This window comes from Actinomadura harenae (genome assembly GCF_003696215.1).
Taxonomy (GTDB): domain Bacteria; phylum Actinomycetota; class Actinomycetes; order Streptosporangiales; family Streptosporangiaceae; genus Spirillospora; species Spirillospora harenae.
In genome coordinates this window covers 1-56,332 of the sequence record NZ_RFFG01000049.1, presented here as the reverse complement: position 1 = coordinate 56,332, position 56,332 = coordinate 1, and the positions used below count along the sequence as shown (strand labels likewise).

Annotated in this window: 53 protein-coding genes (1 of these 53 cut by a window edge); 27 read left to right on the top strand and 26 right to left on the bottom strand. The window is 73.7% G+C overall.

The window, feature by feature from the left end:
• From EBO15_RS25285 to EBO15_RS25255, 7 genes are all read right to left on the bottom strand, one after another.
• Positions 1-69: the beginning of a response regulator gene (locus EBO15_RS25285; protein WP_122196929.1), read on the bottom strand. 609 nt of this gene lie to the left of the window's left edge; 69 of the gene's 678 nt are visible here — the first part of the coding sequence; the start codon lies at positions 67-69; its stop codon lies off the left edge, out of view.
• A complete protein-coding gene (locus tag EBO15_RS25280) occupies positions 66-2,804 on the bottom strand; it encodes a sensor histidine kinase (RefSeq protein ID WP_122196928.1) in 2,739 nt (912 codons plus the stop codon). Before EBO15_RS25280 ends, EBO15_RS25285 begins: the two co-directional genes overlap by 4 nt.
• 31 nt (positions 2,805-2,835) lie before the next feature.
• Positions 2,836-3,753, bottom strand: coding sequence for a potassium-transporting ATPase subunit C (locus tag EBO15_RS25275; protein WP_122196927.1), 918 nt, complete (start codon positions 3,751-3,753; stop codon positions 2,836-2,838).
• 1 nt (position 3,754) lies between these two features.
• The gene (kdpB, locus tag EBO15_RS25270; protein ID WP_122196926.1) at positions 3,755-5,902 is read right to left on the bottom strand and encodes a potassium-transporting ATPase subunit KdpB; all 2,148 of its coding nucleotides are present in this window, start codon (positions 5,900-5,902) and stop codon (positions 3,755-3,757) included.
• A complete protein-coding gene (gene kdpA, locus EBO15_RS25265; protein ID WP_122196925.1) occupies positions 5,902-7,563 on the bottom strand; it encodes a potassium-transporting ATPase subunit KdpA in 1,662 nt (553 codons plus the stop codon). The genes kdpB and kdpA overlap by 1 nt, the downstream gene beginning before the upstream one ends.
• Complete coding sequence (gene kdpF, locus EBO15_RS25260; protein ID WP_122196924.1) at positions 7,563-7,652, bottom strand: K(+)-transporting ATPase subunit F; 90 nt, start codon at positions 7,650-7,652, stop codon at positions 7,563-7,565. Before kdpF ends, kdpA begins: the two co-directional genes overlap by 1 nt.
• Before the next feature lie 72 nt (positions 7,653-7,724).
• On the bottom strand, positions 7,725-8,417 hold the full coding sequence (locus EBO15_RS25255) for a hypothetical protein (protein WP_122196923.1): 693 nt from the start codon (positions 8,415-8,417) through the stop codon (positions 7,725-7,727).
• A 206-nt stretch (positions 8,418-8,623) separates the two neighbouring features.
• Here EBO15_RS25255 and EBO15_RS25250 point away from each other — a divergent pair, with 206 nt between their 5' ends.
• Together EBO15_RS25250 and EBO15_RS25245 are read left to right on the top strand one after the other, a co-directional pair.
• A complete protein-coding gene (locus tag EBO15_RS25250; protein ID WP_122196922.1) occupies positions 8,624-9,616 on the top strand; it encodes an MDR family NADP-dependent oxidoreductase in 993 nt (330 codons plus the stop codon).
• An 11-nt stretch (positions 9,617-9,627) separates the two neighbouring features.
• Positions 9,628-10,020 (top strand): MerR family transcriptional regulator, encoded by a 393-nt coding sequence (locus tag EBO15_RS25245; RefSeq protein WP_122196921.1) that lies wholly within the window; start codon positions 9,628-9,630, stop codon positions 10,018-10,020.
• A 64-nt stretch (positions 10,021-10,084) separates the two neighbouring features.
• Here EBO15_RS25245 and EBO15_RS25240 read toward each other — a convergent pair whose 3' ends face one another.
• A complete protein-coding gene (locus EBO15_RS25240) occupies positions 10,085-10,969 on the bottom strand; it encodes a GNAT family N-acetyltransferase (protein WP_199744793.1) in 885 nt (294 codons plus the stop codon).
• 82 nt (positions 10,970-11,051) lie between these two features.
• Here EBO15_RS25240 and EBO15_RS25235 point away from each other — a divergent pair, with 82 nt between their 5' ends.
• Positions 11,052-11,684 (top strand): alpha-ketoglutarate-dependent dioxygenase AlkB, encoded by a 633-nt coding sequence (locus tag EBO15_RS25235; RefSeq protein ID WP_122196919.1) that lies wholly within the window; start codon positions 11,052-11,054, stop codon positions 11,682-11,684.
• A gap of 87 nt (positions 11,685-11,771) precedes the next feature.
• Positions 11,772-12,296, top strand: coding sequence for a GNAT family N-acetyltransferase (locus EBO15_RS25230; protein ID WP_122196918.1), 525 nt, complete (start codon positions 11,772-11,774; stop codon positions 12,294-12,296).
• Here the strand turns inward: EBO15_RS25230 and EBO15_RS25225 are convergent.
• Positions 12,293-12,988: a TetR/AcrR family transcriptional regulator gene (locus EBO15_RS25225; protein WP_122196917.1), complete on the bottom strand. Its 696-nt coding sequence runs from the start codon at positions 12,986-12,988 to the stop codon at positions 12,293-12,295. The genes EBO15_RS25230 and EBO15_RS25225 overlap by 4 nt on opposite strands.
• Before the next feature lie 118 nt (positions 12,989-13,106).
• Between EBO15_RS25225 and EBO15_RS25220 the strand changes: the two genes are divergently transcribed.
• The 3 genes from EBO15_RS25220 to EBO15_RS25210 all read left to right on the top strand — a co-directional run bounded on the left by EBO15_RS25220 (position 13,107) and on the right by EBO15_RS25210 (position 16,158).
• Positions 13,107-13,772: a flavin reductase family protein gene (locus EBO15_RS25220; protein WP_122196916.1), complete on the top strand. Its 666-nt coding sequence runs from the start codon at positions 13,107-13,109 to the stop codon at positions 13,770-13,772.
• Between the two features lie 84 nt (positions 13,773-13,856).
• Complete coding sequence (locus EBO15_RS25215; protein WP_233616421.1) at positions 13,857-14,636, top strand: aldo/keto reductase; 780 nt, start codon at positions 13,857-13,859, stop codon at positions 14,634-14,636.
• Between the two features lie 307 nt (positions 14,637-14,943).
• Positions 14,944-16,158 (top strand): Cmx/CmrA family chloramphenicol efflux MFS transporter, encoded by a 1,215-nt coding sequence (locus EBO15_RS25210; RefSeq protein WP_122196914.1) that lies wholly within the window; start codon positions 14,944-14,946, stop codon positions 16,156-16,158.
• Positions 16,159-16,293: 135 nt separating this feature from the next.
• Here EBO15_RS25210 and EBO15_RS25205 read toward each other — a convergent pair whose 3' ends face one another.
• Genes EBO15_RS25205 through EBO15_RS25195 form a run of 3 tightly spaced genes read right to left on the bottom strand, consistent with a single transcriptional unit; the run spans position 16,294 to position 18,178 of the window.
• Entirely contained in the window at positions 16,294-17,121 is an 828-nt protein-coding gene (locus EBO15_RS25205) for a DUF3710 domain-containing protein (RefSeq protein ID WP_122196913.1), read from the bottom strand.
• Positions 17,122-17,124: 3 nt separating this feature from the next.
• Positions 17,125-17,595, bottom strand: a complete 471-nt coding sequence (gene dut, locus EBO15_RS25200) for a dUTP diphosphatase (RefSeq protein ID WP_122196912.1) — start codon at positions 17,593-17,595, stop codon at positions 17,125-17,127.
• A 28-nt stretch (positions 17,596-17,623) separates the two neighbouring features.
• On the bottom strand, positions 17,624-18,178 hold the full coding sequence (locus EBO15_RS25195; RefSeq protein ID WP_122196911.1) for a PaaI family thioesterase: 555 nt from the start codon (positions 18,176-18,178) through the stop codon (positions 17,624-17,626).
• Positions 18,179-18,318: 140 nt separating this feature from the next.
• Here EBO15_RS25195 and EBO15_RS44425 point away from each other — a divergent pair, with 140 nt between their 5' ends.
• The 11 genes from EBO15_RS44425 to EBO15_RS25145 all read left to right on the top strand — a co-directional run bounded on the left by EBO15_RS44425 (position 18,319) and on the right by EBO15_RS25145 (position 25,891).
• Positions 18,319-19,017, top strand: a complete 699-nt coding sequence (locus tag EBO15_RS44425) for a hypothetical protein (RefSeq protein WP_158628352.1) — start codon at positions 18,319-18,321, stop codon at positions 19,015-19,017.
• On the top strand, positions 19,017-19,544 hold the full coding sequence (locus EBO15_RS25185) for a MauE/DoxX family redox-associated membrane protein (protein WP_122196910.1): 528 nt from the start codon (positions 19,017-19,019) through the stop codon (positions 19,542-19,544). The genes EBO15_RS44425 and EBO15_RS25185 overlap by 1 nt, the downstream gene beginning before the upstream one ends.
• Positions 19,541-20,014 carry a hypothetical protein gene (locus EBO15_RS25180; protein ID WP_122196909.1) on the top strand — a complete coding sequence of 158 codons (474 nt, stop codon included), beginning with the start codon at positions 19,541-19,543 and terminating at the stop codon, positions 20,012-20,014. Before EBO15_RS25185 ends, EBO15_RS25180 begins: the two co-directional genes overlap by 4 nt.
• The gene (locus tag EBO15_RS25175; protein ID WP_122196908.1) at positions 20,011-20,568 is read left to right on the top strand and encodes a hypothetical protein; all 558 of its coding nucleotides are present in this window, start codon (positions 20,011-20,013) and stop codon (positions 20,566-20,568) included. The genes EBO15_RS25180 and EBO15_RS25175 overlap by 4 nt, the downstream gene beginning before the upstream one ends.
• Positions 20,556-20,732 carry a hypothetical protein gene (locus EBO15_RS44420; RefSeq protein WP_158628351.1) on the top strand — a complete coding sequence of 59 codons (177 nt, stop codon included), beginning with the start codon at positions 20,556-20,558 and terminating at the stop codon, positions 20,730-20,732. The genes EBO15_RS25175 and EBO15_RS44420 overlap by 13 nt, the downstream gene beginning before the upstream one ends.
• Positions 20,733-20,750: 18 nt before the next feature.
• Positions 20,751-21,311 carry a hypothetical protein gene (locus EBO15_RS25170; protein ID WP_122196907.1) on the top strand — a complete coding sequence of 187 codons (561 nt, stop codon included), beginning with the start codon at positions 20,751-20,753 and terminating at the stop codon, positions 21,309-21,311.
• Between the two features lie 70 nt (positions 21,312-21,381).
• On the top strand, positions 21,382-21,708 hold the full coding sequence (locus EBO15_RS25165) for a DUF6412 domain-containing protein (RefSeq protein WP_122196906.1): 327 nt from the start codon (positions 21,382-21,384) through the stop codon (positions 21,706-21,708).
• 27 nt (positions 21,709-21,735) lie between these two features.
• The gene (locus EBO15_RS25160; protein WP_233616420.1) at positions 21,736-22,416 is read left to right on the top strand and encodes a YidC/Oxa1 family membrane protein insertase; all 681 of its coding nucleotides are present in this window, start codon (positions 21,736-21,738) and stop codon (positions 22,414-22,416) included.
• A 111-nt stretch (positions 22,417-22,527) separates the two neighbouring features.
• Positions 22,528-23,838, top strand: a complete 1,311-nt coding sequence (locus EBO15_RS25155; protein ID WP_122196905.1) for a cytochrome P450 — start codon at positions 22,528-22,530, stop codon at positions 23,836-23,838.
• Between the two features lie 19 nt (positions 23,839-23,857).
• On the top strand, positions 23,858-24,685 hold the full coding sequence (locus EBO15_RS25150; protein WP_122196904.1) for an SDR family oxidoreductase: 828 nt from the start codon (positions 23,858-23,860) through the stop codon (positions 24,683-24,685).
• 9 nt (positions 24,686-24,694) lie between these two features.
• The gene (locus EBO15_RS25145) at positions 24,695-25,891 is read left to right on the top strand and encodes an NADH:flavin oxidoreductase (protein WP_233616419.1); all 1,197 of its coding nucleotides are present in this window, start codon (positions 24,695-24,697) and stop codon (positions 25,889-25,891) included.
• Positions 25,892-25,906: 15 nt separating this feature from the next.
• On the opposite strand, the gene EBO15_RS25140 is transcribed toward EBO15_RS25145, so the two are convergent.
• The 3 genes from EBO15_RS25140 to valS all read right to left on the bottom strand — a co-directional run bounded on the left by EBO15_RS25140 (position 25,907) and on the right by valS (position 30,903).
• Positions 25,907-26,989: an acyl-CoA dehydrogenase family protein gene (locus tag EBO15_RS25140; RefSeq protein WP_122196903.1), complete on the bottom strand. Its 1,083-nt coding sequence runs from the start codon at positions 26,987-26,989 to the stop codon at positions 25,907-25,909.
• Entirely contained in the window at positions 26,986-28,167 is a 1,182-nt protein-coding gene (locus tag EBO15_RS25135) for an acyl-CoA dehydrogenase family protein (RefSeq protein WP_122196902.1), read from the bottom strand. The genes EBO15_RS25140 and EBO15_RS25135 overlap by 4 nt, the downstream gene beginning before the upstream one ends.
• Positions 28,168-28,347: 180 nt before the next feature.
• Entirely contained in the window at positions 28,348-30,903 is a 2,556-nt protein-coding gene (gene valS / locus EBO15_RS25130) for a valine--tRNA ligase (protein WP_122196901.1), read from the bottom strand.
• 172 nt (positions 30,904-31,075) lie between these two features.
• Between valS and EBO15_RS25125 the strand changes: the two genes are divergently transcribed.
• Positions 31,076-31,363: a DUF4235 domain-containing protein gene (locus tag EBO15_RS25125; protein WP_122196900.1), complete on the top strand. Its 288-nt coding sequence runs from the start codon at positions 31,076-31,078 to the stop codon at positions 31,361-31,363.
• 55 nt (positions 31,364-31,418) lie between these two features.
• Positions 31,419-32,051, top strand: a complete 633-nt coding sequence (locus tag EBO15_RS25120) for a maleylpyruvate isomerase family mycothiol-dependent enzyme (protein WP_233616418.1) — start codon at positions 31,419-31,421, stop codon at positions 32,049-32,051.
• 104 nt (positions 32,052-32,155) lie between these two features.
• On the opposite strand, the gene EBO15_RS25115 is transcribed toward EBO15_RS25120, so the two are convergent.
• Together EBO15_RS25115 and EBO15_RS25110 are read right to left on the bottom strand one after the other, a co-directional pair.
• Entirely contained in the window at positions 32,156-33,226 is a 1,071-nt protein-coding gene (locus EBO15_RS25115) for a hypothetical protein (RefSeq protein ID WP_325051941.1), read from the bottom strand.
• 83 nt (positions 33,227-33,309) lie between these two features.
• Positions 33,310-33,606, bottom strand: coding sequence for a DUF4193 domain-containing protein (locus tag EBO15_RS25110; protein ID WP_117359663.1), 297 nt, complete (start codon positions 33,604-33,606; stop codon positions 33,310-33,312).
• A 573-nt stretch (positions 33,607-34,179) separates the two neighbouring features.
• Between EBO15_RS25110 and EBO15_RS25105 the strand changes: the two genes are divergently transcribed.
• A complete protein-coding gene (locus EBO15_RS25105) occupies positions 34,180-35,907 on the top strand; it encodes a serine/threonine-protein kinase (protein ID WP_122196899.1) in 1,728 nt (575 codons plus the stop codon).
• On the opposite strand, the gene EBO15_RS25100 is transcribed toward EBO15_RS25105, so the two are convergent.
• Positions 35,897-37,441, bottom strand: coding sequence for a sensor histidine kinase (locus EBO15_RS25100; RefSeq protein ID WP_233616417.1), 1,545 nt, complete (start codon positions 37,439-37,441; stop codon positions 35,897-35,899). The two genes, EBO15_RS25105 and EBO15_RS25100, sit on opposite strands and share 11 nt — an antisense overlap.
• Positions 37,438-38,091 carry a response regulator transcription factor gene (locus tag EBO15_RS25095; RefSeq protein ID WP_122196935.1) on the bottom strand — a complete coding sequence of 218 codons (654 nt, stop codon included), beginning with the start codon at positions 38,089-38,091 and terminating at the stop codon, positions 37,438-37,440. Before EBO15_RS25095 ends, EBO15_RS25100 begins: the two co-directional genes overlap by 4 nt.
• A gap of 188 nt (positions 38,092-38,279) precedes the next feature.
• Here EBO15_RS25095 and EBO15_RS45445 point away from each other — a divergent pair, with 188 nt between their 5' ends.
• On the top strand, positions 38,280-38,456 hold the full coding sequence (locus tag EBO15_RS45445) for a hypothetical protein (protein WP_170026733.1): 177 nt from the start codon (positions 38,280-38,282) through the stop codon (positions 38,454-38,456).
• 111 nt (positions 38,457-38,567) lie between these two features.
• Here the strand turns inward: EBO15_RS45445 and EBO15_RS25090 are convergent, their stop codons facing one another.
• Genes EBO15_RS25090 through EBO15_RS25080 form a run of 3 tightly spaced genes read right to left on the bottom strand, consistent with a single transcriptional unit; the run spans position 38,568 to position 41,537 of the window.
• Positions 38,568-39,374, bottom strand: a complete 807-nt coding sequence (locus EBO15_RS25090; protein WP_122196898.1) for an inositol monophosphatase family protein — start codon at positions 39,372-39,374, stop codon at positions 38,568-38,570.
• Positions 39,371-40,372 (bottom strand): ferrochelatase, encoded by a 1,002-nt coding sequence (locus EBO15_RS25085; protein ID WP_378237432.1) that lies wholly within the window; start codon positions 40,370-40,372, stop codon positions 39,371-39,373. Before EBO15_RS25085 ends, EBO15_RS25090 begins: the two co-directional genes overlap by 4 nt.
• Before the next feature lie 55 nt (positions 40,373-40,427).
• On the bottom strand, positions 40,428-41,537 hold the full coding sequence (locus EBO15_RS25080) for a lytic transglycosylase domain-containing protein (protein WP_199744792.1): 1,110 nt from the start codon (positions 41,535-41,537) through the stop codon (positions 40,428-40,430).
• A 272-nt stretch (positions 41,538-41,809) separates the two neighbouring features.
• On the opposite strand from EBO15_RS25080, the gene EBO15_RS25075 reads away from it, so the two are divergent.
• Both EBO15_RS25075 and EBO15_RS25070 read left to right on the top strand, forming a co-directional pair.
• Positions 41,810-43,030, top strand: a complete 1,221-nt coding sequence (locus EBO15_RS25075; protein WP_233616416.1) for an MFS transporter — start codon at positions 41,810-41,812, stop codon at positions 43,028-43,030.
• Positions 43,031-43,039: 9 nt separating this feature from the next.
• Entirely contained in the window at positions 43,040-44,350 is a 1,311-nt protein-coding gene (locus EBO15_RS25070) for a D-arabinono-1,4-lactone oxidase (protein ID WP_122196896.1), read from the top strand.
• A 64-nt stretch (positions 44,351-44,414) separates the two neighbouring features.
• On the opposite strand, the gene EBO15_RS25065 is transcribed toward EBO15_RS25070, so the two are convergent.
• Entirely contained in the window at positions 44,415-45,521 is a 1,107-nt protein-coding gene (locus EBO15_RS25065; protein WP_122196895.1) for a hypothetical protein, read from the bottom strand.
• Positions 45,522-45,980: 459 nt separating this feature from the next.
• Here EBO15_RS25065 and sepH point away from each other — a divergent pair, with 459 nt between their 5' ends.
• Positions 45,981-48,866, top strand: coding sequence for a septation protein SepH (gene sepH, locus EBO15_RS46890; RefSeq protein ID WP_267898428.1), 2,886 nt, complete (start codon positions 45,981-45,983; stop codon positions 48,864-48,866).
• A 78-nt stretch (positions 48,867-48,944) separates the two neighbouring features.
• Here sepH and EBO15_RS25050 read toward each other — a convergent pair whose 3' ends face one another.
• Both EBO15_RS25050 and EBO15_RS25045 read right to left on the bottom strand, forming a co-directional pair.
• A complete protein-coding gene (locus tag EBO15_RS25050) occupies positions 48,945-50,474 on the bottom strand; it encodes a PH domain-containing protein (RefSeq protein WP_233616415.1) in 1,530 nt (509 codons plus the stop codon).
• Positions 50,471-51,004 carry a PH domain-containing protein gene (locus tag EBO15_RS25045; protein WP_122196894.1) on the bottom strand — a complete coding sequence of 178 codons (534 nt, stop codon included), beginning with the start codon at positions 51,002-51,004 and terminating at the stop codon, positions 50,471-50,473. Before EBO15_RS25045 ends, EBO15_RS25050 begins: the two co-directional genes overlap by 4 nt.
• 441 nt (positions 51,005-51,445) lie before the next feature.
• On the opposite strand from EBO15_RS25045, the gene EBO15_RS25040 reads away from it, so the two are divergent.
• Together EBO15_RS25040 and EBO15_RS25035 are read left to right on the top strand one after the other, a co-directional pair.
• Positions 51,446-52,438 (top strand): ATP-binding cassette domain-containing protein, encoded by a 993-nt coding sequence (locus tag EBO15_RS25040; protein WP_122196893.1) that lies wholly within the window; start codon positions 51,446-51,448, stop codon positions 52,436-52,438.
• Positions 52,435-53,247, top strand: coding sequence for an ABC transporter permease (locus EBO15_RS25035; RefSeq protein WP_122196892.1), 813 nt, complete (start codon positions 52,435-52,437; stop codon positions 53,245-53,247). The genes EBO15_RS25040 and EBO15_RS25035 overlap by 4 nt, the downstream gene beginning before the upstream one ends.
• Before the next feature lie 127 nt (positions 53,248-53,374).
• On the opposite strand, the gene EBO15_RS25030 is transcribed toward EBO15_RS25035, so the two are convergent.
• A partial coding sequence (locus EBO15_RS25030; protein WP_122196891.1) for an ATP-binding protein occupies positions 53,375-56,332 on the bottom strand: 2,958 nt, incomplete at its 5' end.

The following is a 56,332-nucleotide window of genomic DNA, read 5'->3' as shown; positions in this document are numbered from 1 at the left end:
GGCGCGCAGGTTCAGCCGGAGTGTCGCCAGGATCTGCGGCGAGTCGTCCACTACCAGGACGCGCGTCATCGTTGCCCCCGTTCGTTCGATGTGTCCCTGCCGTCCGAGGTGTCCCTGCCGTCGTCGCGGCGGTGCCGGAAGGCGGCCACTCGGTCCAGCATCAGCGGGTCCGCGGCGGCCGGGTCGGTGGCCGAGGGGTGGTGCGAGGGGTGTTGCGAGGGGGCGGTGCGCTCGTCCGCCTCGTGCGCGCGCGGGTCGGGCGCGTGTGCGGTGGGCAGGGTGAGCACCATGGTCAGGCCGCCGCCGGGGGTCTCCTCGATGGCGATCGAACCGCCCATCGCCTCGGCCAGGCCACGGGACAGCGCGAGGCCGAGGCCGACGCCGGTGTGGTTGTCGCGGTCGCCGAGCCGCTGGAACGGCTCGAAGACCCGGTCGCGGTCCCCGGGCGGGATGCCGGGGCCCCGGTCGATCACGCGCAGCTCCAGCCGGTCCGCGAGGGCGCTGGCGGTGACCAGCACCTCCGCGCCGGGCGGGCTGTGCCGGACGGCGTTGGAGATCAGGTTGACCAGCACCCGCTCCAGCAGGGCCGGGTCGGCGAGCATCTCGGGCAGCCCGGCCGGGACGCGGATGTCCACCGGCGCGTCCCCGAGGTCGTCCCCGAAGTCGTCCAAGGCGCGCGGGACGGCGTCCTCGGCCGCGATCGGGCTCAGCGACATGCCGAGCGACCCGGCCTGGAGGCGGCTCATGTCGAGCAGGTTCGCGACGAGCCGGTCCAGCCGGTCCAGGGACTCGGCGGCCATCGCGGCCAGCTCGTCCTGGTCCTCGATCGACCAGGTCACGTCCGGGCTGCGCAGCGACTCGACGGCCGCCTTCGCCGAGGCCAGCGGGGTGCGCAGGTCGTGGCTGACCGCGTTGAGCAGCGCCGTCCGCATCCGGTCGGCGGCCTCCAGCGGACGCACCTGCCCCGCGGTCTCGGCGAGCCGCTGCTGCCGGAGCGCGACCGCCGCCTGCGCCGCGAACGCCTCCACGATCCGGCGGTCCTCGGCGGGCAGCGTCCGGCCGCGCAGCACCAGCGCGAGCGCGCCGTCGTCGAGCAGGACGTCCGCCTCGCCCTCGTCGGGCGTGGTGCACGGCTCGCCGCCCGCGGTCGCCACGATCGTCCAGCGGGAGGGGTCGCGGTTGTCGTCCGGGCCGTCCTGGTCGGTGCGCTCCAGCAGCGTCACCGTGGTCAGCCCGTAGGTCTCGCGCAGCCGGTCCAGGATCGCGGCGAGCGGGCGGTCGTCGCCGCCGCGCAGGATGTCGCCCGCCAGCGTGGACAGCACCTCGGCGTCCGCGCGCGCCGCGGCGGCCTCCCGGCCCCGGCGCGCGGTGAGGTCCACGACGGTCGACACGGCCAGCCCGACGATCACGTACACCACCAGCTGGAGGATGTTCTCCGGTTCGTTGATGGTGAACTCGTAGACCGGCGGTGTGAAGTAGTAGTTCAGCAGCATCGACCCGCCGACCGCCGCGAACAGCGCGGGCCAGAACCCGCCGAACAGCGCCACCCCCACCACCGCCGCCTGGAACAGCAGGATGTCGCTGGCGAGCGAGAACTCCGGGCGCATCCGGTCCAGGACGAACGTGAGCAGCGGGAACAGCACCGCGGTCAGCGCGAACCCGGCCCGCCGACGCTCCAGCGGGACGCCCCACGACGTGCGCAGCGCCTTCCACCGGCGCCCCTGGTTGACCTCCTCGTGCGTCACCAGGTGGACGTCGATCGGCCCGGACTGCGCGGTCGTCGTGACGCCGACGCCGCGCGAGAACAGCTGCGCGACGCGTCCGCGCCGGGACGCCCCGAGCACCAGCTGCGTCGCGTTCACGCCGCGCGCGAAGTCCAGCAGCGCGTCCGGCACGCTGGACCCGACGACCTGGTGGTAGCTGCCACCGAGGCTCTCCACCAGCGTCCGCTGCCGGGCGAGCGTGGCGGGGTCGGCGCCGGTGAGGCCGTCGCTGCGCGCGACGTGCACGGCCAGCAGGTCCGAGCCCTTGGTCCGCGCGGCGATCCGCGCGGCCCGGCGGACCAGGGTGTCGCCCTCCGGGCCGCCGGTGAGGGCCACCACCACGCGCTCCCGGGCCTCCCACGTCCGCTGGATCTCGTGGTCGGCCCGGTACCGGTCGAGCTGGTCGTCGACCTTGTCGGCCAGCCAGAGCAGCGCCAGCTCGCGCAGCGCGGTCAGGTTCCCGATCCGGAAGTAGTTGCCGAGCGCGGCGTCGATCTTCTCGGGGGCGTAGACGTTGCCGTGCGCCATCCGGCGGCGCAGCGCGTCCGGGGTCATGTCGACCAGTTCGACCTGGTCGGCGCGGCGCACCACCTCGTCCGGCACGGTCTCCCGCTGCGGGACGCCGGTGATCCGCTCGACCACGTCGTTCACCGAGTCCAGGTGCTGGACGTTCACGGTGGACACGACGTCGATCCCGGCGTCCAGGATCGCCCGGACGTCCTGCCAGCGCTTGGCGCGCGCCGAGCCCGGCACGTTGGTGTGCGCGAGCTCGTCCACCAGCGCGACCCGGGGACGCCGGGCGATGACGGCGTCCGCGTCGAGCTCGGTGAAGGTCGTGCCCCGGTACTCCATGACCCTGCGGGGCACGACCTCCATCCCCTCGAGGAGCTCGGCGGTCCGGGGCCTGCCGTGGGTCTCGACGTATCCGACGACCACGTCCGTGCCGCGGTCCCGCCGGCGCCGTCCCTCCGACAGCATCGCGAACGTCTTCCCGACGCCCGGCGCCGCCCCCAGGTAGACCCGCAGCCGACCCCGCCCCATCGTTCCTCCCGACTCCTCCCCTGCCGCCGGCCTACTTGACCGGGTACCGCCGGTCGAGGGCCAGGTTCAGGTCGAGCACGTTCACGCGCGGCTCGCCCATGAAGCCGAGGTCGCGTCCGGTCGTGTACTTGGCGACGAGCTTGCGGACCGCCGCCGGGTCCGCGTGCCGGGCCTCGGCGACCCGCTTGACCTGGATCGTCGCGTAGGCCGGGGAGATGTGCGGGTCGAGTCCGGAACCGGACGCCGTGACCGCGTCCGCCGGGACGGCGGGCTTGTCCGGAGCGTCGCCCCTGACCGGGACGATCAGGCCCTTGGAGTAGTCCTCGCCGTACTTCGCCAGCTCGACCTTGACGCCGTCGTAGGACGCGACGAACGGCGTTTTCACCACACCCTCCTCCTCGTTCACGCTGACCACACGGGTCGGGTGCGGGACCTTGCCCTGCCGGTCACGGTCGCCGAACACGGCGAGCACCGCGCCGACACCGCTGTCCTTGGTGCAGAACGGACGGCCCCCGTCGACGCCCTCCAGCTCGCCGACCGCCCTGCTGCGGGTGCAGACGGTGGTCAGCAGGCCGGTCTTGGCGTTCGGGTCGGGCTTGTCCGCCGCGATCAGCTTCGGGTCGGGCAGCGTGTCGACGACGCTCTCCGGGCCGAGGTTGCTCGCGCCGGACGCGGTCGGGTCGTACCCGTCGCCCGCCGCCGACGGACGGCTCTGGAAGTACTTCTTGATGGGGTTGCCGAGCTTGTCGGTGTAGGACTGCCCGATCAGCGAGCTGCCGACCGTCCGGCCGTCGGCGGAGATCAGGGACCCCTGGGCGTGCGACCGCAGGCCCGGGACCTGGGCGACGCCCCACACCGCGAGCGGGTAGGCGACGCCGAGGACGACCGTCAGGACGAGCAGGGCGCGGACGGCGGCGAGGTGCTGCCGGATCCAGCTTGGAATACGCATGTCAGGACATCCCCGGAAGGAACTGGATGAGCAGGTCGATGATCTTGATGCCGATGAAGGGGGCGACGATCCCGCCGATGCCGTAGACGTACAGGTTCCGGCTGAGCAGCTTGGACGCGCTCGACGGCTTGTACACCACGCCCCGCAGGGCGAGCGGGATCAGCGCGATGATGATCAGCGCGTTGAAGATGACCGCGGACAGGATCGCGCTCTGCGGGCTGTGCAGCCGCATGATGTTCAGCGCGTCCAGGCCCGGGAACAGCGCCACGAACATCGCCGGGATGATGGCGAAGTACTTGGCGATGTCGTTGGCGATGGAGAACGTGGTCAGCGCGCCGCGCGTGATGAGCAGCTGCTTGCCGATCTCGACGATCTCGATGAGCTTGGTCGGGTCGGAGTCCAGGTCCACCATGTTCCCGGCCTCCTTGGCGGCCGAGGTCCCGGTGTTCATCGCCACGCCGACGTCGGCCTGGGCGAGCGCGGGGGCGTCGTTGGTGCCGTCCCCGGTCATCGCGACGAGGCGCCCGCCGTCCTGCTCCTTCTTGATCAGGGCGAGCTTGTCCTCCGGCTTGGCCTCGGCGAGGAAGTCGTCGACGCCCGCCTCCTCCGCGATCGCCTTGGCGGTCAGCGGGTTGTCGCCGGTGATCATGACGGTCCGGATGCCCATCCGGCGCATCTCGTCGAACCGCTCGCGCATCCCGGCCTTGACGACGTCCTTCAGGTGGATGACGCCGAGGACGCTGGTCTCGCCGTCCGCCGACTCGCCCACGACCAGCGGAGTCCCGCCGGACGCCGAGATGCCGTCCACGATCTGGCCGAGCCGCCCGGGGACCGTCCCGCCCTTCTCGCGCACCCAGTCGGCGACCGCGCTCGCCGCGCCCTTGCGCAGCTCACGGTCGTCCACGTTCACCCCGGACATCCGGGTCTGCGCCGTGAAGGGCACCCACTCGGCGTGCGCGAGCTCGCCGGGCTGGCGTTCGCGCAGGCCGTAGCGCTCCTTGGCGAAGACGACGACCGAGCGGCCCTCGGGCGTCTCGTCCGCGAGGCTGGACAGCTGCGCCGCGTCGGCCAGCTCGTCCTCGGGGACGCCGTCCACCGGGACGAACTCCGACGCCTGCCGGTTGCCCAGCGTGATCGTGCCGGTCTTGTCGAGCAGCAGCGTGTTGACGTCGCCCGCCGCCTCGACGGCGCGTCCGCTCATCGCCAGGACGTTGCGCTGGACGAGCCGGTCCATGCCCGCGATGCCGATCGCGCTGAGCAGCGCGCCGATCGTCGTCGGGATCAGGCAGACCAGCAGCGACACCAGGACGACGCCGGTGACGCCGTTGGAGTCGAGCGACAGCGAGTCCGCGACGCCCGGGTTGTTGCCCTTGGAGAAGATCGCCATCGGCTGGAGGGTCGCGACGGCCATCACGAAGATGACGGTCAGCGCGGCCAGCAGGATGTTCAGCGCGATCTCGTTCGGCGTCTTCTGCCGGTTCGCGCCCTCCACCAGGGCGATCATCTTGTCGATGAACGACTCGCCCGGCTTCTGGGTGATCTTCACGATGATCCGGTCCGACAGCACCCTGGTGCCGCCGGTGACCGCGGACCGGTCGCCGCCGGACTCGCGGATGACGGGGGCGGACTCGCCGGTGATCGCCGACTCGTCCACCGAGGCGATGCCCTCGACGACGTCGCCGTCCCCGGGGATGATCTGCCCGGCCTCGACCACCACGACGTCGCCCTGCCGCAGGTCCGGCGCGCCGACCTCCTCCTCGCGGAGCGTGGTCGCGCCCGGTTTCCAGTCCAGGACGCGGCGCGCCGTGGCGTCGGTCTTGGCCTTGCGCAGCGCGTCCGCCTGGGCCTTGCCGCGCCCTTCGGCGACGGCCTCGGCGAGGTTGGCGAAGATGACGGTCAGCCAGAGCCACACGACGATCGCCCAGGCGAAGAAGCTCGGGTGGACGAACGCCAGGATCGTCGTCCAGACCGCGCCGATCTCGACGATCAGCATGACCGGGTTGCGCCACAGCGTGCGCGGGTCGAGCTTGCGGGTGGCGTCCGGCAGGGACTTCAGCAGTTGCCTGGGGTCGAGCAGCCCGCCCTTGACCTTGGCCGGGGGCCGCGGCCGGGGAGCCGGGCTGGGGGCCTCGAGGGTCTGTGTGGTCATCAGTGGATTCCTTCGGCCAGCGGCCCCAGCGCGAGCGCGGGGAGGAAGGTGAGGGCGACGAGGATGAGGGTGACGCCCGCCACCAGGCCGACGAACTGCGGCCGGTGGGTGGGCAGCGTGCCGTCCGACTCGGGGGTGCTCCCCTGCCTGGCGAGCGACCCGGCGAGCGCCAGGACGAACACGATCGGGACGAACCGCCCGAACGCCATGCACAGGCCGGTGGCCGTGTTGTAGAAGGGCGTGTTCGCCGAGAGCCCGGCGAACGCCGACCCGTTGTTGTTGGACGCCGAGGTGAACGCGTACAGGACCTCGCTGAGGCCGTGCGCGCCGCTGTTCAGCATCCCGTCCCGGCCCGCGTTCAGCGCGAGGCCGAGCCCGGTCGCGAACAGCACGAGCATGGGCGTGGTGAGGAAGTACATCGACGCGAACTTCATCTCGCGCGCGCCGATCTTCTTCCCGAGGTACTCGGGGGTGCGGCCGACCATGAGGCCCGCGACGAACACCGTGATGACGGCGAGGACGAGCATGCCGTAGAGGCCGGAGCCGGTGCCGCCGGGCGCGACCTCGCCGAGCATCATGTTGAACATCGTCATCATGCCGCCGAGGCTGGTGTAGGAGTCGTGGAAGGAGTCCACGGCCCCGGTCGAGGTCAGCGTGGTCGCCGTGGCGAACGTCGCCGAGTTCGACACCCCGAAGCGGGTCTCGACGCCCTCCATGGCCCCGCCGGCCGCCATCGGGACCGTCCCGTGGTGCATCAGCTGGAACACGTTGGTGAGGATCAGGCTGATGACCGCCAGGGTGGCCATCACCGAGACGATCGCGTAGCCCTGCCGGTTCTGCCCGACGATCCGCCCGAACGTGCGGCACAGCGAGAACGGGATGCACAGGATCAGGAAGATCTCGAACCAGTTCGTCCAGGTCGCGGCGTTCTCGAACGGGTGGGCGGAGTTGGCGTTGTAGAAGCCGCCGCCGTTGGTGCCGAGCTCCTTGATGACCTCCTGCGAGGCCACCGGGCCGCCGGTGAGGTGCTGGGTCTGGCCCGCGAGGGTCGTGACGTCGTGCCCGGACCCGAAGTTCTGGATCAGCCCGCCCGCGATGAGGACGAGCGCGCCCACGAACGCGATCGGCAGCAGGATCCGGATCACGCCGCGCGTGAGGTCCACCCAGAAGTTGCCGAGCTGGTCGGTCTTCTTACGGGCGAAGCCCCGGACGAGCGCGATCGCGACGGCCATGCCGACGGCGGCCGACACGAAGTTCTGCACGGCGAGCCCGGCCATCTGGACCACGTGGCCCATCGTGACCTCGCCGGAGTACGACTGCCAGTTGGTGTTCGTGGTGAAGCTGATCGCCGTGTTCCACGCCTGGTCGGACGCCACGGGCTTGAACCCGAGCGACAGCATCAGGTGGTTCTGCACCCGCTGGAGCAGGTACACGAACAGGACGCTCACCACCGAGAAGGCCAGGACGCTGCGGGCGTACACGCCCCAGGTCTGCTCGGCGTCGGGGCGGACCCCGATCAGCCGGTACAGGACCCTCTCGAACCGCGAGTGCCGCGTGCCCGCGTACACCCGGTACATGTAGTCGCCGAGCGGCCGGTAGACGACCGCGATCGCGACCACCAGGGAGGCCGCGAACAGCACTCCCGCGACGGTCGTGCTCATCAGAACCTCTCCGGGTACAGCAGGGCCGCGATCAGGAAGACGAACAGCACGGCGGCCAGGACGAGCCCGACCACGTTCTCGGCGGTCACAGCTTCTCCACGCCCTTCACCAGCAGGCCGAGCACGGCGAAGACCACCAGTGTCAGCAGGACGAACTCGACGTCACTCATCGCTTTCGGTTTCCTTTGTCGAAGATCCCGGGGAGGGCGGGCCCCCGGCCGCGCCGCGCCGGATCCGGTCACCGGGCGTGCGGAGCGCCTCCTGGCGCGTCGCCGAGCGCGGCGCGCGCTGACGCGGCACCGCGTGCACCGGCCCGGCCGGGGCCGGGACGGCGGGCACCGGGTGCTCCGAGCCGCATCCGCACGGGGCGGGCGGAACGTCGAACGCGAGTCCGGCCAGCGCCTGACGCAGGCCATCGTCGCAGTTCAGCGCCCCTCCGGACGGGACGGCGGTGATCACCGGCGCGTCCGCCGCGGGGCGGGGGGCCACCGCGGAACCGGCGGTGGGGACGCGCCGTCCGGCCGGTCCGGGCGCACCGGCCCAGGCGCGGGCCGACGCGGTGAGCGTCGCCGCCAGGCCGACCGCCAGGAGGCCGGCCAGGCGCCAGGCGTCGGCGGAGCCGGAGACCCCGAGGTCCCCGCTCCCCCGCACGTCGAAGCCGGTGGCGAACGCCCAGCCCGCGACGCCGAGCCCGGCGGCCGCCAAGAGCGGGACGCGGGCCGCGAAGGTCCCGACGGCCACCGCGACGGCGGCGTACCCCCAGGGCCACGGCGCGGACTTCAGCACCACGGCGAGGACGAAGACGGTCAGAACTCCGCCGGCCATCGGCCAGGCGGCCTGCTCCAGGCGCTCCATCGCTGTCCTCCTCGGTGTGTCCGGGAGCCCCCTCTCTTCGGGGGCACACGTGGAGTAAAGCGCCTGGTACGTCCCTGTTTGATGCGCATTGACGCGTCCTTAGCGCGCCCCCGCGAGCGCTTAACGCACCCCTAACGACTTGCCTCTGACGCGCACGTCAGGGGTTAGCGTCGCCCGGTTCCCGAACCCTTCGAGGAGTACTCGTGATGCGTGAGATCCGCCTTGTCTCCCAGACCGCCGGGCTGCCCCGGCCGTCCGACTTCGAGATCGTCGAGACGCCCGTCCCGGACGGCGACGGCGTGCTCGTCCGGAATCTGGTGTTCCACGTCTTTCCCGGTCTGCGCATTCTCGTTGGCGCGGGCGACACCGAGACGCCGCTGCCCCGGCTGCGGCCCGGCGACACCCTGGTCGGCGCGGCCGTGGGCGAGGTCGTGTCCGCGCCGGACGACGCGTCCGTCCGGCCGGGGGACCTGGTGTCGCACTGGCTCGGCTGGCGCGAGTACGCGCTGCTGCCCGAGGGGCAGTATGTGCGGCTGGACGGCAAGCTGCCCGACCCGGCCGCCCACCTAGCGCCCGGCGTGGCGGCGTACTCGGCGCTGACGCGCGAGGCGCCGGTCCGTCCGGGCGAGACCGTGCTGGTCACGGGCGCGGCGGGCGGCGTCGGATCGCTGGCCGGGCAGATCGCGCGGCTGCTCGGCGCCGGACGCGTCGTCGGCACGAGCGGCTCCCCGGCGAAGGCCGCGCGCCTGGTCTCGGAGTTCGGCTACGACGCGGTCCTGTCCCGCGAGGACGCGTCGACGGCCGAGGGCCTCCGCAAGGCCGCGCCGGACGGCATCGACGTCGTCGTCGACAACGTCGGCGGCGACCAGCTCCGCGCAGCGCTCCGCGTGACCGGCGAGGACGCCCGGATCGCGCTCGTCGGGACGCTCGCCGCGCAGCTCGCGCCGGAGGGCTCCGCCGCGTCCGCGACCGTCGAGTTCGACCTCTTCGAACTGATCCGCAAGCGGACGTCGGTGCGCGGCGTCCTCCCGGTGGACCTGGAGTCGGGCGCCGAGTGGACGCGCCGCTTCGGGGCCTGGCTGCGTGCGGGCGAGATCACCTTCCCGCACACGCGGTTCCGGGGCATCGAGAGCGCGCCTCGCGCGTTGGAGGAACTGATGGCCGGCGGGCACCTGGGCTCGGTGGTCGTGGAGGTCTGAGAGGTGGGCCCATGCGGATCGGGGACGCGGCAGCGGCGGCGGGCACGACACCACGCGCCCTGCGCTTCTACGAGGAGCGCGGCCTGCTGCCGCCGCCGGTCCGCACGGCGTCCGGGCAACGGGAGTACGGCCCGCGCGACGTCCGGCGCGTCCGGATCGTCCGGGATCTGTTGTCCGTCGGCCTGACCGTCGAGGACCTGGCCCGCGTCGCGGACCGGCTCGACGGCCTGGTCGACGGCCGCGCCGCCTCCTGCACGGACGGCGCAGCGGCGGGCCGTGATCCGGCCGGTGGCGGGATCGCGAGTGCGCGGCTCGCGGCGCTGGACGCGGAGATCGCGCGGCTCACCGATCTCCGCGTCCGCCTGGCCGCCCGCCTGACGGGCACGGGCGACGCACGCGGTTAGAGGCAGTGCGCGTCCAAAGGCAGTGCGCGGTTAGAGGCGGTGCGCGTCCAAAGGCGGTGCGCGGTTAGAGGAAGTGGGTCTCGGCCAGGTACGGCGCGGGGTCGGACATCCCGCGCAGGACGAGGTAGCCCTGCTGGCGGATGTCGAGGCGCGCGGCGAGGCCGACGTCCACCGCCCAGTGGTTCGCGACGGTGATGCGGTTGACGATCGTCTCGCCCTTCGTCCGCGCGAGCGCCTCCCACAGCAGTCTCCCGGCCGTCTCGGGGTCCCCGGCGGCCAGGAGCATCGGACGGTCCCAGACCTCGTCGAGGTAGACGTAGCCGGGCCGCCGCCCGGGGTCGTCCGAGACGATCAGGGGCGCGTTCTCCCGCAGGTGGACGTGGTCGGGGCCGTGGCCCGCGCCGCGCAGGCGCTCGTCCAGCTCGTCCATCCAGGCCAGGTCGCCGGGGCGGCCGTCACGGAGGCCGTCGATCGCGGGGAGGCGGGAGCGGTCGACGCGTCCGACCATGCGCATCATCGGGTGCAGCGTGAAGCCCGCGAGGCGGTAGCGGCGGGTCGCGCCCGGATGCGCGGTCGCCGAGAGCATGCCGGGGCGGCCGTCCGCGTGGGCGAGCACCGCGTCCATGAGCCGCTTCCCGACGCCCCTCCCCTGGAGTCCCGGGCGGACGGCGAAGACCGACAGGTACCAGAGGCCGCCCCGGTTCTGGGAGATCGCGCATCCGGCCATCTCGCCGTCCTCCTCGGCGACCAGGCATCCGGCGGGATCGGCGGCGAGCAGGTGGCCCATCTTGGCGATCCAGCGCCGGACGCCGTCCTCGTCCGGCGGTTCGGGTTCGGGTTCTCCCACCCGCCGGGGCAGGCCGTCGCCCACGAGGAACGCGGCGAAGGACACGCGCCGGGCGGCGGGCAGGTCGTCGGGGGTCATGGGCCTGATCCGTACCGAGTCCATGCCCCCATGATCGGGCGGTGCGCGGGCCGCCCGCACCCCCCTTTCCCGCGATGATCGAACATGAGTTCGATAGGATGCGGGTATGAACAGTGTCTTCCAGGGGTCGCTGCTGGACGTCGGGACCGAGGCCGGGCCGCGCGAACTCGGGTCCCGCGTGCGGCGGACGACGCTCGCCCATGGCGCGTGGATCGACCTGCGCCCCGGCTGGCTCGCGGGCGCGGACGCGCTGTTCGGGCGGCTGATGGCGGACGTCCCGTGGCGGGCCGAGCAACGGCGCATGTACGAGCGCGTCGTGGACGTGCCGCGCCTGCTCGCCCACTACGGCGAGACCGACCCGCTGCCCGACCCCGCCCTCTCCGAGGCGCGCGACCTGCTCAGCGCGCACTACCGCGAGGAGCTCGGCGAGCCGTTCCGGACGGCGGGCCTGTGCCTGTACCGGGACGAGCACGACAGCGTCGCCTGGCACGGCGACCGCATCGGGCGCGGCCGCACCGAGGACACGATGGTCGCGATCGTGTCGCTCGGCACGCCGCGTCCGCTGCTCCTGCGCCCGGCGGGCGGGGGCGGCCCGACGCTCCGGCACGACCTCGGGCACGGCGACCTGATCGTCATGGGCGGCAGCTGCCAGCGGACGTGGGAGCACGCCGTCCCGAAGTCGGCGCGTCCGCTCGGCCCGCGCGTCAGCGTCCAGTTCCGCCCCCGCGGCGTCCGCTGACCCTGCCCCCGGGGGCGTCCCCCGCACCTTCCCCAAGGCGTCCCCCGCCCCCTGCCCCCGGCGGACCGGATCGGGCATGATCATCCTATGAACGTGCGGCACGCCACCCCCGGGGACGCCGAGGCCATCGCGAAGGTGCACGTGGACGCCTGGCGGACGGCGTTCCGCGGCGTGATCCCGGACGCCGAGCTCGACGCCCTCCACTGGACCGCGTGGCACGGCAGGTGGCGCGAGCGCACCGCGCCCGGCTCCGGGCTCACCGTCCTCGTCGCGGACGTGGACGGCGAGGTCGCCGGGTTCGCCTGCTCCGGCCCGCCGCGCGACGACGACCTGGGGCCCGAGCACGCCTGGGAGCTGTACATGATGTACCTCGGCCCGGCGAGCTGGCGGCGCGGGATCGGGACGGCCCTGATGCGCCGGACGCTCGAGGAGCTCCCGGCGCGCGTCCCCGCGATGGTGCTGTGGGTGCTCGACGTGAACACCCGCGCCCGTTCCTTCTACGAACGCCACGGCATGGCCCCGGACGGCACGTCCCGCACGTCCAGGCTCGGCCCGCCGAACCTGGACCACCGCTACCGCATCGACACCGGCAAGCCGTCCGGGCCGTCTTAGGCGGGGAGGCCGAGGTCGTCGGCCATGCGGTCGACGGCGTAGGCGAAGAACTCGTCGGCCGGGTCGAGGGTGTTGGCGAACTGGCCGAACAGCTCGAAGCCGATCATCCCGGTGAGCTGCGACCAGGACGCGGCGAGCCGGGCCATCGCGGTGGACGTGACGTCCGGCGCGCCGGACTCGATGATCGCGGCGAGCTGCCCGGCGAGCCGTCCCTCCGGGGCCGGGCCCGTGGCGTCGAGCCGTCCGGCGGCCGCCGCGTCCTGCGCGATGCCGATGAGGACCTGCGGGAAGCGCGCCGCGGGGGCGATGGTGTCCTCGGGGGCGGCGTAGCCGGGCACCGGCGACCCGAAGATCAGCGCGTACTCGTGCGGATGCTCGGCCGCCCAGTTCCGCAGGGCGTGGCAGACGGCCCGCCAGCGCGCGCGGAACCCGTCCCCTGCGGCGTCGCGGTCGGCCTTCTCGCCGCGTTCGCCGACGGTGTCGTAGGCGTCCACGATGAGCGCGGTGAGCAGCTCGTCCCGGCTCGGGAAGTAGCGGTACAGCGCGGACGACACCATGCCCAGCTCGCGCGAGACCGCGCGCAGCGACAGCCCCTGCGCGCCGGACGCGGCCAGCTGCCGCCGCGCCTCCTCCTTGATCTCCCGGGTGAGCTCGGCCCTGGCCCGTTCCCTTGCGGTGCGGCTCGCGTTCATGCGGTCGAGTGTGCCACGGAAAAGATCAGCAGACAATTTCGAGAGCACTGCTCCGAAGCGGGAACGTGACGTCGGATTACCGCCAGCGACGGGCCGGACCCGGCGCGATCCTGGGCGGATGGAGCACATCGGCATCGAACCGTCCATCCTCTACCTGGGAACCCCTGTGGTCCTGCTGGGCACCGCCGACGACGACGGTCACCCCAACCTGGCGCCGATGTCCTCGGCCTTCTGGCTCGGATGGCGCTGCGTCCTCGGCATGGGCACCGCGTCCAAGACGACCCGGAACATGCTCGCGACCGGTGAGTGCACGATCAACCTGCCCTCCACGGCGCAGGCCGGCGCCGTGGACCGGCTTGCCAAGACGACCGGCTCCGACCCCGTCTCGCCCGGCAAGGCCGAACGCGGCTACCGGCACGTCCGGGACAAGTTCGGCGTCTCGGGTCTGACGCCCGTCGCCTCCGAGACCGTCCGGCCGCCGCGCGTGGCCGAGTGCCCCGTCACCATGGAGGCCGTCGTCGAGAAGGCCCGCCCGCTCGCCGAGGACCTGGGCGGCTGGGGCACCGTCTTCGAGGTCCGCGTGCGGCGCGTCCACGTCCACCCGTCCATCACCATGGACGGCCACGAGAACCGCATCGACCCGGACCGCTGGCGTCCCCTCATCATGAGCTTCCAGAAGTTCTACGGCCTCGGCGACCAGGTCCACCCGTCCCGGCTCGCGGAGATCCCCGAGCACCTGTACCGCACCGAGGACATCGACCGCGCCGCCGCGACGATCGGGTAGAGGGCGGTCCCCCGGCCGCCCGACCCATGCCCTAACGGGTGGACGGAACGGCGCGCGGCCCGGCGAGCTGGGAAGATGTCTGCCATGGGGGGCAGAATCCGGCGGCTGGGGCTCGGCGCCATGCGGCTGCCCGGAATGCCGGGACGGATCCCGGTGGACCGCACGACGGCCGTCGCGGTGGCGCGGCGCGCCGTCGAACTCGGCGTGACACACATCGACACCGCCGCGTTCTACACGCGCGGGACGAGCCGGGCGAACGACATCCTGCGCCGCGCGCTGCGCCCCTACCCGGACGGCCTGACGATCGCGACGAAGGTCGGCCCCGGGCAGGACGTCCGCGCCGCCGTCGAACAGAACCTCGGCGAACTCGGCCTGGACGCCCTGGACCTCGTGTACCTCCAGGCGGGACGCCCGGACGAACCCCTCGGCGACCGGTTCGCGCGGCTCGCGGCCCTCGGCGCCGAGGGCCTCGTCCGGGGGCTCGGCGTCTCGGACGTCACGCGCGCGCAGTTCGACGAGGCCCGGTCGGTCGCGCCCGTCGCCGCCGTCCAGAACCGGTTCGGCGTCCTCGACCAGAGCGACGCGTCCCTGGTGGACGCGTGCGCCGAGGCGAACGTGACCTACGTCGCCCACACGTCCCTCGGCGGCGGCCGCGTGCGCTTCACCGACGGCGGCCTCCGGGAGGTCGCCCTGCGGCACGGCGCGACCGTCTACCAGGTCGCCCTCGCCTGGGGCCTGAGGCGCTCACCCACGCTCGTGCAGATCCCCGGCACCGCGTCGCTCACCCATCTGGAGCAGAACATGGCGGCCGTCCGCCTCGAGCTGGACGAAACCGACATGACGGTGCTCGAGCGCCTGGCGTAGGGTGGGGCGCGTGTCGTCACCCGAGGCGTCCAGACGCCGGCCACCCCACGCGGTGGCCATCTCCCGCCGACCGGCCCGGTCCTTCCGCTGACCGGCGCGGCCGCGTCCCCATGGACGACCCGCCGAACGCCATGACCGCCCCGCCGGCGTCCTGACCATCGCGTAGAGCGCTCCGCTCGCCCGCCGTCACGCGCGGCCTGTTCGCCTTCCCGCGAACGCGCACGCCGTTCTCGCGCGGGCTCCCTCGCGGTGGCCGTCCTCACGGCCCCTCCGCTTCCGTTTCTCATGCCTTCATGACGGAGTCGTCGTGCCGTTCGCCCTCTACGTCCTCGCGCTGGCCGTTTTCGCGCAGGGGACCTCCGAATTCATGCTGTCCGGGCTGCTCCCGGACCTCGCCCGCGACACCGGCGTCCCGGTCGGGACCGCCGGGACCCTGACCTCGGCGTTCGCCGCCGGGATGATCGTCGGCGCGCCGCTGATGGCGGTGCTCGCGCGCCGGTGGCCGCGCCGCCGGGCGCTGCTGCTGTTCCTGTCCGCGTTCCTCGCCGTCCACGTGGCCGGGGCGCTGACCTCCAGCTTCGCCGTGCTGCTGGTGACCCGGGTGGTCGCCGCGCTCGCGAACGCCGGGTTCCTCGCGGTCGCCGTCGCGGCCGCGGTCTCCATGGTCCGCCCGGACGCCAAGGGCCGCGCCACCGCGACGCTCCTCGGCGGCGTCACCCTCGCCTGCGTCGCGGGCGTCCCGGCCGGGGCGCTGCTCGGCCACCTGTGGGGATGGCGCGCGGCGTTCTGGGCCGTGGCCCTGGTGTCCGCACCCGCGCTCGTCGCGATCATGACGTCCGTGCCGGACGAGCCGTCCCCGCGGACGGGCGTCCGGCCGGAGCTGCGCGTGCTGCGCCGCCCGGGCGTCCTGCTCGTCCTCGGCGTCGGCGCCCTGGTCAACGGCGCGACGTTCTGCGCCTTCACCTACCTCGCGCCGCTGGTCACGGGCGTCGCGGGGTTCGGGGACGCCTGGGTCCCCGCGCTGCTGGCGGTGTTCGGGCTCGGCTCGTCCGCCGGGGTCGCGGCGTCCGGGCGGCTCGCCGACACCCGTCCCCGGACGGTCCTGGCGGGCGGCGGCGTGGCGCTGGCCGCCGGATGGGCCGCGCTCGCGGCGTTCGCGGACGTCCCGGCGGCGGTCGTCCCGCTGGTGTTCGCGCAGGGCGCGCTGGGCTTCGGCGTCGGCTCGACGCTGATCGCCCGCGCGCTCTACGCGGCCGCGGACGCGCCGACCCTCGCGGGCGCGTTCGCGACGGCCGCGCTCAACGTGGGCGCGGCCGCCGGTCCCGTCCTCGGGGGTCTGGCGGTGGACGGCGGCCTCGGCTACCGCGCGCCCGTGTGGCTGAGCGCCGGTCTCGCCGCGGCCGCCCTGGCCGTGGGCGTTCCCCTGGTGCGCGGCGCCGTCAGTGGCGCGCGCAGGGACGCCGTCCCTTGTTCGACTTGCTCCGCTTCCGGGTGCGACGCTTGCGTGTGCGTTTCGACATGACCTGATTGACCCTCCGAACCGCCGTCCGGGCAAGGTCCGCGGAGGTGACGGGCCGGGGGCGGCCAGGTGAGGTCGGGAAAAGGCGGAGGGCCCGCCGCGCACGCGCGCGACAGGCCCTCCGGGAAACCCTGGAGGTCAGCGGACCTCGGTGATCTCCGGGCCGCGCTCGAACGGGTTGAACGTCTCCTCGTTCTCCTCGTCCTGCTCCTCGCCGGCCTCCGAGAACTCCTTCGGGATCTGGAGCTCCAGCAGTTCGCGCGGGGGCATCGGGGACTCGCCGCGGACGACGACCACGCCGCTCAGCACGTCCTCGAGGACCTGCCACTGCTCCTCGTCCTCGATCGCGGCGCCCTGCACCACGGCCTGGAGGAACCAGCGCGGGCCGTCGACACCGACGAACCGGATGATCTGCGGAGCCCAGCCCTGCTCGATGAACTCCTGCGGGATCTGCTCCTTGACCTCGTCCGGCATCTCGGCCAGGACTTCCTCGGTCAGGGCCGCGGGCACCATCGCCAGCAGCTCGTCGCCGAACGGCCCCTCGACCTCCTGGACCTGGCCACCGGCGTTCTCGGTGATGTCCTGGGCGGTCTCGCGCCGGACCTCGGCCCAGATGCCGCTGCGCTTGGGCGCCGCGAACACCTGGAGCTGCATCGCGCTCTCCTCGTACTGGACGAGGACGGCGACGGGCCGCCCGTCGAGCGGGTTGCCCTCCTCGTCCACCTGGGTGGCCTCGAAGTTCACCTGGAACCCGAGCCCCGGCGCGACCGGGATCCGCAGGGACCCGAAGTCGAGGCGCTGCATCTCGGGGTGGGAGTCCTCGGAGTCCCACGGGCCGCCCTTGGCGCCCTCCCCGTCGGAGGTCGCCTCCTCGGCCTCGGCCTCAGCGGCTTCGACGGCCTCCTCGGCGGCGTTCTCCGTGCCCTTCGCGGGCTCGTCGTCCCGCCGGCGACGTCCAAAAGCCACGACTCACACTCCTTCTCGACTGTGCTGGTTGTCCGCGAATCCGCCCGTGGAGCCGAAACCGTTCGCTCCGCGTGACGATCCGGGAAGTTCGGCGACCTCGTGGAAGACCGCGCGCTCCACCCGCTGGACGACCAGCTGGGCGATGCGGTCCCCGCGCCGCAACCGGACGGCGGCACGCTGGTCGGTGTTCAGCAGGGTCACCTTGATCTCACCCCGATAGCCGGCGTCGACCGTACCGGGTGCGTTGACGATGGTCACCCCAAACTTAGCGCCCAAACCCGACCTCGGGTGGACGAAGGCCGCGTAACCGTCGGGAAGGGCGATCGCGACCCCGGTCGGGACGACCCGCCGCTCCCCCGGGGCGAGGTCCACGTCCTCGGCGGCGAACAGGTCGGCGCCCGCGTCGCCCGCGTGCGCGTACGACGGCGCGGGCAGCCCGGGGTCGAGCCGCTTCAAAAGGACGTCCACGCTCACGGGCGCGCTCCCCACTCTCGTCGTCTTCTCAGGGATTGACCCGGCCACCGAGGTCGGCGCCGTTCATGCCGCCGACGCCGTCGCCGTGCCGCTCGAAGTGCGCCACCGGGACCTCGACGAACAGGGCCGCCGCGCGCACCGCGACCGGGCCGTCCACGGCGTCCATCCGGGCCTCGGCCTCCAGGTACGCCTTGCGGCCGGCGACGCCGGTGCAGCGGGTCCGGATGTACAGCGTCGTGCCCACCGGGACCGGGAGCACGTAGTCGGTCTCCAGCCGTCCGGTCACATAGGGCTTGCGGAGCAGCCACACGACCATACCGAGCGCCTCGTCCATCGCCGTGGCCAAAACGCCGCCGTGCGCGAGACCGGGCGCGCCCTGGTGGACGTCACCGACGGTGAACCTGGCCGAGACGCCGAGCCCGTCCTCGCTCACGGCCTCCAGGTGCAGCCCGGTCGGATGGCCCGGGCCGCAGCCGAAGCACTGCTCGTAGTGCGGGCCGAGCGGCTCCCCTAGGGGCGCGTCGGGATGGGCCTCGGGGACGGGCGTCCCCTCGGGCGGGACGGTCAGCTGGGAGCGGTTCACGACCTCAATTTACCGGGTGTTCCACATGACCACTTCCGGCACGTTTACCTCTCCCGGGCGGAGGGCGCACGTATTGTGATCTCCGTCACGACGGTCTCATTCCGTCCCAAAGGCGGCTTTCCGGCGAAAGGTGACGAACCGTGGGACACCAGGTCATCCACCGATCCCTTGACGGCACCCGCGTCCGGCTCAGCGGCGGCGATCACGACCTCGGACGGCCGTTCACCTCGGTCGCCCGGATCACCGCGGCCGGGCGCCTCCACGAGATGTCCGGCGGCACCCGGCCGGACGCGATGGCCTGGGCCGAGGACATCGGCGTCCCCCGGTTCGAGCAGGAGTTCCGCGTCCAGGGCGGCAGGCTGCGCGTCGGCCACGCGGCGCCCGTCCGCGACCCCGACACCGGGCAGCGCGACGTCGCCCTCGCCGCCGTCTGGGAGGGCCGCCGCTTCGCGGTCTTCACCCACCTCTACGGAGGACGGCCGTCCGACGCGGTGGCGTTCCTCTCCTCCCTGCGGCTGACCGAGCACGACGACGGGATCAGCGTCGCGCCCGCCGCGCGGCACGTCTCGATGCCCGAGCCCGCCGAGCTGGTCAAGGAGGTGCCGGGCCTCGGCCTGCTGGAGATCACCGCGCTGACCTCCGAGACGCGCAGGCGGCTGCCGGGCTGGCGCGGCGCGTCCGTCGCGGGCGGCGAGCTGTTCCAGGACACCGTGGACGGCCAGGGCCCCTACTTCCTGCTCGCGCTGAGCCGGCTGCTGGTGACCGTCCTGCCGGAGGAGGAGCAGGTCCGGCGCGTCCCGGGACGGCTCGCGTCGCTGTCGGTCGAAGCGGTCCGCTGATGGCCGGGCTCGCCGCCCTGACCGGGACCGCCGCCGTGCCGCTCGTCCTCGTCCTGTCCCTGGCCGGGCACCTGCGCGGGCGGTCCCTGGCGGCCGCGCTGCGGGCGCAGGCGGCCGTGCCGTCCCGGCTGGCGCCGCCCGTGGCGTCCCTGGCGGTGACGGCCGAGGTCGGGGTGCTGGGCGTCCTCCTGCTGGGCCTGGCCCTCCGCCGGACGGACCTGGCCCACGCCGCGCTGGCCGCCGCGACCGCCCTGTTCGTCCTCTACGCGGCCTATGCCGCGTACGTGACCCGGACGCGGCCGGTCCGCGTGCCCTGCGGCTGCGGCGGCGACCTCTCGACGCCGATGTCGGCGTGGGTCGTGGCACGGGCCGCCGGACTGGCCGTCCTGGCCCTGGGCGGGGCCCTGGCCTCGCCGCCCCCGCTCGGCGGCGCGACGGCCTCCGGGATCGTCGCGGGCGCCGCGCTCGGGGTGCTCCTCTGGGTCCTCCCCCGCGCCATGGACGTCTCCGAAGGGAGTCTCGGGTGAGTTTTCAGACCAGCGCGCTGCTGCTGTCGTGGGTGGCGATCCTGCTGCTGGCCCTGGTGGTCGCGGGCCTGGTCCGGCAGGTCCACACCCTGTCCGGGACGGGTCGCACCGCCCCCGCGCGTCCCGCGGCGGGCCCGGAGACCGGCGCCGCCGCGCCCGGCTTCGACCGGCTCGGCCCCGGCCTGGTGCTCTTCCTCGACCGCGACTGCGGCGTCTGCGAGGAGGTCCTGTCGCTGGCCGAGCCGCCGCTGCGGGCGGTGTTCGCGGGCCCCGCGCCCGTCGCCGCCGCGCCCGGCGTGACCGTCCTGGCGCACGAGGGCGCCGGGCTGTTCGACGACTACCGCGTCCCCGCGACCCCGTTCGCGGTGGTGCTGACCGAGGACGGGCGGGTCGGCCGGGCGGCCCCGGTCGGATCGCCCGGATCACTGCGTGAACTGCTGGAACCGGAGGGAGTCGGAGGTGCGCGATGATCGAGCTTGAGGACGTTCCGCCGCTGCGCGGGCCGCGTCCGTCCGGAGCGGAACGGGTGCGCCGCCGTCCCGTGTCCGAGGAGGGGCCGCGGTTCCGGCCCGCCCGGCGCGGGATGCTGGCGGGGATCGCGGCGGCCGGGGCCGCCGCCGGGCTGAACGCCGTCGGGCTGCTGCCGCCCGCGCGGCAGGCGCTCGCCGAGGGCTACAGCCTGAGCGGCGGCTACTACGACATCTATCCGCACTGCCCGCCGGGCGAGCCGAGCGTCGGGTGCTCGCCGGGCTGCGGGCCGAGCCTGGTGTGCTCGGTGTGCTGCCGGACGAGCGGGAAGTACAAGGGCTACCACCGGTCCGGGGTGTCCGACCCGCACCGCTACAAGCTCCGGCCGAACCAGTGCTACGGCGGCAAGTGGGACGGCTGGCTCTGGAAGGTGTCCAAAAGCTGCGGGAACTGCCGCAAGGGCGTCACCTGGCGGTGCCACGACGGCTGGAAGAAGTCCCAGCGCGGGAACTGGTACAAGACGATCTGCCGCAAGGCGGTCGCGTGCTACAACTGACCGCCCTCCCTGCGGGACGGCTGCGCCGGGGCCTGACCGAGCCGCTGCTGCCGGTCGCGGCCCTGGCGCTGCTGGCGGTCGCCGCCGGGGCGCTGGACGCCACGGTGCTGTGCTGGGCGGCGGTCGGGGCCCTGGCCGGGTTCGCGCTGTCCGGATCGGTTTGAACGCGTAACAGCGAATCCGTGCTGTTCTCGCCAGGTTGGCGGGCCCCGATACGGCAGGGCGAGGTCCTGGCCGTCTTCTCCCTCGGGCTGGTGCTCGGGGGCACGCTGAGCGCCGGAGTGGTCTGGCTGGCATCCGGGCTGGCCGCGCCCGTGCCCACGACGGCCCGCGCGGCGCTGACCGTCCTGGTCGCGGCGGTCGCGGCGGCGCGCGAGGCCGGGCTGGTCCGGCTGCCGCTGCCGCAGAACTCGCGGCAGATCCCGCAGGAGGTGCTCATGCACCGGCTGCGGACGGGATCGCTCCGGTTCGGCTTCGAGATGGGCACCGGCGTCCGGACGTACGTGTCGGCGTCGTCCCCGTACGTCCTGGCGCTCGGGCTGCTGCTCGCGCACCTGAGCGCCCCGGCGACGCTGCTGGCGGGCGTCGCGTTCGGCGCCGGGCGGGCCCTCAGCGCGGCCCTCACCTACTGGGCCCGCTCCCGCGAGCGGGACGCCCTGATCGCCGCGCGCATGACCTGGGTCAAGAACGCCACGGCCCTCTCCGTCCTCACCGCCACCACGCTTCTCCTCCTGGCGGCCTGACCTTCCGGGCGATTCGGATTTCTGGCGAATCGCCGGGAACCTGCGATGCGGGCGGAACGTCGATGTCGGTATGAGGCGGGAAACGGGCACACGGCTGCCGCACCTTCTGGTGTGGCTGATGGTCGTGCCCGCCGTCCTGCTCGCGGGCGCGTCCGGCCTCTCCGGCGGCGACCTGCCCCGGCTGGTGATCGTGGCGTCGCTCGCCGCCGTCGCGGGGCTGGTGGTGCTCGCGGCGACGCGCGCCGTCCGGTCCGACGGCGGCCCCGCCCTCGGACGCGTCCGGACGACCCTGCGCGAGCGGACGCTGCGCACGGCGTTCCTGCCCCAGCGCGACCCCGACGCGGCGGGACGGCCGCGTCCCCGGGCTCCCGGAAGGGCGATCAGGCTCTCGCACTGATCGTCCCTTCAAGCCCTGGAGTGTTCCTTGTCCCTGTTCGACATGCCCGTCGAGGGCGCGTACGCCCTGGTCAAGTGGCTGACGCTGGCCTTCGACCCGATGGTGGGCGGGCTCGGCGCCGTCCTCGCGATCGTCGTGGTCACGCTGGCCGTCCGGGCGCTCCTACTGCCGCTCGCGGTGCGGGCGGCGCGCGGTGAGCGGGCCCGCTCCGCGCTCCTCCCGGAGCTGACCCGGCTGCGCGAGCGGCACCGCCGCGATCCCGAGCGGCTGCGGCGGGAGATGGCCGCGCTGTACGAGCGGGAGGGCGCCTCGCCGCTGACCGGCATCGGCCCGATGGTGCTCCAGTTCCCGTTCTTCATGGTCCTGTACACGCTGTTCCGGTCGGCGATGATCGCCGGGCACCAGAACGTCCTGCTCGCGCACACGCTGTTCTCGGTGCCGCTCGGGCAGAACGCCGTCGCGGTCGCCGGGGCGGGCCTGCTCACGCCCGCCGGACTGGTGTTCGCGGGCCTGCTGGTGGCGCTGGCGGCGGTGGCCTGGTGGTCCGCGCGGCACGCGCCCAGCGCCTGGGTGCGGCTGCTGTCGCTCGGGACCGTGGTCGTCGCGGTGTTCGTTCCGCTCGCGGCGGGCGTGTACCTGCTGACGTCCGCGATCTGGACGGCCGTGGAGCGGACGGCCCTGCGCCGCACCGTCCTCGCGCCTGCGTAGCACCGCGCGCATCGCGGCGGCGAGGTGATGGCGGGCTGTTGACGAGACCCCCGGGGCCCGAGTTCGATAGGGAGAACCGAACGCGACTCGGGTTCCCGGGGGTGCTGCAGGATGACGACGGCCGCCGCACACGACACCGGCCTGACCGGCCACCTGTCCGACCCGGCCTTCTGGGCCCGTCCGCCGGCCGCGCGCGAAGCGGTGTTCGCCGAGCTCAGGCGGCGTGACCGGCCCGCGTTCTTCACGGAGCTGAAGCTGCCGTTCATCCGCCGCGGCGCGGGCTACCACGCACTCGTCCGGCACGCGGACGTCGTGGAGGCGAGCCGGACGCCGGAGGTGTTCAGCAGCGAGCCCTGCTCGAACAGCATCGCCGACCTGCCCGGCTACCTGAGCCGCTACTTCGGCTCGATGATCAACATGGACGACCCGCGGCACGCCCGGCTCCGCCGCATCGTGTCCCGGGCGTTCACCCCGCGCATGCTCGCCCGCACCGAGACCGGCCTCCGCGCGAGCGCCCGCCGCATCGTGGACGACCTGATCGCCCGGGGCCCCGGGCGGGGCCACGGCTCGGGCGACTTCGTCACCGACGTCGCCGCGCGCCTTCCGGTGCAGGTCATCTGCGACATGATGGGCATCCCCGAGGCCGACCGGGCGATGGTCTACGACCGGACGAACATCATCCTCGGCATCGGCGACCCCGAGTACAGCGGCGGACGCGAGTTCGCCCGGACCGGCATCACCCGCACCGGCGTCCTGTACGGGCTCGCCGCCGGGCTGACGGCCGGGTACGAGCTGAACCACATGGCGATGAGGCTGGCCCGGCGCCGCCGCCGCGCGCCCGCCGACGACCTGGTGTCGGCGCTGGCCACCGCGAACGTGGACGGCGAGTCCCTGACCGACCAGGAGATCGGCTCGTTCTTCATCCTGCTGGTCGTGGCGGGCAACGAGACGACCCGGAACGCCATGGCGCACGGGCTGAGGCTGCTGACCGGCGCCCCGGGGCAGCGGGAGCTGCTGCTGGCCGACTTCGACGGGCGGATCGCGGGCGCGGTCGAGGAGATCGTCCGGATGGCGACGCCGGTGATCCAGTTCCGCCGGACGCTGACCCGCGACCACGAGATGAACGGCAACCGGTACCGCGCCGGGGACAAGGTGCTGCTGTTCTACAACTCGGCGAACCGGGACGAGACGGTCTTCGAACGGCCGGACCGGTTCGACATCCTGCGCTCGCCGAACCCGCACGTCGGGTTCGGCGGCCCCGGCCCGCACTTCTGCCTGGGCGCGAACCTCGCCCGCCGCGAGATCACCGTCATGTTCCGCGAGCTGTTCGAACGCGTCCCGGAGATCCGCGCGACCGGCGAACCCGACCGGCTCTACTCCAACTTCATCAACGGCATCAAGCACCTGCCCTTCACCTACTGAGACGGAAAGGGCGGGGATCATGGGCACCTTCGCGGTCACCGGATCGGCGTCCGGCATGGGCGCGGCGAGCGCCGCGCTGCTCGAACGGGCCGGGCACACCGTCATCGGCGTCGACCTGCGCGACGCGCCGGTGATCGCCGACCTCGGCACACCGGACGGACGCGCGCACGCCGTCGAGCGGATCCTGTCCCTCGGCGGCGGACGGCTCGACGGAGTCGCCGCGATCGCCGGGGTCGGCCCGAACGTCCCGGACGCCGCCGCCGTCATGTCGATCAACTACTTCGGCCCGGTGGCGCTGCTGACCGGGCTGCGCGAGGCGCTCGCCGCGTCCGGCGCGGGACGCGCGGTCGTGATCAGCTCGAACTCGGCCAGCACCGTCCCGCTCATCGACGACGAGCTGGCCGCCCTCGCCCTCGCCGGTGACGAGGACGGCGCGCGCGACCGGGCCCGCTCGGGCCAGGCCGCCACGCCCGCCGAGATCCTCGCCTTCGCGCCGAGCATCACCGCGTACGCCACGTCCAAGCTGGCCGTCGCGCACTGGGTCCGCCGGACGGCCGTGACGCCCGCGTGGGCGAGGCGCGGCGTGCTGCTCAACGCGATCGCGCCCGGCGCGGTGCTGACGCCGCTGATGACGGGGTCCACGGGCGGCGCGGCGGACCACGACCCGGACGAGTTCCCCACCCCGATGCCGCTCGGCGTCTTCGGCCAGGCCGGGGACATCGCGTTCTGGGTGCACCAGTTCCTCCGGCCCGAGGCGCGCTTCACCACCGGCGCCGTCCTGTACGTGGACGGCGGCACCGACGCGGCCATGCGCCCGGACGGCCACCCGTCCGCGATGACCTTCTGAGGAGACGCCGTGCCCGAGACACCCGTGCCCGAGACCCCCGCGCCCGAGGTTCCCGAGGTGTTCGAGCCCGCCCGGCTGGGGCCGCTGACCCTGCGCAACCGGATCATCAAGGCCGCCACGTTCGAGGGGATGAGCCGGGGCGCGCTGGTCTCGGACGACCTGATCGCCTTCCACCGGCGGCACGCGGCGGGCGGCGTCGGGATGACGACGGTCGCGTACTGCGCCGTCCAGCCCGAGGGGCGCACCGAGCGGAACCAGATCTGGATGCGCCCGGAGGCCGTCCCGGGGCTGCGGCGGCTCGCGGACGCCGTCCACGCGGAGGGCGCGGCGGTGTCGGCGCAGATCGGGCACGCGGGGCCGGTCGCCAACAGCCGGTCCAACCGGGTGCCGTCGCTCGCGCCGGTCGGGATGTTCAACCCGCAGAGCATGCAGATGACCCGGCGCGCCACCGAGGACGACATCCGGCGCGTCACCGGCGCGCACGCGACGGCCGCGCGGCTCGCGATCGAGGCGGGCTTCGACGCCGTGGAGATCCACCTCGGGCACAACTACTTCGCCAGCTCGTTCCTCAGCCCGCGGATCAACCGGCGCGAGGACGCCTACGGCGGGTCGCTCGAGAACCGGGCGAAGGTCGCGCGGGCGGTGGCGCGGGCCGTCCGCGACGAGGTGGGCGACCGCGTCGCCGTCCTCGCCAAGCTGAACATGGACGACGGCGTGCGCGGCGGCCTCCGCCCGGACGAGAGCGTCCAGGTCGCGCGATGGCTGGAGGCCGACGGTTCGGTCGACGCGCTCGAACTCACGGCGGGCAGCTCCCTGCTCAACCCGATGTACCTGTTCCGCGGGGACGCGCCCGTCAAGGAGTTCGCCGCGACGTTCCCGCAGCCGCAGCGGCTCGGCGTCCGGCTGGTCGGGAAGCGGTTCATCCGCGCCTACCCCTACGAGGAGGCGTACCTGCTGGAAACGGCGCGCCGCTTCCGGGCCGCCCTCGGCCTGCCGCTGGTCCTGCTCGGCGGGATCACCGAGCGCGCCACGATGGACCTGGCCATGGCCGAGGGCTTCCCGTTCGTCGCGATGGCGCGGGCGCTGCTGCGCGAGCCCGACCTGATCGACCGGATCAAGGCCGAGCCCGCGACGCCGTCCCTCTGCGTCCACTGCAACAAGTGCATGCCGACGATCTTCAGCGGCACGCACTGCGTCCTGGCCTGACTTCGTCCCCCCTGTCTAGGTCAGCCCCAGGGCTTCGGCGAGCCGCGCCCGGTGGACGCGCGGCGCGCCGAACATGACCTCGTCGGCCTTCGCCCGCTTGTAGTAAAGGTGCGCGTCGTGCTCCCAGGTGAACCCGATGCCGCCGTGCAGGAGCAGGTGGTCCCTGGCGACCTGGAAGTAGGCGCGTCCCAGGTAGGACGCGGCGAACGCGGCGGCCTCCGGGAGCTCGTCCGGCGCCTCGTCCGCCGCCCACACCGCGTACCGGACGACCGACTCGGCCTGCTCCAGGACGCAGTGCATGTCCGCCAGCTTGTGCTTGACCGCCTGGAACGACCCGACGAACCGCCCGAACTGGACGCGCAGCTTCGCGTACTCGACGATCACGTCCAGGCAGCGCCGCAGCCCGCCGAGCTGCTCGGCGGCCAGCAGCACCGACGCGACGTCCGCCGCGCGGTCGATCGCCGCACCCGAGTCCGACTCTCCCAGCAGCCGCGCCGGGACCCCGCCGAGCTCGACCCGCGCCATCGGACGCGTCGTGTCGAACCAGGTCAGCGGCATGACGGCGAGTCCGGGCGCCCCCGCCTCGACCGCGAAGACGCCCCGGCGGCCCTCGCCCGTCGACGCGACGACGAGCAGCAGGCCGGCGGACGGGCCGTCCGGCACGCGCTCGACCACGCCCTCCAGCACCCACGCGCCCCGGTCGGCGATCCGTCCCGCCGGCAGGGGCCCGTCGGACCGCGCGACGACCGCGACCACCTCCCCCGACGCGACGCCGGGCAGCAGGTCCTTGGCGTCGAGCGAGACCAGCAGCGACGCCGCGACGGCCACCGAGAGGTACGGGACGGGCGCCAGCGCCGCGCCCAGCTCCTCCAGGACGGCCGCGACCTCGCCGAACCCCGCCCCCGAACCGCCGTGCTCCTCCGGGACGGCGAGCCCGGCCAGGCCCAGCTCCGACGACAGCCGCGTCCACGCCGTCCGGTCGTACGGCTCGTCCGACCCGGCGATCTCCCGGACGCGCGCCATCGGCACCCGGCCGGCCACGAAGGACCGCACGGTCGCGGCCAGTTCCCGCTGCTCCTCGGTCGGGATGAGCCTCACCGGCCGTCCTCCTTCACCTGCGTGCCGACCTTCAGGGCCCTGAACGGGAGGGTCCGGTCCACCTGCGGCTCGCGCGGCAGGCCGAGCACCCGGTCGCCGATGATGTTCCGCATGATCTCGTTGGTGCCGCCGCCGAGCGCCATGCCCGGCGCCCAGGCCAGCGCCCGCGCGACCGGATCGTCCCCGGCCAGGCACTCCGGGCCGAGGATCTCGCTCGCCAGATCGGCGCTCGCCAGGGTCAGGTCGGCGAGCAGCAGCTTGCTCACCGAACCCCGCGCGCCCGGCTGGATCCCGGCCCTCACCTCCTGCGACATCCGCGCGGTCAGCAGGTCGAACGCGCGTTCCCGCAGGTAGAGGTCCAGCAGCAGGTCCGTGACGCCCGGATCGCCGAGCAGTCCGCGCTCGCGGGCGGCCGCGCGCAGCGCCGCGAACGACGCCGGACGCTCGGTCCGCGTCGCGCCCATCCCGATCGACACCCGCTCGTGCAGCAGCGTCGTCACGGCCGCGGCCCAGCCGCCGTTCACCTCGCCGACCACGTTCTCCGCGGGGACGCGGACGCCGGTCAGGAAGATCTCGTTGAAGTGCGACTCGCCCGTCATGTCCCGCAGCGGCCGGACGTCCACGCCCGGGTCGCGCATGTCGACCACGAACATCGTGATGCCCTGGTGCTTGGGGACGTCCGGGTCGGTGCGCGCGATCAGCAGCCCGAGGTCGGCCTGCCGGGCGACCGACGTCCACACCTTCTGGCCGTCGACCACCCAGTCGCCGCCGTCCCGGACCGCGCGGGTCTGGAGGGACGCCACGTCCGAGCCCGCGCCCGGCTCGGAGAACATCTGGCACCAGATCTCCTCGCCGCGCAGCAGCGGCCGGACGTACCGGCGCTTCTGCTCCTCGGTGCCGAGCGACAGCAGCGTCGGCCCGCACATGCCGAGGCCGATGCCGAACACCCCGACCGGCAGCGGGACATCGGCCGCGGCCTGCTGGAACGCGCGTTCCTCGACGGCCGACAGGCCGCGCCCGCCGTACTCGGCGGGCCACGTGATCCCCACGTAGCCCGCGTCGTACAGGGCGGCCATGAACGCGCGCGACTCCGCCAGGCCGGGATCGGGCGGCAGGTCGGCCGTCCGCTCCGCCAGCCAGGCGCGGGCCCGGCTCCGGTACTCGTCGAGATCCGTCACGGGGCGGCTCCTCCCGGGGGCGACGCGACCCGCGCCGCACCCGGCCCGGCGAGGCCGCCGCAACGCGTGTCAGTACGCGCTTACGCTAGCGCCCGAACCCTGTTCGGTCACCCCGCCTCCCGGACGAGGACAACGAAAAGGGCCCCCGGGGGGAGACCCCGGAGGCCCTTCAGGCGATGACTACTCGCCGTCGCTCTCCGCGAAGACCACCGCGACCGTGAGCGGCCCCTCGGACGAGCCGTCCAGGTCCAGCTCCGCGATGCGGCCCGCGGCCTGGAGGTCGCCCGAGACCTCGGCCAGGTCGGCGGCCCGCTCGCCCGTGACCAACGCCCGCGACAGCTCCGTGCGCATCGACACCTTCGCGTCCGACTTCGCCTTGCGGACCTGCCGCAGCGCCTCGGCCGCGACGCCCAGCAGGGACGCGTCCCCGCCGTCCGGCAGCTCGTCCGGCGTCGGCCAGGAGGCACGGTGGACCGAACCCTCCTGCCACCACGACCAGACCTCCTCGGTCACGAACGGCAGGAACGGCGCGAACAGCCGCAGCAGCACCGACAGCGCCCGGTTCAGCGCCGCCCGCGCGGACGCCGCCTTCGCGTCCGCCCCGTACGCGCGCTGCTTCACCAGCTCCAGGTAGTCGTCGCAGAACTGCCAGAAGAACCGCTCGGTGCGCTCCAGCGCCCGCGCGTAGTCGTAGGACTCGAACGCCTCGGTCGCCTCGCCGACCAGCCCGCGCAGCGCGGCCAGCATCGCCAGGTCGCCCGGGTACCAGACCGCCTCGGCGTCGACGCCCTCGTCCAGCGGCTGCTCCGCGAACCCCAGGACGAACTTCGACGCGTTCAGGATCTTGATCGCGAGCCGCCGCCCGACCTTGATCTGCCCGGTGTCGAACGCCGTGTCGGTGCCCGGCCGGCCGCTCGCCGCCCAGTACCGGACCGCGTCCGAGCCGAACTCCTCCAGCAGCCCGATCGGTGTGACGACGTTGCCCTTGGACTTGGACATCTTCTTGCGGTCCGGGTCCAGGATCCAGCCGGCCAGCGCGGCGGCCTTCCACGGCAGCGACCCGTTCTCCAGGTGCGCGCGGACGACCGTGGCGAACAGCCACGTCCGGATGATGTCGTGCCCCTGCGGCCGCAGGCTGTAGGGGAACACGCGGGAGAACAGGTCCGGGTCGCGCTCCCAGCCGCCCGCGATCTGCGGGGTCAGCGAGGACGTCGCCCAGGTGTCCATCACGTCCGGGTCGCCGGTGAACCCGTCCGGCTTGCCGCGCTGGTCCTCGGTGAAACCGGGCGGGACGTCGGTCGCCGGGTCGATCGGCAGCGTGTCCTCGGCCGGGACGACCGGCTCGCCGTAGACCGGCTCGCCCGCCCCGTCCAGCCGGTACCAGACCGGGATCGGGACGCCGTAGAACCGCTGCCGGGAGATCAGCCAGTCGCCGTTCAGGCCCTCGACCCAGTTCTCGTACCGGGCGCGCATGTACGCCGGGTACCACTCCAGCTCGCGGCCCCGCTCCACCAGCTCGGCGCGCAGCTCCGGCCCGCGCCCGCCGTTGCGGATGTACCACTGCCGGGTGGTGACGATCTCCAGCGGCTTGGAGCCCTTCTCGAAGAACTTCACCGCCCGGACGACCTTGCGGGGCTCGCCGTCGATGTCCCCCGCCTCGGCCAGCAGCTCGAGCATCCGCTCCCGCGCCGAGTGGACGGTCTTCCCGGCCAGCTCGGCGTAGGTCCCCGCCGGGACCCCGGCGGGCGCCTCGGCGACGAACCGGCCGTCCCAGCCGACGACCGCGCGGGTCGGCAGGTCCAGCTCCCGCCACCAGGTGACGTCGGTGACGTCGCCGAACGTGCAGATCATCGCGATGCCGGACCCCTTGTCCGGCTCGGCCAGCCGGTGCGCGACGACCGGGACCTCGACGCCGAACACCGGCGTCCGGACGGTCGTCCCGAACAGCTCCCGGTACCGCTCGTCGTCCGGGTGCGCGACGAGCGCGACGCACGCGGGCAGCAGCTCCGGACGCGTCGTCTCGATGTACACGGGCCGCTCACCGGCGTGGAACCGCAGCCGGTGGAACGCGCCGGGCTGCTCCCGGTCCTCCAGCTCCGCCTGCGCGACGGCCGTGCGGAACGTGACGTCCCACAGGGTCGGGGCCTCCGACAGGTACGCCTCGCCCCGCCGCAGGTTCCGCAGGAACGCCTTCTGCGACGCGGCCCGCGCGGTCTCGCCGATCGTCGTGTAGAGCAGGCTCCAGTCGACCGACAGCCCGACGCGGCGCCAGGTGTCCTCGAACGCCCTCTCGTCGATCCCGGTCAGCCGGTCGCACAGCTCGATGAAGTTCCGCCGGCTGATCGCCACCTGCCGCTTCGCGTCCGGCTTCTCCGGCGGCTCGAAGCCGGGGTCGTACGGCAGCGACGCGTCGCCCCGGACCCCGAAGTAGTTCTGGACGCGCCGCTCGGTCGGCAGCCCGTTGTCGTCCCACCCGATCGGGTAGAAGACCTCCTGCCCGCGCATGCGGCGGTACCGGGCGATCGTGTCGGTGTGGGTGTACGAGAAGACGTGGCCGACGTGCAGCGACCCGCTGACGGTGGGCGGCGGCGTGTCGATCGAGTAGACCTCGCCCGCCGGACGCGACCGGTCGAACCGGTACGTCCGTCCGTCCTCCCAGGCGCGTACCCACTTCTCCTCCAGGCCGTCCAGAGAGGGCTTGGAAGGAACGCTCGGCACACGCGACGGAAAACTCATGAACCAATGCTATTGACCATCGGACGCTGATCGGTTCGCATTTCCGCTCCAGAGGCCGCCGTGCTGCGTCGGCACGGCATCGGCGCGGGATCGGCGTGCCCAGGTGGGCGGCGCTCTCGGGCGGCGGCGTGTCCGATAGCGTCGGGATCACTCGAGGGACTGGGAGGTTTCGATGGCGGACAAGGGCGACATCGGCTGGCGGGTGCTGGCCGGGGCCGCGGCCTTCGCGGGCGGCTTCGCCGCCAAGAAGGCCATCACGATGGCGTGGAAGAAGAGCACCGGCAAGGAGCCGCCGGCCAACCCCGAGTCTCCGGAGGTCGCGCTGAGCGAGGCCCTCACCTGGGCCGTCGTCATGGGCGTGGGCGTGGAGGTCGCGCGGCTGCTCGCCACCCGCGCGGCGGCCAAGCACTGGTCCAAGGGCACCGGCGAGCTGCCCGCCCAGCTGCGCGCCGAGTCCTGACACGGGCCCCGGCGGGGCATTGGACGACTCGTCCAGTATCGTGGTCGGTCCCCCGGTGACGAAGGGATCGACCACGATGCTGCTGGACCGGATCCGCCTGCCCTTCGAGGACGAGTTGCGCGCCGAGCGCTTCCGCCTGATCGAGACGCTGGACGGCCTGTCCGACGCCGACTTCGACACCGGGACGACCCTGTGCGCCGCATGGGCCCCGCGCGACGTCCTCGGCCACGTGATCGGGCTCGACTACTTCGTCGCCTCGTACCTGCCCTTCGGGTCGAAGATCAACGACGCCAACGGGGCCCAGGCCGACCGGGCGCGCTCGATGTCCCGGGAGCGGCTGATGCGGTGGGCCCGGCACTGGGCCGACAACCCCAGCACGACCAGCCGCCTCGGCGCGCCGATCCTGCTCGGCGACCTCGGCGTCCACCACCAGGACGTGGTGCGCGGCCTCGGCCTCACCCGGAACGTCCCGGACGGGACGGCCACCGCGATCTTCCGTGAGGGCCTCCAGCTCAGCATGTGGCTGAACCGGCGGGTGCTGCGGCACCGCCTCGAGCCGACCGACGGGCACCGTCCGGTCGTCCTGCCGGGAGCGAGGAACGGCCCGGCCGTGCGCGGCACCCGCGAGGCCCTGGGCATGTGGCTCTGCGGCCGCGACTCCGTCGCCGGAGAGCTCGAGTTCGCTTAGAGGGCGCCCCCGAACGCGAAGAACGGCCCACCCGGAGGGTTCTCCAGGCGGGCCGTTCATTCTTTTCGTGCTTTTTGGTCCTCTTTGACCGGAGGGTGACCGGTTCAGCTCGGGAGACGGGGGTGCTCGCCGGGGAGGCCGGGGGCCGGGCCGCCGAGCTTGCGCAGGTCGTCCCGGACGGACGCGGCGAGCTTCCTGGTCGCGGTGCGGTTGAGCGCGGCCCCGGCGGCCGCGCCGGTCAGGAACGGGCCCATCGTCGTCAGGCTGCGCCCGAGGGTGCGCAGCAGCCGCTTGCGCAGCGCCGCCTTGGAGGCCGCGCCGAGCGCGCCGGTGAGCGAGCCGCCCTCCAGCGGGTTCAGGCCGCGCTGCCGCGCCCACGCCGTCGTGAACGCCGCGGCCCGGAGCGTGCCGGACCCCTGCACCCGGACGTCGTAGACCTCGTGCAGCTCGCCGATCATCTTCACCTCGATCGCCGCGACCACGAGGGTCTCGGCGGCCAGCTGCGCGGGGGCCGACAGCAGCAGCGGCGGGGCGGCGAACTCGACGGCCGCCAGCGCCCCGCCCGCCGCGCCCACGGCGGTGGTGGCGCGCGCGGCGACCTTGACCATGTTGTCGGCCAGGTCCTCGCCGGTGAGGCCGTGGTGGTGGGCCGTCAGGGTGGCCCGGTCGCGGATCGGCACGTGCGGGACGATGGCGGTGAACAGGTCGGCCAGCCAGCGGCCGCGCGCAATGCCCCTGGTCCCGGCGGTGCGGGCGCTGGCCGCGAGCAGCCGGGTGAGCCGCGCGAGCAGGCGGCCGCGGGTCTCGCGGTCGAGCTCCTCGTCGGCGGCGAGCCGTCCGACCAGCTCCCCGATCTCCCGGTCGCTCCCCGGACCGTCCGGCGCGGCGCTGTGATCGTCGGCGGTGTGGTCGTCGGCGTCGTGGTGATCGTCGGCGCCGGGGCCGGCGCCCTGATCACGAGCGGCGCGGTCGTGGGCGTCGCGCTCGCGGATGTCGTTCTCGCAGGTGTCCCGGGCGTCGCGCTCGTGGCCGGGCGTGGGGCCCGGCACGTTCGCCGACGCGGTGGCGGAGGGGTGTGCGCCCGGCGCGGCGGAGGCCGCGCCCGGCACGGGTGTGACCGCGGCGGGGTCCCCGGAGGGACCGCGCCGCTCGTGGACTTCCGGAACCTCGTTCACCAGCGGCTCCCGTGGGTCGGAACCGTCCCGTCGGACGGCCTGGGGACCAGGCCGTGGACCGGACCTCGGAAACGGACCGCCCGTCAGGCGGCGCACTCGCGGCAGACCGGCTGGCCGTTCTTCTCGGTGGCCAGCTGGCTGCGGTGGTGCACCAGGAAGCACCGGCTGCACGTGAACTCGTCGGCCTGCCGCGGAACGACCCGGAAGGTCAGCTCCTCGTTCGACAGGTCGGCGCCGGGCAGCTCGGCGACCTCGCCGGCGTCCAGGTCCTCGTCGATGATGCTCGCGGCCTTGTCGGCGCGGCGAGCCTGGAGTTCCTGGAGGCTGTCCTCATTGAGATCGTCGTCGGTCTTGCGTGGGCTGTCGTAGTCGGTCGCCATCTTCGTCTCCATCCCCCTCGATGCTTTATGCGCCCCGTCGCGCGGATCTAACGCTCGGGGGGCCGTTCTTGTGCCCGATCCGGGCGGGAAATTCTGTCACGGGCGGTGAGCTGTGCCACACAAGGCGCGACGGTTCTCACGAGTGACACCGATCACCCGTCCCGGCCCGCGGAGATGTGGCGCACGTCACCCGACCGCCCGGGTGCCACGCTGTGGAACAGCGCCGTGACGCCCGGGGGCGCAACCAACGGCGGCGGGATCATATCCTTCTCCGCGCCCACTCGCGCACCGACCGCCCCCGCACGGCCCCGGCGCGTCCCCTGGCGCGTCCCCCCGCGTGTCCCTGATGGTCTCCGGGACCGCTCGGGTACCCGGTGCCGCCCTCGTTCACACCCCCGGCGCCGGACGCCCCCACCCGCCCCGCGTATCGCCAGGAAAGCCGCGATCGGGCATTGAACCCATCGTGTCGATGAAACGTCTGAACTAACGCGATATCGTGCAGCGCCACACCACACAAGAGCGCCACACCACACAAGAGCGCCACACCACACAGGCGGGTCACGGGAGGGTCTGATGCCGGAAGCCGCTCCACTGGAGCCGGGCGATCCGCGGGCACTGGGACGGTACGAGGTCGTCGGGCGGCTCGGGGCAGGCGGGCAGGGCGCGGTCTTCCTTGGCCGCTCCCACGGGGGAGAGTACGTCGCCATCAAGCTGCTGCACACGCAGATGGCGAGCGACAAGGCGGCGCGGGCGCGGTTCGCCCGCGAGGTCACCGCGGCCAGCAAGGTCGACCCGCAGTGCACCGCCCGCGTCCTCGACTTCGACGTCGAGGGCGAGCAGCCCTATGTGATCAGCGAGTTCATCGACGGCGCGTCCCTGCACGACGTGATCGCGCACCGCGGCCCGATGAACGCCGACGACCTGCTGCTCCTGGCGATCGGCACCGCGACCGCGCTCGCCGCGATCCACGAGGCCGGGATCGTCCACCGCGACTTCAAGCCGAACAACGTCATGCTGGCCAGCGACGGCCCGCGCGTCGTGGACTTCGGCATCGCCCGCACCGTGAACTCCCAGGAGAGCGCGGTCACCGCGACCGGCATGGTCGTCGGCACCCCGGGCTACCTGGCGCCCGAGCAGCTCACGGGCGCGCCGCTCACGCCCGCCGTGGACATCTTCGCCTGGGGCGCGACCATGGTGTTCGCCGCGACCGGGCAGTCCCCGTTCGAGGCCGAGACGCTTCCGGTGATCATCAACCGGATCCTCAACGAGGATCCGGACCTGTCCGGGGTGCCCGCCGGGCCCGTCCGGGCCATGGTGCAGCGCGCCCTGTCCAAGGACGCCGGATTGCGCCCGCCCGCGCCGCAGCTGCTGCTGCAGCTGCTCCAGTCGGTCAACGCGACCCCGGCCGGCGCGGCGTCCGGAGACGCGCTGCTCGACCAGGGCACCCGGATCGCCGCGCGGCTGGACGCCCCGCCCGCGCCGGCGGTCCCGCCCTCGTCGCCGTACGGCGGCGGGCAGCAGATCACCCCGCCGCCCATGCCGATGCACCAGGGCGGCTACCAGGGCCAGGGCGGCGGCTACCCGGGGCAGGGCGGTGCCGGGCCGGTCACGCCGCCGCCGTCGATCACGCCCCCGCCGATGCCGATGTACCAGGGCGCGCCGCCCCAGCAGGGGCAGCGTCCGCCCGCCTACGGTCCGCCGGCGGCCCCGCCCGTCGCCGGGCCGCCCGCGACGGGGCCGATGTACGGCCCGCCGCCGAAGTCCGGCGGGTCGAACGCGCCGCTCGCGATCGGCATCGGCTGCGGCGTGCTCGTCCTGGTCGTGATCGTCGTCATCGTGATCGCCGCGCTCGCGAACGGCGGCGACCCGACGCCGCGCCCGACGCTCACCGTCCCGACGTACACGCCGTACACGCCGCCCTCGACGTCCGGCTCGAAGGTCAACACCGGCATCGTCGGCGTGTGGACGGGACCGGCGCAGCAGCCGGGGGCGCAGACCAACCGCAGGAACTTCACCGCGAAGTTCGCGCTCCTCTACACGTCGGGCACGGCCACCTACACCTACCCGGACGGCACCGACACCTGCTACACGAACCTGGCGGCGATCTCCGGCTCGGCGGCCAGCGGCAAGGCGGTCTTCCGGGAGACACCGATGATCAGCAGCGAGAACAGGTGCGCGGCCGGGTACGTGACCTTCTACCCGACCAGCGGGAACGTCCTGTCGCTGAAGACGATCCGCTGGGACTGGCGGGAGAAGCTCTCCGAGACCAGCGCGTCGGCGTTCGGCACCGTCAGCAGGTGATCGGCGCTTCCCGGCCCTGACCGGCCGGGAAGCGGCCTCTCACGGCACACCGTCCACGTGTGAGGGGCAGCCGGACGGTGATCACCAGGCCGCCGCCCTGCCGGGGCGCGGCGTACACGCGCCCGCGGTGGGCGAGCACCACCGAGCGGACGATCGACAGTCCGAGGCCCGCGCCCTTGGCGGACTCCAGCCGGTCGGCGTTCAGCCGCCGGAACGGCTCGAAGAGCCGCTCGATCTCGTACGCGGGCACGACCGGGCCGGTGTTCTCCACCTGGACGGTCGCGTACCCCGACAGCACGCCGGTGCGGACCCAGACCTCGCCGCCGTCGGAGTTGTGCTTGATCGCGTTGTCCACCAGGTTGCTCACCAGGTGCTCCAGCAGGACGGGATCGCCCGGCGTGGCGCCCGGGGTCAGCTCGCGGTGGACGGAGACCTCGTTCGGCTGCTCGCGGCGCGCCAGGTTCGTCAGGACGGTCGCGGCGACCTCGGACAGGTCGGTCGGGACGCGCGTGGTCAGCTCGCGCTCGCTGCGGGCGAGCAGCAGCAGGCCCTCGATCAGGCGCTCGTGCCGGGCGTTGTTGGCCAGCAGCGTCTTCCCGACGGTCTTCAGGTCGTCGGACGCCTCCGGATCGGTGAGCGCGACCTCCAGCAGCGTCCGGTTGATCGCGAGCGGCGTCCGGAGCTCGTGCGAGGCGTTGCCGACGAACCGGCGCTGCGTGTCGAACGCGTCGCTGAGCCGTTCGAGCATGGCGTCGAAGGTGTCGGCGAGCTCCTTGATCTCGTCCTCGGGGCCGTCCAGCGCGATCCGCTCGTGCAGGGTGGACTCGGAGAGCCGGCGGGCGGTCGCGGTGACCCGCTGGAGCGGGGACAGCGCCCGGTCGGCGACGAAGTACCCCATGACGACGGCGATGATCCCGACGCCGAGCAGGGCCAGCAGCGAGCGGGTCAGCATCCGCCGCATGGCCAGGTCGCGGATCGCCTCGGACGTGATGAAGCTGCCGTCCGGGTAGCGGATGCCGGTGCCGGCCGGGAAGACCGAGTCGAGCACCGACCGCAGCAGCAGGTAGGTGACGAACAGCAGCAGCACCCCGGCCAGGAAGAACAGCGCGCCGTACAGGACGGTCAGCCGCAGCCGGACGCTGATCCGGTTCGGCAGGGACCGCAGGTCGGTGAGCAACGAGGAGCTCTCGCCGTTCTTGGGCTCGCCGTTCCGGTCGCCCGGCAGGGCGAACGACCCGGTCGTGACCACGCCGACCTGGCCGTTCGGCCCGGAGTCGGACGTGCCGGACCCGCCGTCCCGGCCCGGGGGCCGTCCGGCGGACGCGCCCGGCGGCGTCACCGACGGGCGCACGGGCGAGGGCTCGCCGCCGTCCTGCGCCGGGCTCACGGGCGAGCCGTCCATCGCCTTGTCACGGCCCTTCCCGCGGCCGTTCCCCCGGGCCTTGCCCGGGGTCTTCCTCTCCTCGCCGGACGCGCCCGTCTCGCCGGGAACCGGCTCGGGCAGGTCGTTCGAGGTGGGTTCGGGCGCGCTCACAGCCGGTACCCCACACCCGGGACGGTCTCGATGACGGGCGGATCGCCGAGCTTCTTCCGCAAGGTCATCATCGTGACCCGGACGACGTTGGTGAACGGGTCGATGTGCTCGTCCCACGCCTTCTCGAGCAGCTGCTCGGAGCTGACCACCGCGCCCTCGGCGCCCATCAGCACCTCCAGGACGGCGAACTCCTTGCGGGTCAGCTCGATCGGCCGCCCGTCGCGGGTGACCTCCCGCCGGGACGGGTCGAGCGTGATGCCCGAGCGCTCCAGGACGGGCGGCAGCGGCGCCGACGCGCGCCGTCCGAGCGCCCGGACGCGGGCGACCAGCTCGGTGAACGCGAACGGCTTGGGCAGGTAGTCGTCGGCCCCTATGGACAGACCCTCGACGCGCTGGTCGAGCTCGCCCGCCGCCGTCAGCATCAGGATGCGCGCCGGATAACGGTCGGCGACCAGCCGCCGGCACACGTCGTCGCCGTGCACCTTCGGCAGGTCGCGGTCGAGCACGACCACGTCGTACTCGTTGACGCCGGTCCGTTCCAGCGCGCCCGCGCCGTCGTAGGCCACGTCGACGGCCAGCGCCTCACGGCGCAGGCCCGTGGCGATGGCGTCGGCGAGCACACGCTCGTCCTCGACGACCAGAACCCTCACGAACTCCCCCTCGGCTGTCACGCCCCTCGCCTTACCCCTCCGGTATGCCACAGAGCCCGTAAGAGCCTCGTAAGGGGGTCGCGGGGCCGGGACCGTTCCGCCCCCGCCACACGGCGAATTCGCGCTTGGAAACAGGTTTGGCCCCAGCGTAGGCGTGGGTACAGACGCTCAGATCCGGGAGGAGGCCCATGGGCGAGCTTTCACGTCAGATCCAGCAGCGTCTCGACAACGCTTACGAGTCGCTGCGCCACGCCCACGCAGAAGGTGACGTCTACCTGGTGGACATACGCCAGGAGGAGATCAAGGAACTGCGCCGGATCGCAGCGAACAACGACATCGGTATCGACGCACCCAGGTGCGATTAGCCCCCCGCTGCGAGAACGCACGAAGGCCCCGGACGACCGTAGGCGTCCGGGGCCCTTCTCGTTCCGCGGGTCTCCCGCCGGGTCCCGCCCGATGATCGGGCGGGGACGGCCTCAGTCCCTGGCCGGGTCCAGGGGCTCCAGAACGGCGTGCAGGGCGTCGAACAGGCCCGGAGCCGCCGCGATGCACAGGTCGGGGCTCACGGGGGCCCCAGCGAGCCCCTGGACGCGTCCGCCCGCCTCCTCGACGATCAGGGCCCCCGCCGCGACGTCCCAGGCCTGGACGCCGCGCTCGTAGTAGGCGTCGACGCGTCCGGCCGCCAGGGAGCAGAGGTCCACGCAGCAGGACCCGCTGCGCCGGATGTCCCGCACGCGCGGGAGGAGGGCCGCGACCACCTCGCCCTGGTGGGCGCGCCGTTCGGGGAAGTAGCCGAACCCGGTGGCGACCAGGGCCCGGTCGAGCGGGACGCCGGTGTTGACCTTCAGCTCGCGGACCCCGGACGCGGTGTGGAGGAACGCTCCCCCGCCCCGGACGGCCGTGTAGGTCTCGCCCAGGCGCGGGATCTCGACGACTCCGGCGACGGCCTCGCCGTCCACCTCGGCGGCGATGCTGACCGCCCAGTCGGGCAGGTCGTAGAGGTAGTTCACGGTGCCGTCGATCGGGTCGACGACCCAGCGGACGCCGCTGTCGCCGGCGGACGAGCCGCCCTCCTCGCCGAGGAAGGCGTCGCGGGGCCGGGCGGCGAGGATCCGCTCGGTGATCAGCCGCTCGGACGCCCGGTCCATCTCGGTGACCACGTCGGTGGGGCTGGACTTGGTGTCGGCGACGCCGAGGTCGGCGGGCCGCTTGTCGACCAGCATCCGGGCGGCCTCGCGGGCCGTCTCCAGGGCGAGCTCCAGCAGGGCGGACGGATCGGTCATCGGCATTCTCCACAGGTGTCGGGACGGGGGCCGAGCGAGCCGAGCGCGGGACGGTCCGTCCCGGAGCGCTCCTGCATGAGCTCGCGGACCATGGCGACGAAGCGGGGGTGGGTGCCGGGGGTGGCGGCGCGGCGGAAGGCCAGGCCGAGCTTCTCGGCGAGGCGGGTGGCCTCCACGTCGAGGTCGTACTTGACCTCCATGTGGTCGGACACGAACCCGATGGGGACGTTCACGACGGCCCGGACGCCGGCGGCGTCCAGGTCCACGAGGTGGTCGCCGATGTCGGGGGCGAGCCACGGCTGGGCGGGCGGGCCGCTGCGGCTCTGGTAGACGAGCTTCCAGGGCCGTCCGGGGGCGGCGTGCTCGGCGACGTGGGCGGAGACGTCCTCCAGCTGGGCCTGGTACAGCTCGCGGCCCGGCTGGGAGAGCGGAACGCTGTGCGCGCTGAACACCAGGTGCGTGGCGTCCCGGGCGTCCTCGGGGAGGTCGTCCAGGGCGGCCCTGGTGGCCTCGACGAACGGCTCCACGAAGCCCGGGTGGTTGTAGTAGACGCGCAGTTTGTCGATCTCGGGCGCGCCGGGGACCTCGGCTCGCGCGCGCTCGATGTCCTGCGCGTACTGGCCGCAGCAGGAGTACCCGTCGTAGGCGGACGTGACGAACGCGGCGGCGCGCTGGACGCCGTCCTCCTTCATCTGCCGGACGGTGTCGGCGAGGTAGGGGTCCCAGTTGCGGTTGCCCCAGTAGACCGGGACGTCCGCGAGGCCGTTGGCGGCGAAGTCCGCCTCGATCGCGGCCTTCAGCTCCCGGCAGAGCCGGTTGATCGGGCTGACCCCGCCGAACAGGTGGTAGTGCTCGCCGACCTTCGCGAGCCGCTCGCGCGGGATGCCCTTCCCGCGCGTGACGTTCTCCAGGAAGGGGATCACGTCGTCCGGGCCCTCGGGGCCGCCGAACGACATCAGGAGCAGCGCGTCATAACCCGCCGTCATCGCCTGGCTCATGCCTCAATCCAACCAGGCGATGCCAAACGCTCCCGCCGGCCCCTGCCCCTCCCGGCTACTTGTACTGGGCCGCGTACGCGCGCGCGAGGCCGAGGACCTTCTGGACGTACCAGTCGGCATGGTTGTAGGCGAAGATCGCCCTGTAGAGCGACTGGCCGCCCTTCCCCGCGCCGTTCGCGCACAGGTACTTCGCCGCGGCGGGGATCGCGTCGTAGGGGTTCATGATGTCGGCCTTGCCGTCGCCGTCGCCGTCCACGCCGTAGGTCGCCCAGGTGGACGGCATGAACTGCATCGGCCCGAGCGCGCCCGCGCTGGAGCGTCCGGGGTTGCGGCCGTGGTCGCTCTCGACCTGCCCGATCGCGGCGAGGACCGTCCAGGACAGGCCGGGGCAGGTGGTGGCGGCCTGCCGGTACAGGTCGAGGTAGCTGCCCGCGTGCCCGTTCTGCCCGGACGGCTGGTACTTGGTCTCGTGCAGGTTCACCGCGCTGGAGCCCGCGCCGAGGATCTTCTTCACCTGGCCCGCGACCTTGCCGGGGCTGGCGCCGGGGGCGTTGACCAGGACGGCGATGTCGTCCACCAGGCCCATGGCCGTGCCGGACCTCTTGCTGACCAGCATGTCGATGCCGGGCAGGCCGAGGCTTCCGGAGCCGCCGAGGACCAGGTTCGGGACGGTCCGTCCGACGACCGGGTACTGGAAGCCGCGGCTGAGCTGGAGCTGGTCGGCGGCGGTCGCCGAGACCACGAACTGGTCGGACGCCAGGGCCGTCCAGAGCTCGGTGCGCTTGGCGGTGCCGGGCGGCGTCCAGGACCGGAAGACCGACGGGTCGACGGCGAACGCGTTGACCTGGCGCCCCTGGAGCTGGACGGCCCCGCCCGCGACGGCGATCACGTCCTTGACGTGCCCGATCCTGCCGATCTTCGCGACCTGCGCGCCGGTGATCGTCGTCCCGCCGACGGCGAGCACGTCCGGCGGGACGACCCGGCGCAGCGGCGCGACCTGCCCGGCCGCGGTGTCGAGGTTGGTGACCGGGCCGTTCCTGAGCGGGTCCGGGCCGGGGGTCGAGGCCGCGGCGTCCTTCCGCGCGGGCTCGGGGTCCTTGACGGTCAGCGCCGCGTAGACGCCCCCGGCGAGGCTCCCGGCGACCAGGATCCCGACCGCGGTCACGACGAGACCGTGCCGCCGCCGTCCCGGGCGCCCGTTACCGGCGCCCGGCTTCCCGGCGCCCGGTCTTCCGGCGCGCGGATTCCCGGCGCGCGGCGGGGCGGGAGCGTGCGCGGAGGCCGGGTCGCCAGCCGCTTCCGGGGCCGAGTCCGGCCCGGGTGAAGGAGGAACCACAACCATCCCCAACGAACGTCACCAACAGACGGTTACCCGGAAAAATATGTTTGAAGGTCCAGGTAACGTGATCAAGTTATCCAGCTCAGAACAGAAGGAGCATGTTGGCCAGTCCGTACCGGACGCTTCTGGCCGTTCCCGGGGCCAGGGCGTTCGTCGCCGCCGGGTTCGTCGGACGCATGTCGATGTCCATGGTGGGAATCGGGATCGTCCTCCTGGTCTCCGCGGTGACCGGATCGTACGGCATCGCCGGAACGGTCTCCGCGACGATGGCGGTCGCCTACGCGGCGGCGGCCCCGCTCAGCGCCCGGTTCGCCGACCGCTACGGACAGCGCCGGGTGCTCATCCCCCTGGTCTCGGCCAACGCGGTCGCCTTCTCCCTGCTGATCTCGTTCGCCCTGTTCGAGGCCCCCCTCTGGACGTTGTACCCCGCGAGCGCCCTCGCCGGACTCACCCAGGTCTCCCTGGGCGCGTGGGTGCGTTCGCGCTGGTCGCACGTGCTGACCGGGACGTCGATCCCGATGGGCACGGCGTACTCGTTCGAGTCGGTCATGGACGAGCTGATCTTCGTCGCCGGGCCGATCCTCGTCACGTCGCTGGCGACCGGGGTGCATCCGGCGGCGGGGCTCGCGGTCGCCGCGTCCTGCACGCTCGCCGGGGGCCTGGCCTTCGCGCGCCTGCGCGGGACGGAGCCGCCGCCGCGGCCCCTCACACCGGGGACGTCGCCCCGCGGCGGGGCGTTCACGAACCCGGCCCTCCGGATCATGACGCCGATCTTCCTGTTCGTCGGCCTGGTGTTCGGCGCGATGGACGTCGCCGGCGTCGCGTTCGCCACCGAACAGGGGCACAAGCCGCTGGCCGGGGTGCTGCTCGGCTGCTACGCGGGCGGCAGCGCGACCTCCGCGTTCTGGTACGGCGCGCGGAACTGGGCCTCCTCGCTGGACCGCCGCTTCCTGATCGGGATCGTCCTCCAGGCCGTCCTGCTGGTGCCGCTGCCGCTGATCGGGAACTTCTGGCTGATGCTGCCGGTGGCGTTCGTGGCCGGGCTGGCGATCTCGCCGACGATCATCCCGGGGTTCGGGCTGGTGGAGCGGGTCGTCCCGTCCGGGCAGCTCACCGAGGGCCTGGCGCTGGTGTCGACGTCGCTGAGCATCGGCGCGGCGGCGGGCGCGTCCCTGGCCGGGCGGATCGCCGACGCCTACGGCGCCATGGAGTCCTTCCTGGTCCCGCTGGCCTCGTCGGTCCTGGCCGCCCTGGTGGCCCTGGCGGGGATCCGGGCGATCAGTAAACGTGAACTTTCCTCACAAACGATCGCCGAGTAGAGTTCGGCCATGTCCCCCGTAAGCACCCGGACGTGGCGCAACTGGGCCGGGAACCAGACGGCCACCCCCCGCCGCGTCAGCACCCCGACCAGCACCGACGAGGTCTCCGCGGCCGTCCGCGCCGCGGCGGCCGACGGGCAGACCGTCCGGATGCCCGGCACCGGCCACTCCTTCACCGGGGCCGCCGTCGCCGAGGGCGTCCTGCTCCGTCCGTCCGGGATGACCGCCGTCCGCTCGGTGGACACCGGGAGCGGCCTGGTCACCGTCGAGGCGGGCCTGCCCCTGCACGCGCTCAACCGGCTCCTGGCCGAGCACGGCCTCGCCCTCGCCAACATGGGCGACATCCAGGAGCAGACCGTCGCGGGCGCCCTCCAGACCGCCACCCACGGCACCGGACGCGACGCCGCCGGACTCGCGTCCCAGGTGCACGCGCTGGAACTCGTCCTCGGCGACGGCTCCGTGGTCACCTGCTCGCGCGACGAGAGGCCCGACCTGTTCGACGCCGCGCGCGCGGGCGTCGGCGCCGTCGGCATCGTCACCGCGATCACCTGGAAGACCGTCCCGGCGTTCCTCCTGCGCGCGCAGGAGGAGCCGATGAAGTGGGACGAGGTGCTCTCCCGCCTGGACGAGTTCGAGGCCGACAACGAGCACTTCGAGTTCTACTGGTTCCCGCACACCGAGGGCTGCCTCACCAAGCGGAACAACCGCGTCGACGGCCCCGCGCGGCCCCTGTCGCGCTTCAAGGGCTGGCTGGACGACGAGTTCATGTCGAACTCGCTGTTCGAGGTGATCAACAAGGTCACGCACGCGGCCCCGATGCTCACCCCGTCGGTCAACCAGATCTCGGCGCGGGCGCTCGGCGCGCGGACCTTCACCGACACGTCCCACAAGGTGTTCACCAGCCCCCGGACCGTCCGGTTCAAGGAGCAGGAGATCGCCATCCCGCGCGAGCACCTCCAGGACGCCCTGCGCGAGATCCGCGGGCTGTTCGACCGGCGGGACTGGAAGATCAGCTTCCCGATCGAGGTCCGGCTGCTGCCGGAGGAGGACGCCTGGCTGTCGATGGCCCACGGCCGCCGCACCGCGTTCATCGCCGTCCACGTCTACCACCGCGACGACCACGCCGACTACTTCCGCGGCGTCGAGGAGGTCCTGACCGGGCTGGGCGGACGCCCCCACTGGGGCAAGATGCACACCCGCGACGCCGCCTACCTGGAGACGGTCTACCCGCGCTTCAAGGACTTCCAGGCGATCCGCAACGAGGTCGACCCGGACCGCCGGTTCGCCAACCCCTACACCCGGCAGGTCTTCGGCGACTGATCCCTCTCACGCATGCGGACGGGCCGGGCTCTCTCGGGGGAGGGAGCCCGGCCCGTCCGTTTCCCTAGTTCTCGCCGGAAGCGGGCGCCTGAAGGCCCGGCTTGCCGGTCGTCCCGCCGTTCTGGCCGCCTCCGCCTTGACCGGCGCCGCCGCCGCTCGGCCCGGAGGACGGCTCGTGCGTGGGCGTGGTCGTCGGCTCGCCCGTGGGCGTCGGCGACACGCTCGGCGACTCCGTCGGCTTCTCGGTCGGGCCGTCGGTGGGCCTCGTCGTCGGCTGGTCCGGCGCCCCGGAACCGCCGTCCGGGGTGGGCGTGCCCGTCGTGGACGGCTCGTCGGACGGGTTACGGGACGGCTCGTGCGTGCGCGTGTCGCCCGCCCCCTCGTTCTGGCCGCGGATGACGTTGCCGATCGTCCCGCCGTTGCCCTTGACCCCGCCGAACGTCTGGTCGGTGACCGACTCGTACAGGGTGATCCCGCCGATCACCACGACGAAGACCACCACCGCCGAGGCCGTCAGCATCTTCCAGCGCTGCCTGGCCCAGACGATCGTGTCGTCCACCGCGCTCTGCCAAGAAGCCTTGTGCGCGACGTCGCCGCCGCTCTGCCCGGCCACCGCCTCCTCGACGACGGTCCTGGCGGGTTTCCGGTCGACGTGCAGACCGTCCAAGCCGGACGCGTCGAACCGGGTCGCATTGGGATCGCCCAGCGTGGGCAGGTCGAACCGCGTGGCGTTAGGGTCGCCGCCCGGAACGGGCCTGCCGGACGGGTCGTCCACCCGGGTGGTGTTCGGATCGCCTCCCCCGAGGCGTCCGGGCGCCGGAGCCCGACCCGCGGGCCTCCCAGGACCCGCGACAGGGGCGTCCGCCGTCAGCGGCGACCCGGCGGCGCGCGTCGCGTCCGTGCTGGTCGCCGTGCGCGCGGCCTCGACCGGATCCCGCCCGTCCTCATCCGTCCCCGTGAGGTGGGCGCGCTCCTTGATCTGTTCCTTGCCCTGATCGAGATAGTGCTTGCCGACCACGGAGGCCGCCGTCGACACCACGCTCATGAAGGCCGCGCCGAGGATCGTCCCGTACACCCCCAGGTAGGACGCCCCGTAGGCGGCGACCATCGTCGCCGCCCCGCTCGCGATCAACTGCGTGGCACTCAGGTCCGGCAGCTTCCGCTGCGCCATCGAAAATTCCCTCTCTGCACGAAAACAGCTCAAATCCCCCACAACAGGAACTCGCCGTGCCTCCGGTGTTGTTCCGGCACCGGACGTGACGATCGCAACCCTGGTCGGCGGGCGGGAGACTGGAGCCGCACGGCAGGGTCGGGCAGAGTGTGGAAAAGGATCCACAAGAATCGGGTAGTCGGCCCCCGGTCGGCGCGCCGGACGGGCAAGCTTGGTCGGACGGCCCTCTTCACGGCTGTGATGAGGGCTTTGAGAGCGGCGATGTTCGGACATGCCGGGTACGGTGCTGGCAGCAGGTGTGTCCGAAAGAGAGACTCGGGAATCCGGGGGAAGGGCACGCATGCGCCCCTGGTGGGGACCGAACGACCGGCCGATGCGAGCGCGGGGAGGCGGACTCGCGAAACGGGCGTGTGGTTCGGCACCCTCCGGTGCCGTTGGGACAGGGCAGGAAGGACACGCATGCAGGAGCTGCGCCTCGTCGCGGTCAGCGAGGACGGTACGTACCTCGTCCTGGCCACCGCGGGCCGAGGCACCCGGTTCACCCTGCCCGTCGACGATCGGCTGCGCGCAGCCGTGCGAGGGCATTTCTCCCGCCTCGGCCAGTTCGAGATCGAAGTGGAGAGTCCCTTGCGACCCAAGGAGATCCAGGCTCGCATCCGGTCCGGTGAGACCGCGGAGGAGATCGCCGAGTCGGCGGGCATCCCCGTCGAACGCGTCCGCTGGTTCGAGGGACCGGTCCTCCAGGAACGCGAGTACATGGCCCAGCAGGCGCAGCGGGTCGCGGTGCGCCGTCCGGGCGAGACCCAGCCCGGCCCGCCGCTCGGCGAGACCGTCGAGGAGCGGCTCGGCCGCGGCGGTGTCGACCTCGAAGAGGTCGAGTGGGACTCCTGGAAGTGCGAGGACGGCACCTGGCGGATCCGCCTGTCGTTCTTCGAGGGCGGCCGTCCGCACGCCGCCGAGTGGTCCTTCGACCCGCGCCGCCGCTTCGTCACCCCGCTGGACGAGGTCGCCGCGCGGCTGACGTCCGTCGAGTGGGACGACGACGCCCTGTCCGACACCGTCACCCCGCTCGTCCCGCGCCGTCCGGCGATGAAGGTCGTCTCCGACTCCACCGCGTCCGCCCGCACCCGAGGCCTGCCCCCGGGCGACCACTCCGAGCCGCCGCGCGCCACCGAGGCCCGCCGCGCCTTCGACCCGTTCACCGACGACGCCCCACGCACGCTGGACGGCGTCCCGCGCGAGTTCCCGGTCCGTCCCGACTCCCCCGCCGCGCTCCGCCGCGAGGACGCGCCCGCCGCCCGTCCCGACTCCGACTCCTCGTCCCGCGACATCGCCGCCCGCGAGGCGGTGGCCCGCGAGGCCGCCATCCTCCGCGACACCGCCATCTCCCAGGACACCGACTCCCTCGCGCCGCGCCGCGCCGCGTCGTCGTCGTCCTCGTCCACCCGTGGCTTCTCCGACACCCGCGGCTTCTCCGACGACGACCCGTACGCGGACGAGGCACCCCGCGCGTCCTCCCCCGTCCGTCCCGCCGAGGGCCCGTACGCGCCCGGCGAGCCGCGCACCTCTTCGTCCCTGCGCGCGGCCGAGGGCCCGTACGGCGCCGACCAGAACTCACGCGCCCACGACACGCGCACCGCCCGAACCGGCGAGGACGACTACGCGAACGCGGGTTCGCGTGACGCCCAGGGCACGCGCGCGAACACGGGTCCGCGCTCCGTCCCGGTCGCCCGCACCGCCGTGGACGACCGCACCGCACAGAACTCGCGCGGGTCCGAGGGCGACTACGGCGACGAGAACGCGCGCGAGGCCGGCGGCTACACCGCCGAAGGCACGCGCACCGCGCAGAGCGGACGCGCGGCCGAGGGCCCGTACGGCACCGACCAGGCCTCGCGCAGTCAGAACACCCGCCGCGACGAGGACGACCACACTCCCGAGGCCACGCAGAACGCGCGCCGCGCCGAACGCACACGGGCGGCTGAGGACGACCACCTCACCGAGGGCTCGCGGACGGCACAGGGCGCGCGTGCGGCCGACGACGCGCGGACCGCACGGAACACGCGCGCGGCCGAGGACGAGCGCCTCACCGACGACTCGCGCGCCTCACGCGGAACGCAGCCGACCGACCACCCGCGCACCGCGCGCGGCGCACGCTCGGACGATGACCAGCGCACCGCTCAGGCCGCACGCGGAACCGACGGCATGCGCAGCGGCCGGGCCGGCGAGGACGACTACGCGAACGAGAGTTCGCGTGACGCCCAGGGCACGCGGGCGACCGCGGGCTCGCGTCCTGTTCCCGACGCGCGCGCCACCGAGGACGACCACGCCGCTGCGGAAGGGCGTGCCGCGCAGGGTTCGCGCGGGGTCGAAGGCGATTACGGCGACGAGAACGCGCGCGCCGGCCAGGGCATGCGCGGGGCTGACGACTACGCCGCTGAGGACTCGCGTGCAGCGCGCGGCGCGGGCTCGGACGACGACCTGCGCCGTACTCAGACCGCGCGCAAGGCCGAGAGCACACACGCGGACAAGGGCGACTACGACGCCGAGGACGCGCGGGCCGCGCGCGGTGCGAGCTCGGACGACGATTCGCGCCGTGCTCGGAACGCTCGCGCGGGCGAGGGCACGCGCGAGCGTGAGGACGACTACCTCGCTGAGGATGCGCGGGCCGCGCGCGACACGGACTCCGAGAACGACGTCCGCCGCGCTCACACCGTGCGTGGGGCTGACGGCACGCGCGCCGGGCAGAGCGCGCGTGAGGCGGATGGCCCGCGTGGGTCGGAAGGCACGTCCGCTGAGGACTCGCCCGCGGCCGAAGGCGGCCGTGGGGCGGACGAGATCGCCGCGTCCGGCGGGCGTGACGAGGACGGGCCGACCGGCGCCTCTGAGGACGCGGGCCTCGACGACGAGCGGGAGAGCACGCGCGCCAGGAAGGTGTCCGCGGCCAAGAAGCAGGCGGCCGAGGACGCGCAGGACGACGACGCGGACGTCCGCGAGACCGCGGCCGCCCGGAGGAAGGCCGCCGTCGAAGAGGCCGCGGCCGCCAGGTTGCAGGACGAGGAGGCCACCCGCAAGGCCGCCGCGGCGGCCACGCGCAACGCGGCGTCCGCGGGCCTGGCCGACGAGGACGACGTGGACGCGGACTCCGAGCGTCCGGTGCCGCGCGCTCCGCACCGTCCGGCGGCGAAGAAGTCCACGCGTCCGTCGATGCCCGCCGCGGCGGCCGAGAAGCCCGCCGACACCCCGGCGGCGCAGCGCGCGGCGCGCACCCGCCGCAAGGCGAAGGGCAAGCGCGCGTCCGTGCCGTCCTGGGACGAGATCATGTTCGGGGCCCGCCGCCCCGAGTAGGACGTCCACCCGCGTCGGCGCCCGGCCCTTCTCGAGAGGGGCCGGGCGTTCGCGTGCTCCCGGCCCTCGTCCTCGCGGCTACGAGGGGTGTTCGCGGGTCTTGTCGGGGCGGGGCGGGGCCAGGAAGGGGGCGATCCAGTCGGGGGTGATCGTCCAGGCCATGGCGAGAGCGTCGGATTCGGACATGTCCACGGCGGCGCAGCCGCCCTCGCCCGCGCCCACGGCGGCGTGCAGGGTGGCGAGACCCGCGCGGCGCTGGAACAGCGTGCGGCGGACGCGCCAGCCCACGATCGCGTCGTGTTCCACGACGTACTGGCGTCGGCGCAGGGAACCGGACCGGACGGTCAGGCGGACGCCGTCGTCGGCGTGACCGAGCTGGCGGTAGCGGTCCAGGCCCAGCGGGACGGCCATGAGGGCGGCGAACAGGGCGGCGGTGGTCGTCGCCAGGTGTCCCGCGAAGGCGCAGACGACGGCGGCTCCCAGGGGCGGGGCCGTCGCGCGCACGAGGCGGCGGCCCCGGGCGGCCCGGGGGTGCGGGATCAGTGGGGCGGGCACGGGGCCGAGGACGCGGGAGGCTAGCGCGACCGCGACGGAGCGGGGCGCGGCGGGCAGGAGGCGGCCCCGGTGGGCGGCGTCGCCCAGGCCCGTGACCAGGGCGCCGAGCCGGACGACCCCCGCGACGCGCTCGAAGGGGTTGTCGGACAGTTCGACACCGCGCACCCGGCGGCGTTCCAGCGCGACGCTGCGGCGGGTGACCAGGCCGCGTTCGGCGACGATCGAGCCGTCCCGCTCGTAGACGGTGAAGTCCCAGTTGAACAGGGTGAACGCGATGACCGAGGCGACCGGCATCGCGCCCAGGAACAGCATCATGATCAGGACGACGACGCCGGTGGGCAGGCCCGCCGCGTCCCGTCCGAGGCTCTCGACACGGTCGCGGGTGATCAGCCCGAGGTCGTCGCCGAGGTTGTAGAGGGTGCCGAGGAGGCTTCCCGCGAGCGCGAACGGGGTCAGCAGGTACGCCCCGCTCAGCGGCGCGTAGAGGAACCAGCGCGGACGGATGTGCGCGAGCTCGCGGCGCCGTTTCACCTGCAGCGGGGCCTCGGCCACGCGTGCGCGCGCGAGGAGGACCTTCCTGAGCCGCTCGGCCTCGCGCTGCGCCACCGCGTTGAGCACGATCTCGCCGCCGTCCGCGCCCGCGTCGACGTGGACGATCGCGAGGCCCAGAAGCCGGTGGCCGAGGGTGGACGAGATGTCCACGCCACGGATCCGTTCGCGGGGGACGCTCTTGACCGTCCGTCCCACCAGGGATCTGCGGGTCTGGAAGCGGTCCTCGTGCACGTGGTAGGTGAAGGTCGCCCAGGTTCCGACGTGCCAGGCCAGTCCGAAGGCGAGCCCTATGAGCGCGAAGTAGAACGCCGTGGACAGTCCGCCGACGAGGAGGCCCGTGGCGCCCGCGCCCACGAGCGCCGTCATCTCGCGGGCGGCGCCGACCACGAAGGTCAGCGGATGCAGGCGCCGGACGGGCGCGTCCCTCGCGGGACGCGGCGGGGGCGCCTCACCGGCTTCGGCGGGCGGGCGCGGGGCGGGAGCGTCGTGCGGCGCGGTCACGTGGCGTCGTCGCTCAGGTCGTGCGCGCGGTGCGCCAGGTCTTCGGCGAGCCTGTTGGCGACCGCGACGGGCAGCCCGGACACCTCGGACGAGCCCGTGTGGGACGCCGTGTGGACGCGCAGGCGCGCGAGGCCGAGCAGCCGTTCGAGCCATCCCTGCTCGGTGTGGACGTTCTGGATGCGGCTGACGGGGACGAGGAGCCAGTCGCGGGTGAACCAGCCCGTCCGCGTGTAGACGACGTCCGCGCTGACCTCCCAGCGGTGCACGCGGTAACGCCAGACTGGCGCGACAGTGACGGAAAGCACGCCGACGATGCCGACCACGACGGGCAGCCAGCCGACGTGGGCGGTCACCCAGCGTGGGACGCCGTCGCGGGGGCGGTGGCCGAGCCAGGCGGCGACGCCCCAGGCCAGGCCGAAGCCCAGGCCCCAGAACAGCAGGTACTCGATCGCCCAGTGCGCGATGGCCCGCGGCGACACCCGGTTCGCGGGCTCCCTGAGCCGCACCGCGTGGGTGCTCCGCGCCGTCACGTCTCCAGTCTATGGCCCGGACGGCGCCCGTCCGCGGACCGGTGCGCCCGATCACCGGTCCGGCGGGCCACGGTCCGCGGACGGTTTTGTCAGACCCGCGTGCGACCGTGGAACCGGTCGTCTCGCCGCCCCGGCGCCTCGGAGGATCGACGTCCGGCGGCCCGGCGATCGGCTCGGCTCATCGGCACGGTTCACCGGCACGTCTCATCGGCACGGTTTCACCGGCCGGGCTCCTCGGCCCGGTTCATCGGCTCGGCTCATCGATTCACCGGCTCGTGTCAGCCCCGCTCAGCGCAGGGGGCGCGGGCTGTCAGCGGGAGATCAGCGTCCTGACAGCGCAGGCCGGGAAGCTGAAAGCGCACCAACCGGATATCGCCTACTTTGACCGCCCCTCGGTCGTGGGCCCGGCGGTCCGGACCCACGAACGACGAAGGAGACCTCATGTCCCCCCACGCCATCCAGGCCGAGGGCCTGGAGAAGCGCTTCGGCGAGACGCGCGCCCTGTCCGGGGTGTCGCTGACCGCGGAGGCGGGCACCGTGCTCGGCGTCCTCGGCCCGAACGGCGCCGGGAAGACCACCACGACCCGCATCCTCGCGACCCTGATCGAACCGACGGCCGGGCACGCCACGGTCGGCGGCTACGACGTCGTGAAGCAGGCGCACCAGGTGCGCCAGCTCGTCGGCCTGACCGGCCAGTACGCCGGCGTCGACGAGATGCTCACCGGCACCGAGAACCTCCTCATGATCGGGCGGCTGCTCGGCCAGTCCCGGCGCGCCGCCAGGGCCCGCGCGGCCGAGCTGCTCGACCGGTTCGGCCTCGTGGACGCCGCCGGGCGCCCCGCCAAGACCTACTCGGGCGGCATGCGGCGCCGCCTCGACCTGGCCGCGAGCCTGGTCGGACGCCCGCAGATCCTGTTCCTGGACGAGCCGACCACCGGCCTCGACCCGCGCTCGCGCAATGGCCTGTGGGACATGGTCCGCGGCCTGACCGCCGACGGCGTGACCGTCCTGCTGACCACGCAGTACCTGGAGGAGGCCGACCAGCTCGCCGACGACATCGTCGTCATCGACCGCGGCCAGGTCATCGCGCACGGCACGTCCGACGCGCTGAAGGAGCAGGTCGGCGGGCAGGTGCTCGAGGTCCGCCCGGTCGACGCGTCCGACGCGTCCACCGTCCAGGCCATCGTCGCCGACCTCGCGGGCGCCACCCCGGAGACGGTGGACGGCCTGGTCAGCGTCCCGATCACCGATCCCGCGCTGATGCCCGCCGTGGTCCGCCGCCTGGACGACGCGGGCGTGCCCATCGGGGAGCTGTCCCTGCGCAAGTCCAGCCTGGACGAGGTGTTCTTCGCCCTCACCGGCCACCACACCGACGACGTCGACGCCGAAGCGGACCAGCTCGTCCGCGCCGAGAAGGAAGGAGCCCGCGCGTGACCACCGCCGCGCTCGCCCCCGAGCCCCAGCTGACCCGGCGGGTCTCCCCCGCCGCCGCCCTGCGCCACACCGCCACCCTCGCCTGGCGCAACCTGGTGCAGATCAAGCACAACCCGATGGAACTGGTCGACCTGTCCATCCAGCCGATCATGTTCGTGCTGCTGTTCGCGTACGTGTTCGGCCCGTCCATGACCGGCAGCGTCTCGTCCTACCTGCCGGTCGTCATCCCTGGGATCATCGCCCAGAACGCCCTGTTCGCCGGGATGAGCACCGGGTTCGGGCTGAACACCGACCTCACCAAGGGCGTGTTCGACCGGTTCCGCAGCCTTCCGATCGCCAGGTCCGCGCCGCTCGCCGGGCGGATCCTCGCCGACACCGTCAAGCAGGCGTGGTCGATGGCCATCCTGCTGGCGGTCGGTTTCCTCATCGGGTTCCGGATCCACACCGGCCCGGTCGCGGTGGTCGGCGCGTTCCTGCTGCTGCTCGCGTTCGCGGTCCTGTTCTCCTGGACGTCGGTGTACATCGCGATGAAGGTCAACGAGCCGGAGAAGGTGCAGCTCTTCGGGTTCGTGGCGATCTTCCCGCTGAGCTTCCTCAGCACCGCCTTCATCAAGTCGACCCGCGGCATCCCGGACTGGCTCGCCTGGGTCATCCGGAACAACCCGGTCACGCAGCTGGTCGAGGCGATGCGCGGGCTGCTCATCGGCGGTCCCGTCCTGCACCACGCCGTGGCCGCGCTGGCCTGGGGCCTGGCGATCACGCTGATCTTCGCCCCGCTGTCCCTCCGCGCCTTCAAGCGGCGCGCCTGACCGGCCGGCCATGCGGAACACCGCGCGAGGCCCGACGTCCTCGCGCCGCCCCCGACGCCCGCCCCCGTCCGGGGCGTGCGGCGGGCACCGCGCGTGGACGGCGGGCTGGTCGGGGGCTAGTCGTGGGCTAGTCGGAGGTGCTGTCCGGGTGGCCGAAGGGCGGGCGGGGGGACCAGGGCCTGGGGCCGGGAACCCGCTGGGACTCCAGGAGATCGTCGAAGGTGCGGGCGCGGCCGCGGGCGAAGGCCGCATCGTAGGACGCGTCGCCCAGCTCGGTGCGGAGGACCGCGGCGAGCGCGACGGCGTCGGGCTGGGAGAGGTCGGGGCCGCCGCGCAGGCCCTCCGCCTGGCCGAGGAGTTCGGCGGCGGTGGTGGGGTCGCCCTCGTGGCGGGCCAGGGCGCCCAGGCCGCACAGGACGTTCGCGACGATCGGGAAGTCGGGGGCCTCGACGGCCCGGACCAGGGCCTCGCGCAGCCGCTGCCGGGCGGCGCCCGCGGCGCCCGCGTCCAGGTCGCAGTGGGCGCGGGTCACCAGGACCAGCGCACGGAACTGCGGTGAGCCCGCGAGCCCCTCGGTGAGGCGGACCGCGTGGTCCAGCAGCCGGACGGTCTCGGCGTGGTCGCCGCGCCGCCGCGCGATCAGCGCGGACGCGTGGTGCAGCGCCGCCATCCCCTCGGCCGACCCGATCCGCTCGACCTCGCGCAGCGCCGCCGCCAGGATCGCCTCGGCCCGCTCGACCTCGCCGAGCAGCGTGAGCTGGACGACCAGCTGCATCTCGGTCTGCAGGACGACCATCGGGCCGCCGCCGAACCGGTCGTTCAGCCGGACGGCCTCCTCGTACAGGCCGACCGCCGCGCGGTGCTCGCCGCGGCGTCCGAGCAGCTCGGCCTGCCCGGTGAGGGTGAACGACAGCCCCCACCGGTCGCCCGCCTCCCGGAACGCCGCCAGCGCCTCGGCGAAGTGCCGCTCCCCCGAGGCCGTGCGGCCGAAGTTCAGCTCGACGTGGCCGGCGATGAAGCGGCCGAGGCCGCGCACCCACGGGTCCGGGTCGGCGAGGAGCGGGCCGAGGCCGTCCAGGGCCCCCTTGTTCCAGCCCTCGGAGTACATCTGCGCCGAGACCATCCCCAGGCGCAGTCCCGGATGCAGCGGCTCGTCCTCGGGGATCGCCTCCGCGAGCTCCTTGGCACGCAGCAGCCACCCGGCGGCGTCGGCGTCCTTGCGCGGGGAGCCGTCGAACACGGCCATCGCACCGAAGGCGAACGCCAGGGCGGTGCCCTGCACGGGCGGCAGGGCGGGCATGGCGGCGAGCGCGTTCACGCTGTCCACGGCCTCGTTGACCCGTCCGCGGAGGAACCAGTACCAGCCGAGCGCCGCGACGAACCGGACCGCGAGCGGCGCGTCGCCGCGGTCGATCGCCCAGCGCAGCGCGGCGTGCAGGTTGTCCTGCTCGGTGTCCAGGCGGGCGATCCAGTCGAGCTGCTCGGCGCGGTAGAGGTGCGGCTCGGCGGTCTCGGCGAGGCCCGCGAAGTGCTCGGCGTGCGCGCGCCGGACCCGTTCCCGCTCGCCCGCCTCGGCCAGGCGCTCCAGCCCGTAGGCGCGGATCGTCTCCAGCATCCGGTACCTCGGGACGCCGTCCGGGCCGTCGGTGACGACCGTGACCAGCGACTTCTCGACGAGCGCCGCCAGAACGTCCAGAACGTCCCCGGTGGGAACACTCCCTGCGGCTCCGGGCGGGGGCGTGTCCGGGTCGGCGCAGACGGCCTCGGCGGCGTCCAGGCCGGCGCCGCCGGGGAAGGCGGCGAGGCGGCGCCAGATCGCGCGTTCGCGGGCGTCCAGGAGGTCCCAGCTCCACTCGACGACGGCGCGGAGGGTGCGGTGCCGGGGCAGGGCGGTGCGGCTGCCCTCGCGGAGCAGCCGGAAGCGGTCGTCCAGGCGGTCGGCGACCTGGGCGACGGTGAGCGCGCGGAGCCGCGCCGCGGCGAGCTCGATCGCGAGGGGCATGCCGTCGAGGGCGCGGCAGATCCGGACGACGTCCGCGACGTTCTCTCCGGTCACCGCGAAGCCCGGGGAGACGGCGGCGGCGCGGTCGCCCAGCAGCCGGACGGCCGGATACCGGGCGGCGGCGTCGGCGGACGCGTCCGCCGGGGGCGGCTCCAGCGGCTCGACCGGCCAGAGGACCTCGCCGGTGACGCCGAGCGGCTCGCGGCTGGTCGCGAGGATCCGCGCGCCGGGGCAGTCGGCCAGCACCCGGTCGGCGAGCCGGGCCGCCGCGTCGAGCAGGTGCTCGCAGTTGTCCAGGATGATCAGCGGACGGCGGGCCGCGAGCGCCCCGGCCAGCCGGTCGAGCGGGTCGCCGGCGTCGGGCGCGGCCAGCCAGCCGGACTTGGCGGACAGCAGCGTCGCCTCGCGCACGCCGAGCGCCGTGAGCACGGCGGACGGCACCTCGCCCGGGTCGGTGACGGACGCGAGCGGGACGAACCACACCCCGTCCGGCGCGAGGCCCGCGGCGGCCCGTCCCGCCTCCTGCGACAGCCGGGTCTTGCCCGCGCCGCCGGGGCCGGTCAGCGTGACGAACCGTCCCGCGGTGAGCAGGGCGCCGACCTGCCGCAGGTCCTCGTCGCGGCCGATGAAGCTGGTCAGCTGCGCGCGCAGGTTCCCGGCGGACGCGCCGGACCGGTCGCGCTCGACCACCGGCCCGTCCTCCGCCGCGGGCCGGACGCCGGACAGCGACGGATCCTGCCGCAGGACGGCAACGTGCAGCGCCTCCACGGACGGCGACGGGTCCACGCCGAGGCCGTCGGCCAGGGCCGTCCGCAGCGACGCGTACTCGGCGAGCGCGTCCGCCTGCCGCCCGGACGCGTAGAGGGCGCGGATCAGCAGGGCCCGCAGCGGCTCGCGCAGCGGGTCGGCGGACACGAGGGCCTGGAGCTCGGGAACGAGGTCGCCGTCGTGTCCGGCCTCCAGGTCGGCCGCGGCACGGTCCTCGAGGGCCGCGCGGCGCAGCTCGTCCAGGCGCGCGGACGGCGCGGACGCGAACGGCAGGTGCGCGGCGTCGGCGAGCGCGGGCCCCCGCCAGAGCGCCAG

What these genes read in the sequence shown, in the direction of transcription:
- EBO15_RS25280 (WP_122196928.1), bottom strand. Translation starts at nt 2,804, where the DNA reads ATGGGGCGGGGTCGGCTGCGGGTCTACCTGGGGGCGGCGCCGGGCGTC.
- EBO15_RS25275 (WP_122196927.1), bottom strand. Translation starts at nt 3,753, where the DNA reads ATGCGTATTCCAAGCTGGATCCGGCAGCACCTCGCCGCCGTCCGCGCC.
- kdpB (WP_122196926.1), bottom strand. Translation starts at nt 5,902, where the DNA reads ATGACCACACAGACCCTCGAGGCCCCCAGCCCGGCTCCCCGGCCGCGG.
- kdpA (WP_122196925.1), bottom strand. Translation starts at nt 7,563, where the DNA reads ATGAGCACGACCGTCGCGGGAGTGCTGTTCGCGGCCTCCCTGGTGGTC.
- EBO15_RS25255 (WP_122196923.1), bottom strand. Translation starts at nt 8,417, where the DNA reads ATGGAGCGCCTGGAGCAGGCCGCCTGGCCGATGGCCGGCGGAGTTCTG.
- EBO15_RS25250 (WP_122196922.1), top strand. Translation starts at nt 8,624, where the DNA reads ATGCGTGAGATCCGCCTTGTCTCCCAGACCGCCGGGCTGCCCCGGCCG.
- EBO15_RS25245 (WP_122196921.1), top strand. Translation starts at nt 9,628, where the DNA reads ATGCGGATCGGGGACGCGGCAGCGGCGGCGGGCACGACACCACGCGCC.
- EBO15_RS25240 (WP_199744793.1), bottom strand. Translation starts at nt 10,969, where the DNA reads ATGGACTCGGTACGGATCAGGCCCATGACCCCCGACGACCTGCCCGCC.
- EBO15_RS25235 (WP_122196919.1), top strand. Translation starts at nt 11,052, where the DNA reads ATGAACAGTGTCTTCCAGGGGTCGCTGCTGGACGTCGGGACCGAGGCC.
- EBO15_RS25230 (WP_122196918.1), top strand. Translation starts at nt 11,772, where the DNA reads ATGAACGTGCGGCACGCCACCCCCGGGGACGCCGAGGCCATCGCGAAG.
- EBO15_RS25225 (WP_122196917.1), bottom strand. Translation starts at nt 12,988, where the DNA reads ATGAACGCGAGCCGCACCGCAAGGGAACGGGCCAGGGCCGAGCTCACC.
- EBO15_RS25220 (WP_122196916.1), top strand. Translation starts at nt 13,107, where the DNA reads ATGGAGCACATCGGCATCGAACCGTCCATCCTCTACCTGGGAACCCCT.
- EBO15_RS25215 (WP_233616421.1), top strand. Translation starts at nt 13,857, where the DNA reads ATGGGGGGCAGAATCCGGCGGCTGGGGCTCGGCGCCATGCGGCTGCCC.
- EBO15_RS25185 (WP_122196910.1), top strand. Translation starts at nt 19,017, where the DNA reads ATGGCCGGGCTCGCCGCCCTGACCGGGACCGCCGCCGTGCCGCTCGTC.
- EBO15_RS25175 (WP_122196908.1), top strand. Translation starts at nt 20,011, where the DNA reads ATGATCGAGCTTGAGGACGTTCCGCCGCTGCGCGGGCCGCGTCCGTCC.
- EBO15_RS25165 (WP_122196906.1), top strand. Translation starts at nt 21,382, where the DNA reads ATGAGGCGGGAAACGGGCACACGGCTGCCGCACCTTCTGGTGTGGCTG.
- EBO15_RS25155 (WP_122196905.1), top strand. Translation starts at nt 22,528, where the DNA reads ATGACGACGGCCGCCGCACACGACACCGGCCTGACCGGCCACCTGTCC.
- EBO15_RS25150 (WP_122196904.1), top strand. Translation starts at nt 23,858, where the DNA reads ATGGGCACCTTCGCGGTCACCGGATCGGCGTCCGGCATGGGCGCGGCG.
- valS (WP_122196901.1), bottom strand. Translation starts at nt 30,903, where the DNA reads ATGAGTTTTCCGTCGCGTGTGCCGAGCGTTCCTTCCAAGCCCTCTCTG.
- EBO15_RS25125 (WP_122196900.1), top strand. Translation starts at nt 31,076, where the DNA reads ATGGCGGACAAGGGCGACATCGGCTGGCGGGTGCTGGCCGGGGCCGCG.
- EBO15_RS25110 (WP_117359663.1), bottom strand. Translation starts at nt 33,606, where the DNA reads ATGGCGACCGACTACGACAGCCCACGCAAGACCGACGACGATCTCAAT.
- EBO15_RS25105 (WP_122196899.1), top strand. Translation starts at nt 34,180, where the DNA reads ATGCCGGAAGCCGCTCCACTGGAGCCGGGCGATCCGCGGGCACTGGGA.
- EBO15_RS45445 (WP_170026733.1), top strand. Translation starts at nt 38,280, where the DNA reads ATGGGCGAGCTTTCACGTCAGATCCAGCAGCGTCTCGACAACGCTTAC.
- EBO15_RS25090 (WP_122196898.1), bottom strand. Translation starts at nt 39,374, where the DNA reads ATGACCGATCCGTCCGCCCTGCTGGAGCTCGCCCTGGAGACGGCCCGC.
- EBO15_RS25085 (WP_378237432.1), bottom strand. Translation starts at nt 40,372, where the DNA reads ATGAGCCAGGCGATGACGGCGGGTTATGACGCGCTGCTCCTGATGTCG.
- EBO15_RS25075 (WP_233616416.1), top strand. Translation starts at nt 41,810, where the DNA reads ATGTTGGCCAGTCCGTACCGGACGCTTCTGGCCGTTCCCGGGGCCAGG.
- EBO15_RS25070 (WP_122196896.1), top strand. Translation starts at nt 43,040, where the DNA reads ATGTCCCCCGTAAGCACCCGGACGTGGCGCAACTGGGCCGGGAACCAG.
- EBO15_RS25065 (WP_122196895.1), bottom strand. Translation starts at nt 45,521, where the DNA reads ATGGCGCAGCGGAAGCTGCCGGACCTGAGTGCCACGCAGTTGATCGCG.
- sepH (WP_267898428.1), top strand. Translation starts at nt 45,981, where the DNA reads ATGCAGGAGCTGCGCCTCGTCGCGGTCAGCGAGGACGGTACGTACCTC.
- EBO15_RS25040 (WP_122196893.1), top strand. Translation starts at nt 51,446, where the DNA reads ATGTCCCCCCACGCCATCCAGGCCGAGGGCCTGGAGAAGCGCTTCGGC.